Raw genomic sequence first — 57671 nt, forward strand, 5'->3', positions numbered from 1 at the left:
TTCGCCCACTCGCCATGAACGAGGCTCACCATGAGGATTGATATTGGAGAAGATACGGATGATGCGCTCGCCATAATTAGGGCGCGAAGGGAAAGCATCAACATGTAACCGGCTATCATCTTTACGCCAAGATGTCTTATCGCGCCAAGCGGCCACTGGGTGCAAGCGTAGGCTGTTGGTCGGACTATGTAGGGCGGAGGAGTACTCCGGCAATAATTGATTGACCAGCCCGAGGCAACTTTGGTAATAGCGCTCAAGCAACTGACGGATTAATGCAACCTTGCTTTCATCGGTGACACCCGTCAGCACGCCTTCCTGTGGCTTGAAGCTGATATTCTTACGTTTCACATCAACCAATGCAGGATTCAGCAACTGTTTTTCCTGTTCGCTAAGTTCAAAAGCGAGCTGGGGTAAATAGAGAACTTTGCCTTGTTCGAGAGCCTCAACGGCACTGCAATCTTCCGCATGGTTTTGCTCCCAATGGTCTTGGGGTAGCGTAAGAATCAATGAATCTGACGCTTGATTTAGATTATCACTACTCATCGATTTTCCGCTGTTAGATATTCATTCAATGATTGGAATCATAACTCTTTATTATAGTTAAAGTGAGGTTTGTAACACAATTTTCAGAATTTACAGCTTCTAACTAACGGCGTTAATGGTGGTAACCGCCGCATAATGGGTGATGATTTTACAATTGAAGTCTGGATTTCGGCGTGTTCTGACCAATGATCGGTGATGGTATCCAATTGTTCCATAGATTGAATGTGTAGGCGGCTGATAAAACAATCGTCTCCTGTTACTTTGTCACATTCAACACACTCTGGTGTTTCTTGAATCATTTGTTGGACAATATGTAGCATTCCGACCAAGGGCTTAACGCGCACAATTGCTTGCAAGCTATAACCAAATGCCCGTTGGTCTAAGTCTAATGTATAGCTACGGATGATGTTACGTTCTTCAAAGCGCCGCAGACGTTCGGATGTGCTGGGGGAGGAGAGATTCACTTGCTGGGACAAGTCTTTCAGCGAAATACGGGCGTTTTCCGCTAAAATGGCAATCAATTGTTCATCAATCTTATCCATACCTATACTGGCCTCTTATTATTAGGTGCATTAACTTATTATAGGCGATTTTTTAATGGGTTACCGATATTTGCCTAATAAATCGAATGTATCTGATAAACATAGAGGCCAATCTTTTGCTAGCACTTTACCCCTTTGGGGCGAAAGTGTTTTTGAGTATTGGGGCAGGGACTGACTGTTTCTAAGCTGATGTGCGGGTTAATGAAGCGATGGCACTCGGCACATTGGATTGTGGCGATTTTTTTTGCAGATAGGCCAAGTCATAGACATCGTAAAAATCTATCTCGCCTTTGTGACTAATAATATGCCTAAAGCGAATTTTAAATTTATCACTGATATTTTTATTACTCAAAATCTCGTCGATAGCTTGTGCTGATAACGCGCGACTAAAGAACCACTCACCGTTGTAACAAACACGTAAATCAAGAATGCCGATATCTTCAAACCGAAATACGGGTTTGATCTCCATCATCAGAATTGCTGACATCAGGACAAAGAAAACAGTAAACGCAACCATATACCCAGTGCCAAAGTAGGGCGTTAAGTACATCAAAGCGAGAACAAAAATGTATGACACTAACATCGCTATACAAAGGTACGGGTGCTTGTAGACAAAATCGCTGTTGAATTTTAACCGACCATCCCTTTTTTCTTTTTGGTTTATTCTTGCGATATCGTCGATTAATATCTTTTTAATTATGTCCATAATTATGACCTTCTGTTTATCACTCATAAAATTAAACCATAACGCGTGTTATAGATTAGCATGGAAGGTTAGGTCTGAAGTATAGCAGTTAAATGAATTCGCCAGCTAAACTGTTATAGGAGAGTACGAAGCAGAATAGGCCTGTATGTTATTAATTCATCAGGTGGAAGCCATCACTTAATACTCGTTTACACCTGATGAATTATCGTCATGTAGACAATAATAGTCTCAAAACAGCATTAAACTGTCAGGACAATCTTTCCAATATGCGTGCTGCCTTCCATTAACTCATGGGCTTTTGCTGCCTCTTCCAGTGGGAATGTCCGGAAAATTTGTGGTTTCATTTTACTCTCACTCAGTAATGGCCAAACTTGTTGCTCTAACTCTTTGGCGATCAGGGCTTTTTCTGCCACGCTGCGTGAACGTAATGTGGAACCGGTGTGTGTTAAGCGCTTTAGCAGCATTAACATTAAGTTAAGGTCTTTGGCGTGACCATTTTGCGTACCAATCTGGACAATACGGCCATTCATGGCAGCCGCTTCATAATTGCGCGCGACATAGTCTCCGGCGATTAAATCGACAATAACATCGGCTCCTTTGCCTGAGGTCGCTCGTTTGGTTTCCGCGACAAAGTCCTGAGTGTGGTAATTAATGGCGACATCTGCACCTAATGCTAGGCACGCCTGCCGTTTTTCCTCAGAACCTACAGTGACTATCACGGTTTTTGCGCCAAATGCTTTGCTTAGCAGTATCGCTGTTGTTCCTATACCGGAAGATCCCCCGTGAATTAAGACGGTTTCACCTGCGGTAAAATGCCCTCGTTGGAATAGATTGGTCCATACAGTGAAGAAAGTTTCTGGTAGTGCCGCCGCTTCGATATCAGTAAGGCTATCGGGGATCGGCAAAGCATTGGTTTCGTGTATAACGCAGTACTGGGCATAACCTCCACCCGCTATCAACCCACATACTCTGTCTCCAATCTTAAAGCGGCTGACATCGGCAGCGGTAGCAACCACTTCGCCCGCCACTTCTAGTCCTGGGATGTCTGAGGCTCCGGACGGTGGCGCATATTGGCCACGACGTTGCATCACATCTGGCCGGTTAACACCGGCGGCTGAAACTTTAATCAGTATTTCACCCGAGGCAGGCATCGGGGTCGGCCGCGTTATCGGTAGTAACACTTCTGGACCGCCGGACTGTGTGATTTCAATCGCGACCATGTTTGCCGGAAGATGAGCTAATAATTTCATAAGATTCCTCTGTCGCGTGAAGGTGCCAGATCAGACGCTATACCAATGACTGAGTGAGTATCTTAGCGCTGTAATGGAAATAATTCATGACGAGAATGTGCTTAAGTGATGGCTAGATTCAGGAGGAGTGCGGCATTGCAGGTGTAAAAAAACAAAAAAAGCGCCCAATAGGGAGGGCGCATAAATTTACAAAGGAGTCGTTCATGTTTGGACAGATTTGCATGGCGACAAACAAGGCATGACTAAATCAAGACTAAGAGATGTTTGAACGCTTTGATTGTATGAGTGTTACTTCTGTATCGATATAGGTATAAATCTGAAACTGCGCGCCAATATCGTTACAGACTCAACGGCTCTTTGCCGCCATAAATCTAAGCTTTCCTCTGCAAGTCTAAGCGTTATAAATCTAAACGTTGTACTGCCAGCAAACTTGGTACTGATAGATTCTGTCTGTCAGTAAATCATCTGCATGGACACTGGGACTCCATGAGTCGTCACCACCAACCCCCATATGGAAGCCATCAATATTTAGCCAAGTTCCTTGCTCTGGTTTGAGTCGATGCTGGTGGCTGGTGGTCATGAGTTGCTCAGTACTGTAACGGCTGATACCAAAATGGAAGTTACCCTTGATTCGCCAATGACCGTAATTCAAGGTACGGGTATTACAGCGCAACCCATTCTCGGTTGGAAATATGTAGGGGGTGTGCATATGTTCAAGGGGTTGTGACCAGTGGCCAAATTGTGCTGATAGTTGTCGATCAGGGTAGTTTTCATGGGGCCCTAACCCTAACCAGTTCACATTTTCTGCGATTTCTGATAATTGGCAGCACATACCGATTCTTGCTGGAGGGGGGAGTGCTGTCGCCACATGCGTGCGGACATCAATGGTCATACAGCCTTGCTGATCAAAACGGTATAGCCAATCTGTCTGCAGTAATCGCTGACCAGCAAACTCGTAGCTGTACTCGGCACGGATCTGTATTGAACTAGATAAACTATCGGCCTCTAATGATAAACAATGCGATTCTAACTGATACATTCCCGCCTTTTTCCAGCGCTCAACCCAGGCGTTGGGATCAATCCGAGTGGCTTCACTGATACCAATATCGTTATCCAGTGGGGCACGGACAAACTGATCGCGTAGCGGACTGAGTAACATTGGATTTTCACCCACCCACCACTGTTCTAATAACCCAGATTGGCGATTGAACTGCCAGCGCTGCTGCTGGTATGCCACGATAATGTGGTGTATGTCTTGATACAGTTGAGGAGTGCTTGGCACATTGTCTTTAAGTAAAGGAGTCGATCGTACAGAAAGGGTCTGCGGTAACTGCCATTGATGCCATGCGCTGCGATGATCACTTGGCGACCAAGGTGTTTTTGTTATCTGCCTGACCTCAAGGTTTAACCATAAATTGCCGGGGTTATCGATGATAGGTAACTCCCCGGCCAGTGTGTAACTGCGCGTATTTTCGGGGAGCAAATCCAACACTAGATCACCTTCCAGCACTGTTTTACCTTCGCATTCAATGCGCCAATAGAGCTGTTCGTTATCGCTGTTTCTGAATAGATATTCGCTGGTGACACTTATCACCAATGGAGCCGTACTTAATAATGAAAATTGGTAGAATTGTTGTGCGCACCGCGCTTCATATAAGCTTGGATGTGGGCTGCGGTCAGGAAAAACTAACCCATTCATGCAGAATTGGCGGTCGTTGGGTTTATCGCCAAAGTCGCCACCGTATGCCCAATAAGGTTCTCCATTCTCATCAAGACGGGTGAGACTTTGATCTACCCAATCCCAAACAAATCCCCCTTGTAGTCGTGGATATTGGCGAAACGCTTGCCAATAGCGGGCAAAACCGCCGAAGCTGTTACCCATGGCGTGGGCATATTCACATAAAATCAATGGGCGAGACTCATCCGGTAAGCCAACCCATTTCTTAATTGACCATTTTGGGACAGCAGGAAAAGGCTGGTCTTCATCTACACGAGCATACATTGGGCACACAATGTCGGTCGCGGGGGTGTTTGCGCCACCCCCTTCATATTGCACCGGGCGAGTAGGATCACTGCTTTTAACCCAACGGTAGAGAGCATCATGGGTTGCTCCATGGCCCGATTCGTTACCCAATGACCAGATAATGATGCAAGGGTGGTTGCGATCACGTTGAATCATCCGTGTGACTCGCTCACTGAAAGCAGAGAACCACTGAGGGTCGTCAGCTAAACGGCCCATAGGCTGCATTCCATGTGTTTCGATATTGGCTTCGTCAACGACATACAGCCCATAGCGGTCACATAACCGATACCATAATGGATGATTTGGATAGTGCGAGCAGCGCACCGCATTAAAATTATGCTGCTTCATCAGAATGATGTCTTGCCGCATACTTTCTTCATCTATTGTCTGGCCGGTTTGCGGATGGTGTTCGTGACGATTGACCCCTCGAATCAGTATCGCTTTGCCATTAACTTTAAGCTGGCCCTGATGAATAGCAACTTGCCGGAATCCGACATCATAGGCTTCCGCCTCAATCAGTTCATTTTGGTTATTAAGTAGGGAAACCACCGCACGATAGAGTGTCGGCTGCTCTGCACTCCATAATAAGGGGCGTTCGATCGGTAAGCTCAAACGAGTACGGTCAGAATAATTGCCACGTTCGTCAACGATCTGAGTACCTAGCGGTTGTTGCAAGCTGGCAATCAACTTATCTGCCAACCAAAGTTGTACGCGGATTTGATAGGCTTCAGTGACTATGGGGTCATTGATATCAAGTAGTGGGATGTTAACTGCTGCCAGCACGTCTAAATTGGCGGAACTGAATTCCGGGGATAGGTGGGTAGCGATATGAATATCACGCAAGTGAATCTCTGGCTTATGCAGCAAACTGACATCACGGAAAATACCGCTCATGCGCCACATATCCTGATCTTCTAGATAGCTGCCATCGCTCCAACGCAACACCAGAACGGCGATACGGTTACTCCCCGCGCGTAAATAGGGGGTAAGATTGAATTCAGCGGGCAAGCGGCTGTCTTGGGAGTATCCGACCCATTTCCCATTACACCACAGATAAAATGCTGAATTAACGCCATCAAAAATTATGCGTGTTTGGCCTGATGCGAGCCAATCTGCCGCCAAAGTAAATTCACGGGAATAGCAACCCGTGGGATTCTCTTTTGGCACAAATGGGGGATCAACAGGAATAGGGTATTGCACGTTAGTATAAATGGGTGCGTCATAACCATGAAGCTGCCAATTGGCGGGGACCGGTAACCTCTTTACTTCCGTTAAATCATGATCAATCCACTCGTCGGGAACCCCCTCAGGCTGGGAAAAATAGCTAAACGACCATAACCCATTGAGTAACTGCCGCTGTGAAGAGGGTGAATCACTTTGCGCGGCATCAACATCACGCCAGCTCTGGAAGGGGGGATGTGCTTCAAGGCGGTGATACTGCGTCACTTGTGGGTTCTCCCAGTCCCTGCGAGACAAAATCTGCGATAGGGTTGGCTTAACCTGTTGTTGTGTCCTTTGCCGTGACGTCATGATCTCAACCCCATCTCTGCGAATATTATCGTGTTTTGGCGAGCGATAGGAATAAATGTTATGCGCTCACAATTTGATGCCGCCAAGATGAATTCAGTGGCAGATAAAGTAAATAGTTGTTGGTTAAATAGTCGAGAGTGATCGCATTTATTCGTTTTCTGGCGAGAATGGGGCGGTTGTTTGACGTATTGTCAGCTTGGTGGCTAATAGCAACGTTTCAGAAGGGGGCTCAATGGTATGGTGCAACCTGACTATCAGGCGAGATACGCTCTCTTCGCCCAAGAGTTTGAAATTTTGCCTAACAGTGGTCAGTGGGGGCTGAAAATAGGCGCTGTCTGCGGTGTCATCGTAACCGATGACGGAGACCTGCCTCGGCACATTGACATGATGTTCATGAAGAGCACGCAACACACCAAGCGCCATTTGATCGTTAGCCACTAAAATGGCACTGAACGGGATATGGCTGGTAATGAGTTTCTGCGTTGCTTGATAGCCACTTCGGGCATCCCACTCCCCGTGATAAACCGCCTGTGGTGTTAATCTGGCACTGCTCAGGGCCTGTAGCCAGCCCTGATAGCGCAACTGAGATGAAATGGCATCTTTCGGCCCACAAATTAGCGCTATCTGCTGGTGGCCTAATGTAATCAGGTGATCTGCCCCCTGAATGGCTCCGACCTTGGGGTCAAACAGAACACTAAATGCCGCAGATTGCGGATCAACATCCAGAAACAGCACCGGAGTTCCCGCACATTGCTGGACGACCTTCTGACTGCGCGTTGGTTTCAGGGGGACATTCACTAGAATGCCATCAACCCGTTGAGCTAATAGCTCATTTATGGCTTGTTGGCAGGCAAGGTCACTGTGGTCATCTACCATGGCAATGACGATTGAGTATCCTAACTCACGGGCTTTGCTTTTTATTGCTGCCGCGATTTGCGAGGGGGCATGTAAAGAGAGGTCGGTGGTCGCAAGCCCGAGAGTAAGACTATGTTTGCCCGCCAATTGTTGTGCTACCCGGTTAGGGACGTAGTTCAGGTCAGCCATGGCTTGTTCAACCTTACTGCGGGTGTTGGGCGAGACATGAGTCGCCTGATTTAAAACACGCGATACTGTTTGATACGAAACACCAGCTTGGCGTGCAACATCATCTAAAGTGACAGATTTCGGTCTCATGTCTCTCTCTTGGGGTAGGTGGCTGCTTATTCTAGCAAATTTATAAGATAAACTTTTAGCGCTAACCGATAAACGTGATGAAAGCAGGCGAATTTAGCGTATTTTGAAATTATTTTTCTGAATGTACTCGTAGGTCTTGGTTCAGGAAGCCATTAATTGGGTGATTATTTCGTGTAAAAATGAGTATCAAGAGTATAATAAATGGCTTTTTTGGCTTTATTTTAGGCAAGCGATCAAGAATCTTCTGTTTGCCTGCTAAAAAGAGTTGCTATTAAAAGCCGGTCATGAGTTAATGCGTCTCGGCCTGTGGTACAGACCTATTTATGCACGACATCTTGAGTAAAGTGGTTCATATTTAAAGCGTTATCGTTGATAGCTCTTCACTGACGAATTTCCTTCATAGTGCCTCCATAAGTAACGACTGATAACCGGCTATAACACGCCCATGGTGGCAAAATTTTTTAATAAAGGAAATAAACATGTCTAACATGATGAAAGGTCAAGTAAAGTGGTTCAACGAGTCTAAAGGCTTCGGTTTCATCACTCCAGCTGATGGCAGCAAAGACGTGTTCGTTCACTTCTCTGCAATCCAAGATCAAGGCTTCAAGACCCTGGCTGAAGGCCAGAATGTACAGTTCTCTATCGAGAACGGTGCTAAAGGTCCGTCTGCAGCAAACGTAACTGCAATCTAATTGGCCTTTGGCTAATTATCAAAAAACCCGCTAAGGCGGGTTTTTTATTGTTTAGTATAAAGTAAAACTACTTGTATATCGGCAATCACCGCTACAAACCTCTTCCGATCTGGTTAGCCGTTCATTTGGCTCAACTGACTGACTTCAATCCACATGTTGTACCAACAAGCACCTCTGTTCCCTCAAAGAAATTCACTAAAAGCACACCGTTGCTTACGCGTAAGCCTTATCATTCTCACTTATTTCTGTACTATATACCCTAGATAGACGAGACCACGAGGGTCTCAGCTGCAGCGCTAGCGACTTTGGGTATACACTAGTGGCATTGATTTAATTGAAGGTAATATCATGAAAGTGAATGATCGGGTGACAGTAAAAACTGATGGCGGCCCACGGCGAGAAGGGGTTATTTTAGAGGTAGAGCAGTTTAGTGAGGGTGTCATGTATCTGGTTTCACTGGAAGATTATCCAGCAGGCGTATGGTTCTTTAATGAGATTGATAGCCACGATGGCACTTTTGTCGAGCCACTGCACAAGTAGTATTGGGTGTTGCGCTTCACAATAAAAAACCGGAGGAGGGCGTATGCCTTACCTCCGGTTTTGCTATTTGATGTTATCAATCCTAGTTTGGCTGAATATTAGTTACTGATCACTCAGAAAGTTTCCCAATTCAGCGAATCATCACCTGACTTCTTATTCACGCCCTTACTGTTTTGGGGCGCTGAAGTGGGAACGGATGTTTTCACTTTAGATGCTGGGTTATGGCCGTTTAGATGGAACACGGCAACAGCTTGCGTCAGTACTTCAGCTTGCTGTTCCAGAGATGCAGCAGCGGCTGACGCTTCTTGTACCAAGGAGGCGTTCTGTTGCGTGACGTTATCCATTTCTGAAACCGCTTGCGCAACCTGACTGATACCCCGGCTTTGCTCATCAGAAGCTGATGCTATTTCACCCATAATATCAGTAACATGAGTAACTGCTGTCACGATCTCACTCATTGTTTTACCTGCATCTGATACCAAAATTGACCCATCACCAATAAGATCAACTGATGCCTCAATCAATAGCTCAATCTCTTTAGCTGCATCGGCACTGCGCTGTGCCAAATTGCGAACTTCGCTGGCAACCACAGCAAAACCACGGCCTTGCTCACCTGCGCGGGCGGCTTCAACCGCAGCATTCAATGCCAGAATATTAGTTTGGAAAGCAATGCTATTAATAACATTTGTGATCTCAGCAATTTTCATTGAGCTGAGAGATATTTTGTCCATAGTGTTGACAACATCATCAACGATATCACCACCTTGAGCCGCTTTTGCCGAGGCATTAGCCGCCAGTTGGCTGGCATGGTGGGCATTCTCTGCATTCTGTTTCACGGTTGCAGTGAGTTGCTCCATGCTGGCGGCAGTCTGTTCAAGTGAGGCGGCTTGCTGCTCAGTACGTGCCGAGAGATCCGTATTACCCAGTGCAATTTCGCTGGAGCCTTGGTAAATAGATTCAGCGCTGCTGCGGACCGCTTCGACCGTGGTGGATAATGAGTCCTGCATTTGCTGAATATTGTTGCCTAACACACCGATCTCATTACGGCCGAAGGCAACGGGCATTTGTGTCAAATCACCTTGCGCAATACGCTGAATACGTTCTACCAGCCAGTTAATCGGCTTGATGATGACCTTGCTGATCACTAAAAAAGCGATCAACGTTAATAGAATCGCCAGAATAAAGGCCCCCCCCATTAGTAGGTAGCCAAGGCGTGCTTCTTGCTGGGCGGTCTGGTTTATTTGGTTGGCGCGTTCAGTGCGATATTTAACCGCTTTTAGCAGTGGCTCATTGTAAGCACTATCCAATTGATTGAGTTTTTCTGCTTCCAGCGAGATAACCTCTTCAAAATGCCCCTCTTTGGTCGCGTCGAGCATGAGTTTCATCCCGTCGTCACGATACTGCTCATAGGCTTTTTTCAGCGGGCCATCCAGAGCGGTGTCGGTTTCAGATTTAATTGGGCGGTTATAGTAGAGGTCAAACATTTGCTGTGACTGAGCAATCCAGCCTTCGGCACTTTTTAAGCCCTGCTGGTAACCCTCGGTATCACCAATACGTGCCGATGATGCGGCTTGAATAAGAATAAGGCGTGCTGTGCGCAGGTAATTTGAGCTATTTGACAGACCCAGTCGGATATCCAGCTCTTGGGTTGCTTCTTCAAGTGATTGGTTACTCTGCTTTAAAAAGTAGCCTGATGTACCAATTGCCGCTGCAAATAAGAGCAGTATCCCCGCCAAAATGGCGATAAACAGAGTGACCAGACGCATGTTATTAACAAACAATACTTTCGTGTTTGTACTCTGTTCTGGCGTTATTTTTCTATCCAATGGCTGATGCGTACTTCCACGTTTCATTGTCAGTTCCGTTTCTATAGTCGCTCGAGGAAAGGTCCTTGCCTGCTATACCCTACTAACTTGACGCTGTAGCCTTGTCCATGGGCACTTTGTCCACTCTGGGTGCAGGCATCGCTGCTTAAAATTAATCCACCCCTATATTTAAAATAACTCCAACAATCCTTTAAGAACCTATCGGCAACGGCCCTAAAATAGTTAGGGCTATAAATGAGATCACGATCGCAGTTTAGATTAAAGATTCCTTACATTTCTGTAATTGAGTCAATGACTTGATAGTGAGTTTTCGCAAGCTACCGAGCAGTCAGGGGGGGGAGGGGGATTGAAGCGACTGTGTAGTGGCCTTTTCCAGTGGTGAGATCCACCGAGATAATATCCAATAATTCAAAGCAATTAATTCGCTCCTAATATTATAAGTATTAATTCTATTATTTAATTCACTTGTGCTGGTTTAGGTTTTGTTTAGGAATATAAGCTTTACATAATTATCACTCGCAACTATACTCTTGGAAAAATCAGGTGGAGAAACTAATGGATACGCAAAGTAGTAGTCAAATAAGCAAGGCAAGCTAACTCATCTCCCTACCGATTTGTTGCTTGCCGAAAAATGGCGGGCAGCACCTCTCTCTATTCTCTGAGCAGTGCAACCCCAATAATGTTTTAACTCGATGAGAAATTATCGAGGGTATTAATTTGGGTTTTTATTATGGTATTTAACAGCCACGCACTATTTCCTCCCGGCATAAACACAGCTTTTTGCTGAGTCATACCTTTGGTATATCTCTCAGCACAATAACCTGTGTGCTAAATAGCACATGATTATTCTACCAATGATTACATCATGGAGAGAATCATGGCAGTAACTCCTTTTGTCATAAATTTATTATTGGCGATGTGCCTCGGCGCGTTAATTGGTGCTGAAAGGCAATGGCGTCAACGTATGGCGGGCTTACGTACTAATGCATTGGTCGCTACCGGTGCGGCGGTATTTATTCTCAGTTCTTATGCTACTTCTCCGGACAGTCCTGGGCGTATTGCTGCTCAAGTTGTTTCAGGTATTGGTTTCCTTGGGGCAGGCGTTATTATGCGGGAAGGCATGAATATCCGAGGATTGAATACCGCAGCGACGCTTTGGTGTTCAGCGGGTATTGGTGTGCTTTGTGGGCTGGGATTGTATTGGAATGCCGTGGCTGCGACCGCAGTTATTCTGTGCGCCAATATATTATTACGTGAAGCCGCCCAACGTATTAACTTACAACCCCAGCAACAAGCGGTAGATTTAGAGGTTCGCTACCGAATTCAGGTGACCTGTGGTACAGAGGATGAAATATTGGTCCGCACGCTAATTTTACAGGCGTTAAATGGCGTGGCATTACGGTTGCAATCACTTTGTAGCGCCGATATTGCTAGGCCCGGCCAGTTGGAAGTTTGCGCTGAAATAGTGGCAACACCCGCAGCGCAAAAAGAAATTGAAGGTATTGTTTGCCGTGTCAGTTTGGAGCGCAGTGTTAGCTCTATTCATTGGCGTATTGCATCTGAATTACCACTATAACTCATTAAAGAAAATAATCTCTGCTTTAGTCAGTAAGAAATTATAAATGTGAAGTTGTATAAATTAGACGTTATAAATAGAAAATAACAAATAGCACTGACCCATGTGGTAGTAAGGAGTTGTTATGGACGATCACCCCGGAGTTAACTTAATTAGCTGCTGCTAATTAAATGTAGAGTTGGCAGCGCAATAATAGTTCAGCACATTATCCTCTCAGTTTATTGAGCGGATAAACCCTGTGCACCCAGAATTAAAAGAGATGCGTTATGACCAAATTTAAAAAAACAGCAACAGGCCAAAGCAATAATAAGAAACCTTTTACTATTGCATTAGAGGCTAAAAATAGCTTGGATCAAACTCTATCCAAATTGAATGCTAATCTAAATGGCCTGACTGAAGAAGATGCCAGAGAGCGGTTAGAGTTATATGGCATCAATCAAGTCGCCCACGAGAAAGCACCACCGGCTTTGAGTCAATTACTGGCCGCATTTAATAACCCGTTTATTTTTGTTTTGATGGTTTTGGCGATAATCAGTTTCTTTACCGACTATTGGTTGCCATTACAAAGTGGCGAGGAGACCGATCTGGTTGGTGTCAGTATTATTGTCACGATGGTATTGATCAGCGGACTATTACGTTTCTGGCAGGAGTTCCGCACCAATAAAGCCGCAGAAGCATTGAAATCCATGGTGCGCACCACCGCGACCGTGTTGCGCCGGAGTAGCCACAGTGCGCAACCGGCAAAACAGGAAATTGCGATTAAGCAATTGGTGCCGGGCGATATTATTCTATTATCCGCCGGAGATATGATCCCCGCTGATTTGCGGTTGATTAAATCCAGAGATCTGTTTATTAGTCAGGCGATTCTGACGGGAGAAGCCATACCCATCGAAAAGTATGATGCGATGGGGGCTATCAGCTCAAAATCAGTCGAGGCCGATGCCAGTAGTGAGAGCGAACTGCTTGAATTATCGAATATCTGTCTGATGGGGACTAATGTTGCCAGCGGAACTGCCATGGCCGTGGTCGTTGCTACTGGCGGGCATACTTATTTCGGGTCGCTTGCTAAGTCGATTGTGGGCAATCGCGCGCAAACCGCTTTTGATCGCGGCGTTAACAGTGTCAGTTGGTTATTGATCCGCTTTATGTTGGTGATGGTACCCATTGTCTTGCTGATTAATGGCTTTACCAAAGGGGATTGGACCGAAGCGGCGCTGTTTGCATTGGCGGTGGCAGTCGGGTTGACCCCTGAAATGTTGCCGATGATTGTCAGTTCTAATCTAGCGAAGGGCGCAATTGCGATGTCGCGCCGAAAAGTTGTGGTTAAGAGACTGAACGCAATACAAAACTTTGGGGCGATGGATGTATTATGCACGGATAAAACCGGCACATTGACACAGGATCGTATCATTCTTGAACACCATTTAGATGCCAGTGGCAGTAACGACCAGAAAGTATTGCAATTGGCGTGGCTCAACAGTTTCCACCAAAGTGGTATGCGCAATCTGATGGATCAGGCGGTCATCAAGTTTAGCCGAGGCAAACCCGAGATCGATGCGCTGCGCGGCTTTAATAAAGTGGATGAGTTGCCCTTTGATTTCATCCGCCGCCGCTTGTCGATCGTGGTAAAAGATGAGCAGCAGCACCAGCGCCTAATCTGTAAAGGGGCAGTGGAGGAGATGCTAAGCATCTGTACACAAGTCCGCGAGGGGAGTGAAATTTTCCCTTTGGATGATAGCCGCCGAGCCGAATTACTGGCGTTAGCCACGCAATATAATGAAGACGGTTTTCGTGTGTTACTGCTGGCGACCCGTGAGCTAGGAACTCAAGCCAGTGAGTTGCCGTTAAATATTGATGATGAACGTGATCTGGTTGTACAAGGGCTGCTGACATTCCTCGATCCACCGAAAGAGAGCGCCGAGGCCGCGATCACTGCGTTGCGCGAAAACGGCGTTGCCGTCAAAGTGTTAACGGGGGATAACCCGATTATTACAGCAAAAATCTGCCGTGATGTTGGGCTGGAGCCGGGCGAGCCGCTGAGTGGGCGTGAAATTGAAGAGATGGATGATGAAACACTGGCGCGTGAAGTGGAGTTGCGCACGGTGTTTACCAAGCTGACGTCATTGCAGAAATCCCGGGTGCTGAAAATGCTACAAAGCAATGGGCATACCGTTGGTTTTCTTGGGGATGGTATCAATGATGCTCCGGCACTGCGTGATGCGGATGTCGGGATCTCGGTCGATACCGGCACTGATATTGCCAAAGAGTCGGCAGATATTATTTTGTTGGAAAAGAACCTGATGGTGCTCGAAGAAGGGGTCATTATTGGGCGTGAAACCTTCGGAAATATCATCAAGTATCTGAATATGACAGCCAGCTCTAATTTCGGCAATGTGTTCTCGGTATTAGTTGCCAGTGCATTTATTCCATTCTTACCGATGCTTGCTATCCATCTACTGTTACAAAACCTGATGTATGACATTTCCCAGCTTTCACTGCCGTGGGATAAGATGGACAAAGAGTTTTTACGTAAACCGCGTAAGTGGGATGCTAAAAATATTGGCCGCTTTATGATCTGGATTGGGCCAACTTCGTCCATTTTTGATATTACAACCTTTGCATTGATGTGGTTTGTTTTTGCCGCTAACAGTGTCGAGCATCAGGCTTTGTTCCAGTCAGGCTGGTTTATTGAAGGTTTGCTGTCACAGACGTTGGTTGTTCATATGCTGCGGACACAAAAGATTCCGTTTATTCAAAGTACCGCTGCGTTGCCTGTGCTGCTGACGACGGGGCTAATCATGGCCATCGGCATCTATATTCCGTTTTCACCACTGGGGACGTTGGTCGGTTTAGTGCCGCTACCATGGGAATACTTCCCATGGTTGGCAGGGACACTGATCAGTTACTGTGTTGTTGCGCAACTGATGAAACAGTTCTATATCCGGCGCTTCGGCAAGTGGTTCTAAAGAGATTTCTGTTGGTATAACACCATGTGATATGAGTACGTCCGGGGCCAGTTGGCCCCGGAATGATGACGATTCGTGTCGTGGGTGAGTTAATCAAAGTGGGACGATCAGGACATCTACTGTGCTGGTGTTAATCAATCGGGCCGCTGAGCAAGAGAATTTATTCATTAGACGGGTGCTGTGGTTGCCACAGATAACCAAATCAATGTGCTGCTGCTGGCAACAGTAAGCCAGACTATCAGCGAACTCGCCATGAACCACTCTCCGGTTCTCTATGGGATAGTCCGCATTCATCGCCAATTCCTCCATAAATAACTGCGCTTCTTCTTGCAACACCGACCGCAAATCACCAAGCATCGGGGCCGCATAGCTACTGTACATTTCTGGTTCTGTTGTCAATGTTATTAGCGAAACCTTGCCGTCATAGGGCCGGACGATAGAAACGGCTTTATCGACTAATTGTTGGCTTTCGGGTGAAAGGGCAACGGCGACCAGAACATTGCGGTATCCCATTATTACGCTCCCATCAGCACGACTATTGATTAAAGATTAGGGGATCACACATTACATAAATGGGATGCTAATCACATTTGGCTATTGTCATAGGAAAATTTCTTTTATTTCAGATGGTTAATTTACTTTATAGTCAGCGAGTCATACGATGAACTTATAGCTCAAACATTATTAATTAGATTATCTTACATTTTGTTCACAACCCCCTTGCAAAAATAGGGATATGAACCAAAGTTGGATACGGGGCTGATGAAAATGTGTCCGAATAAGCGAGAGTGAAACATGCGGTTACCTCTGTTGCCTTTATTAATACGTGATGTCGATCTTTTTAACGCTAAAAGGTCGATTGGTTAATAAACGAACGACAAACGGCAATTCTCGTAATCGCATAAATATTCGTTAAAACAAAATAGTTTCACTAGGTAACTTATAGCCTTACCGAGTAATTAAGTGACTTGGTAGCCCTTAATGCTAATAATTTCGGGTTATGACAGATTTATGTTCTGCTATTTTGTTTTAGGAATGCATTTGTTCGAATTGATCTAAAAACAGTAAGAATTGGGCCTATATCCTTAGTTTTTTAGCTCTTTTCTGACTTCTGGCTATTTTTTGAGCACGCATGTGGTCAGTAATTGAACGATTATGGCGATGAGTAGCAACTTTTTATTTTATTTTTGTGATCTATGTCACATTACATTTAAAATGAATCACTAGTCACATTGTATGTGCTAACGATTCGGGAGTAGAGTTGGGCCTCTTTAGGAATAATCCTAATAATTTGTAAGAAAAGTTTCATGACGCAGGCGCATTATCAGAGCAGCACAAAATCTAGCGGCCAAACCTACGACATGTTGTTTCATACCCTAACGGTATTTTTGTAACGTAACACCAGTAGGCTTCAATTACTTTTAGCTCTATAGGTTCTAATTAACTGTATAACGGGAAGGATCCCAGGTCTTGGGTGAAGAATACTATCATCCAACTTATGTTTTAAAACATAATCAGTCGGGATGTCTAAAATGAGTACGTCTGAATTACTCAAACATATTTATGATATTAATTTGTCATATTTGCTCTTAGCGCAGCGGTTAATTAACGATGAGAAAGCCTCAGCGATGTTTCGCTTGGGTATTACTGACAGCATGGCCGATGCATTATCACAGTTAACGTTACCGCAAATGGTTAAATTGGCCGAGACTAACCAATTAGTCTGCCATTTCCGTTTCAGTGATCACAATACTATTCATCATCTGACGAAAGAGTCTCGTGTGGATGACTTGCAGCAAATACACACAGGAATTTTATTGTCGAGCCACTTACTCCACGAACTATCGTTAAAAGACGGTAGTGCGCCTAAGAAAAGAGCATGACAGATGGTTGAGAAAAGTATTGTCCAGGAAGCCAAAGACATTCATTTGGCAATGGAGTTGATAACTTTAGGTGCGCGTTTACAGATGCTGGAAAGTGAAACGCAACTTAGCCGGGGGCGTTTAATTAAGCTCTACAAAGAGCTGAGAGGCAGCCCGCCACCGAAAGGAATGTTACCGTTTTCGACCGATTGGTTTATGACTTGGGAACAAAATATTCACTCATCGATGTTTTATAACGCCTATAGCTTCTTGCTAAAAAGCGGACAATGCACCGGTGTCGAGGCCGTTATTAAGGCTTATCGTCTCTATCTTGAACAGTGCCCTGATCAGTCGGGAATCCCGCCATTACTGGCGTTAACCCGTGCTTGGACGCTGGTTCGATTCGTTGACAGTGGTATGTTGCAGCTCTCTGGCTGTAACTGCTGTGGTGGGACTTTTATCACCCATGCACACCAGCCACGAAACGGCTTTGTCTGTAGTCTCTGCCAGCCACCTTCCCGCGCAGTAAAAAAACGTAAACTTTCTCCGCAATCTGCCGATATAACTTCACAACTGCTGGATGAGCAGGTTAGACGCGCAGTTTGAGTTTCTTTGGTTTGTCTGAATTTTTGGTTACAGCCTCGGGATGGATACCGTTTCTGTAGCCAGTTAATGGCAATTCATCACACTCAAAGGGCGCTAACGCCTCACCTTCCACCCACACACTTTGCTAAGGATGTCGCGTGTTAGTTATTTTGGGTTATATCGTGGTCTTAGGTGCGGTTTTTGGTGGCTACATAATTGTTGGTGGTCACCTTGGCGCACTTTATCAGCCAGCTGAATTTTTAATTATCGGCGGGGCAGGTATTGGTGCATTTATTGTGGGTAACAATGGTAAAGCAATAAAAGCCACAATGAAGGCAATGCCAAAATTGATGCGCCGCTCTAAATATAACAAAGTCCTATATATGGACTTAATGGCGCTACTGTACCGCTTATTAGCAAAATCCCGCCAGCAGGGAATGTTGTCACTTGAACGGGATATAGAAAATCCACGCGAAAGTGAAATTTTCTCTAATTATCCGAGAATTTTGGCCGATAAGTTATTAGTCGAATTTATTACCGACTATTTGCGGTTAATTGTCAGCGGAAATATGAACGCTTTTGAAATCGAAGCATTGATGGATGAAGAGATCGAAACTCACGAGCAAGAGTGCGAAGTTCCCGCCGGTAGCTTGGCGATGGTGGGGGATTCTCTCCCCGCATTCGGGATTGTTGCTGCGGTGATGGGGGTCGTCCACGCCTTGGCTTCCGCCGACCGACCTGCCGCAGAACTTGGGGCGTTAATTGCCCATGCAATGGTGGGGACGTTCTTGGGTATTTTGTTGGCTTATGGATTTATCTCCCCTTTGGCGACCTTGTTACGTCAACAGAGTGCAGAAACCACCAAAATGATGCAGTGCATCAAGGTGACACTGCTGTCCAGCCTGAACGGATATGCGCCGCAAATTGCCGTGGAGTTTGGTCGTAAAACGCTCTACACCACGGAACGCCCATCGTTCATTGAGCTGGAAGAGCATGTGCGTAGAGTGAAAGCTCCGGCACCGCAAGCGACAGAAGAGGACGCATGAAGCATCAGAACCACCCCGTTATTCTGGTCAAAAAACGCAAGGCCAAACATGGTGGTGGTCACCATGGCGGATCATGGAAAATCGCTTACGCTGACTTTATGACAGCCATGATGGCCTTCTTTCTGGTGATGTGGCTGCTCTCGGTCTCCAGCCCGCAAGAGCTGACGCAAATTGCCGACTATTTTCGTACGCCATTGAAAGTCGCGCTGACCAGCGGCGATAAAAGCAGTTCCAGCACCAGTCCCATTCCGGGGGGCGGTGATGACCCCACCCAACAAGTGGGGGAGGTGCGCAAGCACATTGATTCTGAAGAGAGCCGCAGAGAGGAGTACCGCCTCAATAAATTACGGGAAAAACTGGATCAGCTCATCGAATCAGACCCCAGACTAAGGGCGCTGCGGCCACATCTGTTGATTAACATGATGGAAGAAGGCCTGAGAATCCAGATTATTGATAGCCAAAATCGGCCTATGTTCAAAATGGGGAGCGCACAGGTTGAGCCGTATATGCGCGATATTTTGCGTGCAATTGCTCCCATCCTGAATGACATACCGAATAAAATCAGTCTGTCCGGCCACACGGATGACTTGCCTTATGCTAATGGCGAAAGGGGTTATAGCAACTGGGAACTCTCGGCTGATCGTGCCAATGCTTCACGGCGTGAATTGCTGATCGGGGGGTTGGATGAGGGCAAAGTGCTGCGTGTCGTGGGCATGGCCTCGACGATGCGCCTCAAAGAGCAGGCATCGGATGATCCGGTCAACCGTCGTATCAGTATCTTGGTGCTGAACAAACAGACTCAACATGATATTGAGCATGAGAATTTGGATAACCGAGCGCTGGATATCGAAAAAGCGGAGAGTTTGAAGCAGATTGAGACCAGTGGTACTGCGCCGGTAGCAACATCAGCAGCAACAACAACATCAGCAGCCACGAAATCAGCAGCTACGGCATCAGCTGTCACGGCGACGACACCGCCAGCGCCAGCAGTGACGGCTACATCCACTGGGCAACCGGCAGCAACTGGCTCGGCTGCGGTAAGTTCAACCCCTGCGCCACAACCGGCAAAGGCCGCACCGGATGATCCTGTGAAAGCCGTGGTATCGCCAGAGACAGCATCACCAACGACAGCACCACAAACACCACAATCGAGCACGGGGAACATCACTCCAGTTGCCACTGGGCCAACGACATCGTTGCCTGCGGCACCTGCAAGTCATGCACCGGTCTCTCCGACAAGCCGCGACGCACAGTAGAGGTGACACCGTGAGCATGGATATTACCGCGTTTTATCAGACGTTTTTTGATGAAGCAGATGAACTGCTGGCGGATATGGAACAGCACTTGTTATTGCTGGACCCGCTGGCACCAGACAATGAACAACTTAACGCCATTTTCCGTGCGGCTCACTCAATCAAAGGTGGGGCTGCAACCTTTGGCTTTACGGTATTGCAAGAAACCACCCATCTGTTGGAAAACCTGTTGGATGGTGCCCGTCGCGACGAGATGCGCCTGAGCACTGATATCATCAACCTGTTTTTGGAAACGAAAGATATTATGCAAGAACAGTTGGACGCCTACAAAACCTCGCAGGAACCCAATGCGGAAAGCTTTGAGTATATCTGCCACGCACTGCGCCAATTGGCACTTGAAGCCTTAGAACAACAGACGGGTGGCAGTGTCCCCGCCGCCGCGCAGGGCAGTGGTGCGGCAGCCGTTGAAGCGAAAGCCAGCGGCAAGTCACCGGCTCTGGTTCAGGGGGGAATGCGCATTCGTCTGTCTGGTCTGAAAGAGCAAGAGATCCCGCTGATGCTGGAAGAGCTGGGCAATCTGGGCGAAGTCAAAGATCCGCATCAAAGTGCGGATAGCCTTGAAGCGACCTTGATTACCTCGGTCAGTGAGGATGATATCAGCGCGGTACTCTGCTTTGTGCTGGAACCAGAACAAATTAGTTTTGTACAGGCGGAGTTAGAGCTAGCGCCAGAAGCAGATGCTGCTGTTGCCATCGTTGAACCTCAAGCCGCCGTTGCACCGGTTGCTGACGTCAAAACTGCACCTAAAGTGGATGCTGTTGCCGCAGCAGTCAGCCCAGAGCATGTGAAGCCGAAAGCGAAAGCCAGTGAATCCACCAGTATCCGCGTGGCAGTTGAGAAAGTTGATCAACTAATTAACTTGGTGGGTGAATTGGTTATCACCCAATCCATGCTGGCACAGCGCTCCAGCATCCTTGACCCGGTAATTAACGGTGACTTGCTCAATAGCATGGGGCAGTTGGAACGCAATGCGCGTGACCTGCAAGAGTCAGTGATGTCCATCCGTATGATGCCGATGGAGTATGTCTTCAGCCGCTTCCCTCGGTTGGTGCGTGACTTGGCGAGCAAACTCAATAAGCAGGTTGAACTGACCCTGTTGGGGAGTTCGACCGAACTGGATAAAAGCCTGATCGAGCGCATTATCGATCCATTAACCCATTTGGTGCGTAACAGTCTGGATCACGGCATTGAAGATGCAGCAACCCGTATTGCTGCCGGTAAACAGCCAGTGGGCAATCTGACACTGTCAGCAGAGCATCAGGGCGGCAATATCTGCATCGAAGTGCTTGATGATGGGTCAGGGCTTAATCGACAGAAAATCTTGGCGAAAGCGCAGTCTCAAGGGATGGCGGTCAATGAGCATATGAGCGATGAAGATGTCGGGATGCTGATTTTTGCACCGGGTTTCTCCACCGCCGAGCAAGTGACTGATGTTTCTGGCCGTGGTGTCGGGATGGATGTGGTTAAGCGAAATATTCAGGAGATGGGCGGCCATGTGCAAGTCAGTTTCCAAGCAGGTCTTGGCACCTCGATCCGCATCTTGCTGCCATTGACGCTGGCTATTCTTGATGGCATGTCGGTAAAGGTCAGTGATGAAGTCTTCATCTTACCACTGAACGCCGTCATGGAGTCGCTGCAACCTCTGGCTGAAGATCTGCACCCACTCGCGGGCGGTGAGCGCGTCTTACAAGTGCGCGGCGAGTATCTGCCTCTGGTGGAGCTGTACCGCGTCTTCGATGTAGAAAATGCTAAAACTGAAGCCACTCAGGGCATTGTGGTGATTCTGCAAAGTGCCGGTCGTCGTTACGCTCTGCTAGTCGATCAGCTAATTGGTCAGCATCAGGTGGTGGTGAAAAATCTGGAAAGTAACTACCGGAAGGTGCCAGGAATTTCAGCCGCGACCATATTGGGTGATGGCAGTGTGGCATTAATTGTTGATGTGTCAGCTTTGCAGGCTCTAAACCGGGAAAAGCGTGTTGCGGTTGAAGATATCGCCGTCGCATAGCAAATATCCCTATATAGCGCCTGTATGGAATCCATATGTAAACAGGTGCAGGGCCGTGGATGTAGTTCTCGGCCCTGAAAAAAAACATAAATTCAACCTACTGATTGAAGGGTAAACACATGGCAGGACTAGCAACCGTCACGAAGCTGGCTGGCGAAACGGTAGGACAAGAGTTCCTGATTTTTACGCTGGGCGATGAAGAGTACGGCATTGATATTCTGAAAGTGCAAGAGATCCGAGGTTACGATCAGGTGACTCGTATTGCTAACACCCCCGCTTTTATTAAGGGTGTCACTAACTTGCGTGGCGTCATCGTGCCTATTATTGACTTGCGGGTTAAATTTGCCCAAAAAGGCGTGAGCTATAACGAAAATACCGTGGTGATTGTGCTGAATCTGGATCAGCGCGTGGTTGGTATTGTGGTTGATGGCGTGTCTGATGTGTTGTCATTGACCCATGAGCAAATCCGCCCGGCACCTGAGTTTGCGGTCACTTTGGCGACGGAGTACCTGACGGGCTTAGGTTCTCTTGGCGAAAGGATGCTGATTTTGGTGGATATCGAGAAGTTGTTGAGTAGTGAAGAGATGTCGTTGATTGATGCAGTGGCGAAGGGGTAAGGGTAAGAGGATTACTTGATGGGATGGGATCGGATCGGGTTTCGGTTGATATTCATTCAGTGATCACCTGATCTCCGCCACCTCAACCGAGCAGGAGGGCAAGCCGGCCCTCCTGCACCTGCGGCTTGCGCGAAATATGACTGCTGCCGCAGTGCCCTCCGGCAGTTTGCCGGCTAATCGAACCGGAGCTGACTCGCTCCCAGCTCGACAGCCCCTTTCGCCGCGTCCATGCGGCTCATTCGGCCTGCAATCTTTGTCGGTAATATTCCCGATTGCGCTTAAGGTCAAAAACAATTCAAAACCTTGCCATTAACATCCCCTTAAAATAATCCCCCTCCCCAGTAAAGTTCCCCCCCGAGATGCCGATAACACAGTTAATTAGGCGTCTTGTCATTTGACGTACCCGTATTTGATATACTCATGTTTTGATGTACTTATGAAGGAACAACATGTTTAAGCGTATGAAAGTGGTCACCAGCCTGCTGCTGGTGTTAGTGCTATTTGGTGCCTTACAGCTGGTCTCCAGCGGGCTTTTCTTCAACTCCCTAAAAAATGACAAAGAGAACTTCGCTGTTTTACAAGTGATCCGTCAGCAACAATCGGTGTTGAATGAAAGCTGGGTAAATCTACTGCAAACACGCAATACACTGAACCGCGCTGGTATCCGCTACATGATGGATGTCAATCACACCGGCAGTGGCCCGACGGTCAATGACCTTTTGGCTTCAGCCAAAGGCACATTGGGTGTGGCGGCAGACCGTTTTAAGCAGTACGAACAAATTCCGCTGGATAGCCAACAAGATGCGGAATCAGCGACGAAATTAAAACAGACCTATGACCAATATTTTGGCGCATTGACTGAACTAATCCAATTGATGGAAGCGGGCAAGATCAACGAGTTCTTCGATCAACCCACCTCCAGCTTCCAAAATGCGTTTGAGAAAGATTACAACACTTACTTGACACAAAACGACCGTCTGTATGCCACTGCCGTGGAAGACAGCAATCAGTCCTTCAGCTTTGCGATGGGGGTGATTGTTGCCGTACTGATCGCCGTATTAGCCGTGATTATCGTGGTGTGGTTGGGTATGCAACACATCTTAATTAATCCGCTGAAACACCTGATTGAGCACATCAAACATATCGCCAATGGTGATTTGACTCAGAACATCGACGTGCATAGCCGCAATGAGATGGGCACCTTGGCAGCCAGCTTGAAACACATGCAGTCTGAATTGGCGACCACCGTCAATGACGTGCGTTTAGGCGCTGATGCCATCTACAGCGGTGCATCTGAAATTGCTGCTGGCAACAACGATCTCTCGGCGCGCACCGAACAGCAGGCCGCTTCACTGGAAGAGACGGCGGCCAGCATGGAGCAGTTAACGGCCACCGTGAAACAGAATGCGGAAAATGCCCGTCAGGCAAGCCAACTGGCACTGAGTGCCTCAGAAACCGCGCAAAAAGGTGGCAAAGTCGTCGCCAACGTGGTGCAAACCATGCACGAGATTGCGGGCAGTTCGCAGAAAATCGCCGATATTACTAGTGTTATCGACGGTATTGCCTTCCAAACCAATATTCTGGCATTGAACGCCGCCGTTGAAGCGGCTCGTGCGGGCGAGCAAGGCCGTGGCTTTGCTGTGGTCGCGGGTGAAGTGCGCAATCTGGCACAACGTAGCGCACAAGCAGCAAAAGAGATTAAGGGCTTGATCGAAGACTCTGTTAACCGTGTCGATATGGGGTCCGTGCTGGTTGAAAGCGCGGGTGAAACCATGGGCGATATCGTTAATGCCGTCACGCGCGTCACGGACATCATGGGTGAAATCGCTTCCGCCTCTGATGAACAGAGTCGCGGTATCGATCAGGTCGGTCAGGCGGTGACCGAGATGGACCGTGTGACTCAGCAAAACGCCTCTTTGGTGGAAGAGTCTGCTTCTGCCGCCGCGGCACTGGAAGAGCAAGCCAGTATGTTGACCCAATCCATGTCCGTATTCGTTTTGCGTATGGATAACGGTAGTAGCACAAGAAATGTGAGAAAAACAAAGCAGCCGACACAGGATACGAGCGGGACTGCGAAAAAAACACTAGGAAGTGACCTGCAAGATAATTGGGAAACTTTCTAGTCCCCCCTACACAAAACAATACCCTAAATAATTCGAGTTGCAGGAAGGCGGCAACTGAGCGAGTCCCCAGGAGCTTACATGAGTCAGTGACTGGGGTGAACGAAGGCAGCCAACGCACATGCAGCTTGAAATATGACGGGGATAGATAAAGCCGGCCAACGAGCTGGCTGAGAAGAGGTTACGATGTTTGGCCGAATCCGGATTTCTACCAGCTTTTTCCTGTTACTCATCTTGATCTGCTCGATACAGTTAATTTCAAGTGGTCTGTCATTTACGGCTTTTCGTTCAGACTACCAAAATTTAAATCGTGTGGATCTCAGCAGTCAGCAACGGGATGCATTAAGCCTCAGTTGGGTATCCTTGCTTCAGGCGCGTAATACCTTAAACCGAGCGGGGACGCGCTCGGCTCTCAAAGTTCCTCAGGAGCAAGTCAACGCGTTAATGGGCAATGCGCGCAGTTCATTGCAGAAAGCGGATCTCTATTTTAATCAGTTTCTGGCGGTGCCGCGTCTTGATGAGAGTGACACCGGGGGTGAGTTGTTAGATGCCACCAAAAACAGCTATCAAAATTTACGTGTCTCATTACGGCAATTAATCGATTTTCTGGAGGCCGGCAATTTACAAGGTTTTATGGACCAGCCCACCCAGAAAACACAGGATCTGTTCGAAGCGGATTTTTTGCAGTATTTGCAATATGCCAATGAGGTGATTGCCGAGGCAGGCACCCAGAATCAGCAGGCTTACCATCTCTCCATGTGGATATTTGGTGGCGCGATTTTGATGGTGATTCTGATGGCGTTCTCTTCACTGATCTGGTTGCGCACCATGTTTGTGACCCCGCTGAAGATTATGCGCGCCCATTTCGACCGCATCGCGCAGGGGGATCTCTCCGCGCAGATTACTGTCTCCGGCCGCAATGAAATTAGCCAGATGTTTGCCAGCTTGCGCACCATGCAGCATTCACTGATCAGCACGGTGAGCCACGTTCGCGACGGGACAGAATCGATGCTGACGGGGATTCAAGAAATTTCTGCTGGCAACAATGATTTGTCCGCGAGGACGGAGCAACAAGCTGCCTCACTGGAGCAAACCGCCGCCAGCATGGAGCAACTGACCGCAACCGTGAAACAGAATGCGGATAATGCGCGTCAGGCAACACAGTTGGCGCAAGATGCATCGGGAACCGCCGCCAAAGGGGGCGAGTTGACCAGCAGTGTTGTCACCACTATGCATGACATCGCGACCAGTTCGAAGAAGATTGGTGCTATTACCAGCGTCATTGATGGTATCGCCTTCCAAACCAATATTTTGGCGTTGAATGCCGCCGTTGAAGCCGCACGTGCGGGTGAGCAGGGGCGGGGCTTTGCGGTTGTTGCAGGCGAAGTGCGGAATCTGGCCCAGCGCAGTGCGCAGGCAGCAAAAGAGATTAAAGTGCTGATCGATGAATCGGTCAGCCGTGTTAGCCAGGGGTCCACACTGGTTGAAAATGCGGGTACTACCATGGAAGAGATCGTTCGCTCAGTGACTCGGGTTACCGACATTATGGGTGAAATCGCTTCCGCCTCGGATGAACAAAGCCGAGGTATTGAGCAGGTTTCACTCGCGGTAACACAGATGGATCAGGTCACTCAGCAAAACGCCGCATTAGTGGAAGAGGCTGCGGCTGCGGCTAATGCACTGGAAGAGCAGGCAAGTCGGCTCTCCAATGCAGTGTCTGTTTTTCGTTTGGAGCAAGATAGCGACAGCGGGGAGGGGCAAGGCAGTAGTAAGCAATCTGTTGTAAAAGCAACGGTCGCAAAGGAAATCCCAGATTGTCAAATGACGTAACCAAGACTGTGTTGTCGGGGGAGGCTGGATGAAATCATCATCGATGAAACCATCGTCTTTAAATCAAGTTGCTCAGCCATCACCCCTAGAGTCTGGGTCGATCCTGACCCAGATGATTCAACGGCTCCCGCTGTCGGATGTTCACTTCCGGCGCATTTGCCAACTTATCTACCAACGAGCCGGGATTGTACTGGCCGATCACAAACGGGAAATGGTCTATAACCGCTTGGTCAGGCGGTTGAGATTGCTGGATATTAACGATTTTGGTCAATACCTTGCTTTGCTGGAGAGTGACCCGAACAGTGCCGAGTGGCAGGCATTTGTGAATGCACTGACCACCAACCTGACGGCGTTTTTCCGTGAGGCGCACCACTTCCCGATTCTGGCCGAACATGCTCGCCAGCGATCAGGGAATTATTCGGTATGGAGCACGGCGGCATCGACCGGTGAAGAGCCTTACTCCATCGCCATGACATTAAGTGATGCGCTGGGAAATCGGGCGGGTGCTTGTCAGGTGATGGCCAGTGATATTGATACGCAAGTGCTGGAGAAAGCGACCAGCGGCGTCTATCGGCAGGATGAGCTGAGATCATTGTCGGCACAACAGATGCAACGCTACTTCTTGCGTGGCACTGGCCCTCATCAGGGTATGGTGCGGGTGCGCCCTGAATTAGCCAATATGATTCAGTTCCAGCAACTCAATCTATTGGCCCCCGACTGGGCGTTACCGGGACAATTTGATGCTATTTTTTGCCGTAACGTGATGATCTATTTTGATAAAGAGACGCAGGAACGCATCCTGCGCCGCTTTGTCCCTTTGCTAAAACCCGGCGGCCTAATGTTTGCGGGTCACTCGGAGAATTTCAGTCAAATTAGTCGGGAATTCTATTTGCGCGGGCAGACCGTTTATGGACTGACCAAGGAGAGGTGATGAGTAAAATCAGAGTATTGTGCGTTGATGATTCTGCATTGATGCGCCAGCTAATGACAGAGATTATCAACAGTCACCCCGATATGGAGATGGTTGCTGCGGCACCTGATCCGTTGGTCGCCCGCGATTTGATCAAAAAATTCAATCCGCAGGTTTTGACACTCGATGTTGAAATGCCGCGCATGGATGGCTTGGATTTTCTTGAGAAACTGATGCGGTTGCGGCCAATGCCGGTGGTGATGGTCTCATCCTTAACCGGGAAGAACTCCGAGATCACCATGCGGGCGCTGGAGTTAGGGGCGATCGATTTCGTCACCAAACCCCAGTTGGGCATCCGCGAGGGGATGCTGGCTTACAGTGAGCTGATTGCGGAGAAAATTCGCACCGCCGCTAAAGCGCGCTTGCCACAACGAGGTCCGGAACATGCGCCGGTGATGCTGACTCATACCCCGCTGCTCAGCAGTGAAAAGCTCATCGCCATTGGGGCATCGACGGGGGGAACTGAGGCAATCCGTACTGTGTTACAGCCTTTGCCGCCAACCAGTCCGGCGCTATTGATTACTCAGCATATGCCACCGGGTTTTACCCGTTCATTTGCCGAGCGACTCAATAAATTGTGCCAGATTACGGTGAAAGAGGCAGAAGACGGTGAACGTGTATTGCCCGGACACGCCTACATTGCACCCGGTGATCGGCACATGGAACTGGCGCGCAGTGGGGCAAACTATCAGGTGCGCATCCATGACGGCCCAGCGGTGAATCGTCATCGCCCCTCGGTTGATGTGTTATTTCGCTCGGTGGCGCAGTATGCAGGGCGAAATGCGGTGGGGGTGATTCTGACCGGGATGGGCAATGACGGTGCGGCCGGGTTACTGGAAATGCATCGGGCAGGGGCTTATACCATCGCCCAAAACGAAGCCAGTTGTGTGGTGTTCGGTATGCCGCGTGAAGCCATTGGCATGGGCGGTGTGAATGAAGTGCTGGATTTGAATCAGATTAGCCAGCGGATGTTGGCGCAGATTAGTAGTGGCCAAGCCCTACGAATCTAATCCTCTTTGTCCTTGCTGCAACCCCAATGTCTTTGGGGATAGATCAGATGTAAATCAGTTTTGGTCGTTAATCGCTCAGCGGTGAGCAACAAACTTTAGGAGTGGGTATGGCGGATAAGAATCTCAGATTTTTGGTGGTAGACGATTTTTCGACCATGCGTCGTATTGTCCGAAACCTGCTGAAAGAGCTGGGTTTTAACAATGTGGATGAAGCCGAAGATGGCGTTGACGCATTGAATAAATTACGAACGGGTGGTTTTGATTTTGTGGTTTCTGACTGGAATATGCCGAATATGGATGGCTTGGACCTGTTGAAAACAATCCGTGCTGATGGTGCTCTGAGTTCTCTGCCGGTTTTGATGGTCACTGCCGAAGCTAAAAAAGAGAATATTATTGCAGCAGCGCAAGCCGGTGCCAGTGGTTATGTAGTGAAACCTTTCACTGCCGCAACCTTGGAAGAGAAACTCAATAAGATCTTTGAAAAGTTGGGTATGTAAGGAGGCGGAATGAGTAACCATCAAATGCCCGCATCAGATGCGGCATCAGCCAGTGACATTATTAGCCGTATTGGTAGCCTCACGCGGATGTTACGCGACAGCCTACGCGAGTTAGGTCTGGATCAGGCGATTGCTCAGGCAGCGGAAGCCATTCCCGATGCCCGCGATCGTCTGGACTATGTGGTTCATATGACCGCGCAAGCCGCTGAGCGCGCATTAAACTGCGTCGAAGCAGCACAACCGCGCCAGAATGAGCTGGAGTCATCAGCCAAAGCGCTCAAAGTTCGCTGGGATGAGTGGTTTGCCAACCCCATCGAGCTTTCTGATGCGCGTTCGCTGGTCACGGATACTCGTGATTATCTGGATGTGGTCCCACAGCACACCTCATTTACCAACGCGCAGTTGTTGGAAATCATGATGGCGCAGGATTTCCAAGATCTGACCGGTCAGGTGATCAAGCGCATGATGGATGTGGTGCAAGAGATTGAGAAGCAACTCTTGATGGTACTGATGGAGAACATCCCAGATATGCCGTCTAAACCGCAAAAGCCGACTGACAGCTTACTCAATGGGCCGCAGATGGACAAAACTGGGGCTGGCGTGATTGCCAACCAAGATCAGGTTGATGATCTGCTGGACAGCTTGGGCTTCTAAGCTGACAGATCACCCTTATTGGGCTTGCAGATGAGGGGCGTCTCTCATCTGCGATCTCTCTTCTCTATCGTCTTCTCCTCCCCATCTCTTCCTCTGCCCAATAGACCTCATATTGGCGAATTCATGCTGGCCAATCATCTTCATTCACTAAATAACCCACTAATTACTGCGTTGTTCCATCCATAGGCTAGCTGAATGTTTGTCATGCTAAGCAGCAATTTTTATCACTTATCCCTTCCCGGATACGGAACGCACACCCTGAACAGAAACCTGAGTGCTGGACAGGAAACTTCATGCTGAATAGGAATATTGACTGTGGCTGAAGATAGCGATCTGGAAAAAAGCGAGGAACCCACAGCCCACAAGCTGGAGAAGGCTCGCGAAAAAGGCCAGATTCCGCGCTCGCGCGAACTGACCTCGATGCTGATGCTCGGGGCCGGTTTGGCGATCTTGTGGGTTTCGGGGGAGTCAATGGCGCGCCAACTTGCCGCCATGGTAGCGCAAGGGATGCATTTCGATCACGGTGTGGTCACCAATGATAAGCAGATGCTGCGCCAACTGGGCATGTTGCTGCACCAAACCGTGATAGCTTTGCTGCCGATTTTTGCCGGATTGGTGATTGTGGCACTGGCGGTCCCGATGCTGCTGGGCGGTGTGCTGTTTAGTGGCGAATCGATCAAATTTGATCTGCAGCGGATGAGTCCAATTTCGGGCTTAAAACGGATGTTTTCCACTCAGGCGCTGGCTGAACTACTGAAAGCGATTTTGAAGGCGACACTGGTCGGCTGGGTAACCGGCATTTTCCTCTGGCATAACTGGCCAGACATTATGCGCCTGATTGCGGCCCCGCCAGTGGCGGCGCTAGGGGATGCGCTCCACCTGATTATTCTCTGCGGACTGGTGGTGGTATTAGGTTTGACCCCGATGGTCGGCTTCGACGTATTTTTCCAGATAACCAGCCATATCAAAAAGTTGCGTATGACCAAGCAGGAGATACGCGACGAATTTAAAGATCAAGAGGGTGACCCGCATGTCAAAGGGCGCATTCGACAGCAACAACGGGCGATGGCCCGCCGCCGCATGATGGCGGATGTGCCTAAAGCCGATGTCATCGTCACTAACCCGACTCACTATGCGGTCGCTTTACAGTACAACGAATCCAAAATGAGCGCCCCCAAAGTGCTGGCGAAAGGCGCGGGGGCAGTGGCACTGCGGATTCGCGAGTTGGGCGCAGAACACCGCATTCCTTTATTAGAAGCGCCGCCGCTGGCGCGGGCACTGTTCCGGCACAGTGAGGTGGGGCAACACATTCCCGCCACCCTGTATGCTGCGGTCGCGGAAGTGCTCGCCTGGGTTTACCAACTGAAACGTTGGAAGCGGGAAGGTGGCTTAATTCCGAAAAAACCTGAACATCTGCCAGTGCCGGAAGCACTGGATTTTGCAACAGAGAGTGAGACTGACTAATGGCAAATTTGGCCGCCCTGCTTCGTTTACCGGGCAACTTTAAAGATACGCAGTGGCAAATCCTTGCCGGGCCAATCCTGATTCTGATGATCTTGTCGATGATGGTGTTGCCACTGCCGCCCTTCATCCTTGATTTGCTGTTTACCTTCAATATCGCGCTCTCCATCATGGTGTTGTTGGTGGCGATGTTCACCCAACGCACTCTGGATTTTGCGGCATTCCCGACCATTTTGCTGTTCTCAACCTTGCTGCGGTTGTCCCTAAACGTCGCCTCCACCCGTATCATTCTGATGGATGGTCATACCGGGGCCGGAGCGGCTGGCCGTGTGGTTGAAGCCTTTGGTCACTTTCTGGTCGGCGGTAACTTCGCCATCGGGATCGTGGTCTTTATCATCTTGGTTATCATCAACTTTATGGTTATCACCAAAGGGGCGGGGCGTATTGCCGAGGTTGGTGCGCGCTTCGTTTTGGATGGGATGCCCGGTAAGCAGATGGCGATTGATGCCGACTTAAATGCGGGCTTGATTGGCGAAGATGAGGCGAAAAAACGTCGTTCAGATGTGACACAAGAGGCCGACTTCTACGGTTCAATGGACGGGGCCAGTAAATTTGTGCGCGGTGATGCGGTTGCCGGCTTAATGATCATGGTCATTAACGTGGTCGGCGGCTTACTGGTTGGGGTTCTTCAGCACGACATGGCGGTGGGCCACGCGGCAGAAACCTACACCTTGCTGACTATCGGTGATGGTCTGGTGGCGCAAATCCCGGCATTGGTGATCTCCACTGCGGCGGGTGTCATCGTGACCCGCGTGAGTACCGATCAGGATGTGGGTCAGCAGATGGTCACCCAGTTGTTCAACAACCCACGGGTGATGGTGCTCAGTGCCAGCGTCTTGGGCTTGTTGGGCATGGTGCCGGGGATGCCGAACTTTGTGTTCCTGCTGTTCACCGCCGCCTTGCTGGCATTAGCTTGGCGCTTGCGAGGGAATCAAACCGAGAAACCGGCGGTGGCAGAGTCACCGATGGTGCAGGATCAACAGCAGGCCGCTGAAGCGACATGGTCGGATGTTCAGTTGGAAGATCCGCTGGGGATGGAAGTGGGCTATCGCCTGATTCCGATGGTGGATTTCCAGCAAAATGGCGAGTTGTTGGGCCGAATCCGCAGCATCCGAAAAAAGTTTGCCCAAGAGATGGGCTATCTGCCTCCGGTGGTGCATATCCGGGATAATTTGGAGCTGCCGCCCGCCAACTATCGCATATTAATGAAAGGGGTGGAGATTGGCAGTGGCGAAGCCCATCCCGGCCGTTGGCTGGCGATCAACCCCGGCAACGCGGTCGGCACCTTACCCGGCGAGGCGACCCATGACCCCGCCTTTGGTCTGGCGGCGGTATGGATCGAGAGTGCACTACGTGAACAGGCGCAGATTCAAGGCTTTACCGTGGTTGAGGCCAGTACTGTGGTGGCAACCCACTTGAACCACCTGATCAGCCAATATGCCAGTGAACTCTTTGGCCGTCAGGAGACCCAGCAGTTGTTGGATCGCGTCACACAAGAGATGCCGAAGCTGACCGAAGATTTCATTCCCGGTATTGTGACCTTAACCACACTGCACAAAGTGCTACAAAATCTGCTAATGGAGCGGGTCTCGATCCGCGATATGCGCACCATTATTGAGACACTGGCGGAGCACGCGCCAAATCAAACTGATCCTTACGAGTTAACCGCCGTGGTGCGCGTCGCCTTAGGGCGCTCCATTGCACAGCAGTGGTTCCCCGGCACGGGTGAAATTCAGGTGATTGGGCTGGACGCGGCACTGGAGCGCTTATTGCTACAGGCGCTGCAAGGCGGTGGCGGTTTAGAGCCGGGTCTGGCGGATCGTCTGCTGGAGCAATCCAAACAAGCGCTGCAACGGCAAGAGATGTTGGGTGCACCGCCAGTGCTGCTGGTGAACCATGCTCTGCGCGCACTGTTGGCCCGCTTCTTGCGCCGCAGTTTGCCGCAGATGGTGGTGCTGTCCAATCTGGAAATTGGTGATAATCGCCAGATCCGTATGACCTCGACCATAGGAGCCGCGTGATGCCAATTCGTCTTGCTCGAGTGATGTTTGTGGGTTTGCTTTCGGTCAGTGTATTGCCGTTGAGTGCGCTGGCATCAGGATCTTGGGTGGCAGACGATATTGGTGTGACGCAGAGTGCGCGCGGTGTGGCGACCTCCGCCAAGCCGCTGCAATCCCCTGTGGCGCTGGCGCAGGAAAATGCACGCATTGTGTCGGTAGGCTGGCGCTACCAATTAATGTCAGCAGCGCCAGAGGGCTTACAGGTGAAGTTATGTACCCCCACGCGCTGTATGCCCTTGGAGGGTGGCAGTGGGCAGAGTCGGGGGCTGGCCGGTGAAGCCGCAGCGACGCAACTGACTTTTGTCTACTTTATTGCGGGTAAAGGCCGGGTGAATCCGCCGCTACAGGTGATCAACAATCAGGTGCTGGTCAACTATCGCTAACTTGATAATCGCTAACCCCAGATGGGGTGCGCGCAAGTGAAACAATAATTTTCGGGGAAATACACCCCTTTCATTTCAACCGCTTGCACTGCCTGAGCCATCGACAGTGCCAATGCGCCACAGAACAACAACCCCAACAGCATAGTGATTCTTTGTTTTTTCATCTCTGTGCTCCTCGTCGACACTAAGCAAACAGGGCTTAGTCACAGCAGAATAACGCGCCGTAAAAAAAGAGGAAAAACCCTTTTTTGAGGGGACTGGAAGTCAATGGCATAGAGACTGAAAATGGGAGAGTGAGGCCGAGGGTCGCACAGAGAAAAACCCCGCAGGGCGGCAGCTTATCTCTGTGGCAAATAGGTTCTTTTTGGCGTGGTTAGTATTAAACGCCGATCTTGCGGCCCAGTAAGCTGGCACCTTTGGCTTGACCATCAGGGCCATACAGTGATTGACCATGACGCGTATTCAGAACTGCCAGCGCCTGAGTGTTATGCTCAATGTGCTGTTGCAGCAGTAGCCCGTTGTGCAGGTTGCTGTACTGAAGGTGCTCAGCCAGTTGCAACATCCGTTGCCACCGCTCGGCGAGCACTTGATTGCTGCTGTAGGGCGAGTGAATCTTGGCCGCAGTTTCAGCGGTGAGTCGGGTTTGATCCAGATAAGCCAGCGTCGCCAGTATTGAGCTTTTTTGTTCAGTCACCCCTTGCAGCACAATGCCTTGAATCCGGCCGGAGCAGAGTAGTTGCTGCTCTTGCGCGACAACTGTCGTCAGTGACTCTAAAAGCTCCAATTGCTGGTCCAGATTGATCTGTAATCTCTCCACCACTGCTTTTCCTTTTACGATTAATGCTGATTTTTACGGCGAACAATCGAGCGACGACGCGCGTTATGACTAGCTGTTCTTTAAGTCATCCGCGACATTTTTCAGCAAAGCATCGGCAATTTTGCCGGTGTCCATGGTCAGTTGACCTGAACGGATAGCCTGTTTTAACGTTTCTACACGTTCCACATTGATATCCTGACTGCCCGGTTGCATCAGTTTTGCCTGCGCATCACTCAATTTAACCTCTGTACCACTCACTGCTGTTTTTGTTTGGGCAGAAGGCTTACGCGACTGCTGCGCAATGTCACTGATTTCCCGTGCCTGCACTTTTGTTGCTGGTGATAGCGGTTGAGTGCGTTCAATACTCATGTTGTGTTGCTCCCTTTAGAGCGGGATTGACGTTTATCGACCCGCTATTCGATGGCGGGATTGTCACTGTGTTACCCGCAAATAACTGCATATTAGAGTTATCGGCAAAGGTTAAAAAAACTTTAATCACTATAACATAATGCGAATAGTCCCATCGTCGGCCACCACACCGCTGACGATTTGGCCTGATGGCATGCGCACACGGACGCTATCTTGAATGGCCGCATTGTTCATCGCTTTACCATTACTGTTCACATTAAACCCATCCCCCTGCGCCAGCACCTGCACATCTTGCCCCGACTTGATAATCCACAGACGGCGCAGCATATTGCGGGTCAAGGGTTGCCCGGCGTTGATTTGCCGCAAACTGACCGAACCTTGCGCAAACTGTGGCTCCAGCAAGGCACCGGGTGGCAGGGTATCCAATCGGCCTTGCTTCATCTCAACATCCTGCGCCGTGATTTTCGCCCCCGCCGCCAGTTGACGGCTCGCCACAGCATAGCGCCCACTCACCTGAACTTGCGTCTGGATAAAGCGGCGCACACCCTCGCAGCGTACCGACAAGCTGATATTCCCCCAAGGGCGGGCATGGGTCGGCAAGGTGATTTCCGGCATCTCGCACTGTGGCCACTGGCTCTGCGGCGTTTTGATAATGACGTTAACCTGACTCTCTTTGTCAGGATATTGCTGCTGGAAGAATTGATTTACCTGCGCGGATAAATCTGCGGCTACCGCCTGATGGGCAAATAGCTGACTCACCAGCAGTAGCCCCAAAGCTAATGTTTTGGCGTCATCTCTTTTTATTGCCATCACTTCTTTCTCCAGCGCTGCCATTGAGTAAACCAGACCCGGCCTTTTAAACCCACAGTCTACTTCTGCGCTCTAGTGTACCCGTCCCTTTCTCAGGTTAAGGGGATAAATAGCGACGCATTTTGCCCTTATTCTGACGATAGGCTTCCCTATGCGACGTTTATGCTGTCGACTCCAAATTCTAACCTTGCGGGGGGACTATGCTCGACAAACTGGACGGTGCTCTGCGTTTTCAACAAGAGGCGCTGAACTTGCGCGCTCAACGACAGGAGATCCTGTCGTCCAACATTGCGAATGCGGATACACCTGGCTTTCAGGCACGTGATATCGATTTCTCCAGCCAACTGCAAAAAGTGATGGAGCAAGGACGTGCTAGCGGTACAGGGGTGTCGCTCAGTTTAACGTCAGCCCGTCATATCCCGGCAAGCACGGTTCAACCCCCTGATCTTGATCTGTTATTCCGCGTGCCGGACCAGCCATCAATGGATGGCAACACAGTGGATATGGACCGTGAACGTACCAATTTTGCCGATAACAGCCTGAAATATCAGACTGATTTGACTGTGATTAGCAGTCAGATCAAAGGGATGTTGTCAGTGTTACAACAAGGATAAGACGCATGTCTTTACTGAATATTTTTGATATTGCCGGTTCAGCATTATCAGCGCAGTCGCAACGGCTGAACGTCAGCGCCAGTAACATGGCGAACGCCGACAGTGTGACTGGCCCGGATGGTCAGCCATACCGCGCTAAGCAGGTGGTTTTTCAGGTGGCAGCCCAACCGGGGCAAGAGACCGGGGGCGTGCGTGTATCACAAGTGGTCGATGACCCCGCACCGGACCGTTTGGTGTTTCAACCGGGTAACCCGCTGGCCGACGCCAAGGGTTATGTCCGTATGCCTAACGTGGATGTGACGGGCGAGATGGTCAACACCATTTCGGCTTCGCGCAGCTATCAGGCCAATGTTGAAGTGCTGAATACCACTAAATCTCTGATGCTCAAGACGCTGACACTGGGTCAATAACAGGAGCCTGCATACATGGCCATTACCAACTCCCTGACGGATAGCGATTACGGTATTAACAGCACCAGCGGCACCAACTCTACCGCCGCCAGTGGCAGTACCAGTCAGGATCTGCAAAACAGTTTCCTGACGTTGTTGGTTGCGCAGTTAAAAAATCAGGACCCGACCAACCCAATGCAAAACAACGAGTTGACCACGCAATTGGCGCAGATCAACACCGTGAGTGGCATTGAAAAACTGAATACCACACTGGGTTCTATTTCCGGTCAAATCGACAGCAGCCAATCCCTGCAAGCCAGTAGCTTGATTGGTCACGGGGTGATGATTCCCGGCACTAATGTGTTGGCGGGCAGCAAAGATGGCGTTGTCACCACTACCCCATTTGGGGTCGAGCTGGACCGCGCAGCTGACAAAGTGACCGCAGTCATCAGCGATAAGAATGGTCAGGTGATGCGGACCATTGAGATAGGTAGCTTGACCGCAGGGGTCCACGCCTTCACGTGGGATGGCTCATTGGATACCGGTGGCAATGCACCGGATGGCGCTTACACCGTGGCGATCACCGCCAGCAATGGAGGCTCATCACTGATGACCACGCCATTGAGTTATGCGGTGGTCAATGGGGTCACCCGTGGCAGTGATGGTGCCAAATTGGATCTCGGTCTGGCGGGCACCATCACCATGGATAAAGTGCGTCAGATTTTGTAGTTCAGTGATAGGTCGCAAACAGTAGCAAAACCAATACGACGGTGGGCCATGGATTCGAACTGACTCACCCTCAATTTTAAAAGCAGCCTTTGATATGTCATCAAAGCGCAAGGTCTGTAACGGACCCCGAATTTAACGGAGAAGAAAATGGGCTTTTCTCAAGCAGTCAGCGGTTTGAACGCAGCATCCAGCAATCTGGATGTGATCGGTAACAATATCGCCAACTCGGCGACGTCAGGTTTTAAAGCCGGCTCAGTTTCTTTTGCCGATATGTTTGCCGGTTCTCAGACCGGGATGGGCGTTAAAGTTGCGGGGATTACTCAGGACTTTAACGACGGTACAGCCACCACCACCAACCGTCGTCTGGATTTGGCGATCAGCCAGAACGGCTTCTTCCGTATGCAAGACAGCAGCGGCGGCATCTTCTATGCGCGTAACGGGCAATTTAAGCTGGATGCTGACCGCAATATCGTCAACATGCAGGGTCTGAGCCTGACCGGCTATCCGGCAACCGGTACGCCACCGACCATCCAGCAGGGCGCAAACCCGATTCCGCTGTCGATTCCGCAGGATATGATCTCAGCCAGAGCCACCGACTCGGGTTCGATGGTGGCGAACTTGACCTCCACTCACGACATTGTTCCGGCGACCCCGGCATTTGATCCCGATAAGCCAGCCACTTACAGCTTCGTCAACAACATGACCACCTACGATACCTTGGGTAACCGCCATGAGATCAATGTGTTCTATGTTAAACGCACGGAAAGTTCCACGACGGGTAACTCTTGGGATGTCTACACCCGTGATAGCAGCGCCAATCCAGCACAAACGGCCCCCTTACTGCGGGGTTCCATGCAGTTTGATACCAATGGCGCACTGAGCAGCGTGACCAATGGCGCGAATCCACCTAGCACCACGGATTTCACTCTGACCATCCCGATGGGCATCGTTAACGGCGCAACCGCCGGGCCATTCGCGCTGAGTGTGGCGGGGACTAAGCAGCAGAACACCGGGACTGACAGCATTGTTTCGCAAAATCAAACCGGCTATGCCGCCGGTGAGTTCACGGGCTTCCAGATCAACAATGATGGCTCAGTGGTCGGCACCTACTCTAACTCGCAAACTCAGTTACTCGGCCAAATCGTGATGGCGAACTTTGCTAACCCAGAGGGGCTGTCATCGGAAGGCGATAACGTGTGGAAAGAGACTCGCGCCTCCGGTAACCCGATGCTGGGCACGGCTGGCGGTGGCGGTTTCGGCACCTTGACCAGTGGCGCGCTGGAGTCTTCAAACGTGGATTTGAGTAAAGAGCTGGTGAACATGATTGTGGCTCAGCGTAACTATCAGTCTAACGCGCAGACCATCAAAACTCAGGATCAGATCTTACAAACTCTGGTCAACCTGCGCTAATCGAACTGACGGGATAAGCTCATGGATCACGCAATATATACCGCGATGGGCGCTGCTCGACAGTCGCTGGATCAACAGGCGGTCACGGCGAACAATCTGGCGAACGCCTCTACGCCGGGGTTCCGCGCGCAGTTGTCTGCCATGCGCGCCGTGCCTATCGACGGGCCGAGCATGGCAACCCGCACCATGGTGGTGGCATCGACCCCCGGCGTGGATATCAGCCAAGGGACCATCAATTTCAGCGGTCGCCCGCTGGATGTGGCTTTGCAGCAAGATGGTTATCTGGCGGTACAACTGCCCGATGGCACTGAAGCCTACACCCGCAACGGGAATATCCAAGTTGCGGCTAACGGCCAAATGACGGTGCAGGGTTACCCATTAATGGGTGACAACGGCCCGATCGAAGTGCCCCCGCAAGCTGCGGTCACCATTGCGGCGGATGGCACCATCTCGGCGCTGAATGCCGGTGACTCACCCAATACCATTGCGCAGCTCGGCCAGATCAAGCGGGTTCGGGCAACCGCGGGTGAAGTGATGCACGGCGATGATGGTTTGTTCCATCTGACCCCTGCGGCACAACAGGCACGAGGTGCGCAGTTGGCCAATGATCCGCTGATTAAAATCATGCCGGGCGTGCTGGAAGGCAGTAACGTGAAAGCGGTGGAAGCCATGACCGACATGATTGCCAATGCCCGCAGTTTCGAAATGCAGATGAAAATTATCCACAGTGTGGATGAAAACGAACAGCGCGCTAATCAGCTGTTAGCAATGAGCTAAGCGCGCAGGCGCAGAGGAATAAACTGATGATCCGATCACTCTGGATTGCCAAAACCGGTTTGGATGCCCAGCAAACCAACATGGACGTCATCGCCAACAACTTGGCGAACGTCAGCACCAATGGCTTTAAACGCCAACGTGCGGTATTTGAAGATTTGCTCTACCAAACCATGCGTCAACCGGGGGCGCAATCCTCCGAACAGACCACCTTGCCGTCAGGTTTACAGATTGGTACGGGGGTTCGTCCGGTGGCGACTGAGCGCTTGCACAGTCAAGGCAACCTTTCCAAGACCGATAACACCAAAGATATCGCCATCAAAGGTGAGGGGTTCTTTCAGGTGCAGATGCCTGATGGCACCAATGCTTACACTCGCGACGGCTCTTTCCAAGTTGACCAGAACGGCCAGTTGGTCACTTCCGGCGGTTTTCAAGTGCAGCCCGCCATCACCGTCCCTGCGAATGCCCTGAGCATGACCGTGGGCCGTGACGGGATAGTCAGTGTCACCTTGCAAGGGCAAACCGCCACCCAGCAAGTGGGGCAACTGACATTGACCACCTTCATTAACAACAGTGGCTTGGAAAGCATTGGTGAGAACTTGTATCAGGAGACCGCCAGCTCCGGCGCGCCGAATGAAACCACCCCCGGACTGAACGGCGGTGGCTTGCTGTATCAGGGCTATGTTGAAACCTCTAACGTCAATGTGGCGGAAGAGTTGGTCAACATGATCCAGACGCAACGCGCCTATGAAATCAACAGTAAAGCGGTTTCAACTTCCGACCAGATGTTGCAAAAACTGACCCAGCTGTAAATCCGCCTCGGGGGGCGATAGCGCCCCCTGATGGCCGCAGAATAATGAGTATTGGGGGCTGACCTTGCCAGCCGCTAACAGGTTACAGGACTGATAATCAGAGATGGACAAAAAGCCGCTGCGTAAATCAGGTGGAGTGAAATGGGTCTGCATGCCATTGACGGCCATGCTACTCAATGGCTGCGCGTATATTCCGCATAAATCACTGGTGGATGGCACGACATCTGCACAGCCGGCCCCGGCCAGTGCGCCACTACCGAATGGCTCTATTTTCCAAGCCGCTCAGCCGATGAACTATGGTTATCAGCCACTATTCGAAGACCGCCGTCCACGTAACGTCGGTGACACGCTGACCATTACCTTGCAGGAAAATGTCAGCGCCAGTAAAAGCTCCTCCGCCAATGCCAGCCGTAATGGCTCAAGCAAATTCGGTGTGGCGACGGCTCCTCGCTATCTGGAAGGGTTGCTGGGCAATGCCCGTGCCGACATGGATATTTCTGGCGACAACACCTTTGGTGGCAAGGGTGGGGCGAATGCCAATAACACCTTCAGTGGCACCATCACCGTGACTGTTGATCGCGTGTTGGCAAACGGCAACTTGCATGTGGTAGGTGAGAAGCAGATCGCCATCAATCAGGGAACCGAATTTATCCGCTTCTCTGGGGTCGTCAACCCACGCACCATCAGCGGCAGCAATACCGTGACCTCGACTCAGGTGGCGGATGCGCGCATCGAGTATGTGGGCAATGGTTATATCAATGAAGCGCAAACCATGGGCTGGTTGCAGCGGTTCTTCCTTAATATCTCGCCGTACTAAGAGGCCCTAAGATGCGTAAACCGTCACTTGTCACACTTATTATTACGCTGTTCTCGCTGGTGTGGATGCCCGCGCAAGCAGAGCGTATCCGCGATTTGGTGACCGTTCAGGGAGTGCGTGATAACGCGTTGATCGGTTATGGACTGGTGGTGGGGCTGGATGGCTCCGGTGACCAGACCATGCAGACCCCCTTCACCACGCAAAGTCTGAGCAACATGTTGTCGCAGTTGGGGATTACCGTCCCACCGGGCACCAACATGCAGCTCAAAAACGTGGCTGCGGTGATGGTGACCGCGAAGTTACCGGCATTCTCCCGCGCCGGACAGACCATCGACGTGGTGGTCTCCTCCATGGGTAATGCCAAAAGTATTCGTGGCGGCACCTTGCTGATGACCCCGCTAAAAGGGGTGGATAATCAGGTTTACGCCTTGGCACAAGGTAACGTGCTGGTCGGTGGTGCTGGGGCTTCATCCGGTGGCAGCAGTGTGCAGGTGAATCAATTGACTGGCGGGCGCATCAGCGGCGGTGCCACTATCGAACGTGAACTGCCGACCACCTTTGGCTCCGATGGCGTGATTAATCTGCAATTGAATACTGAAGATTTCACCATGGCGCAGCAGGTCAGTGACGCTATCAATCGCCAGCGCGGTTTTGGCTCAGCCACTGCAATTGATGCGCGCACCATTCAGGTTCTCGTGCCGCGCGGTAACAGTTCTCAGGTCCGTTTCTTGGCGGATATCCAGAATATCCCGGTGAATGTCGATGCCGGAGATGCCAAAGTGATTATCAACTCCCGCACCGGTTCGGTGGTGATGAACCGCAATGTGGTGCTGGACTCCTGTGCGGTGGCGCAAGGGAATCTGTCGGTGGTGGTCGATAAGCAAAACACCGTCAGCCAGCCGGATACCCCGTTCGGCGGGGGGCAGACGGTCGTGACACCGAACACCCAGATCTCTGTTCAGCAGCAAGGTGGCGTGTTACAGCGCGTCAATGCCAGCCCGAATCTGAACAATGTGGTACGCGCCTTGAACTCACTGGGGGCCACCCCAATCGACTTGATGTCTATCTTGCAGGCGATGCAAAGTGCCGGCTGTCTACGGGCTAAATTGGAAATTATCTGATGAGCGATTTGATGGCGATGTCCGGCTCCGCCAATGAGATGTTCGGGGCCGCCTATGACACCCAATCACTGAATGCGTTAAAACGTGATGCGGCCAGAGACCCCGAGGGCAACCTGAAAAAGGTAGCCCAGCAGGTGGAGGGGATGTTTGTGCAGATGATGCTGAAAAGTATGCGCTCTGCCTTGCCGCAAGATGGGGTGATGAACAGTGATCAGACCCGACTTTATACCTCGATGTATGACCAGCAGATTGCTCAGCAGATGTCGGTCAAGGGGTTAGGTCTGGCCGACATGATGGTGAAGCAGCTTTCAGGTTCCACCTCGCCAAGTGAAACTGCGGGCACTGTGCCGATGATGCTGGATAATGAAGTGTTGCAGACATTACCCGCACAGGCACTGGCTCAGATGGTGCGCCGTGCTATGCCGACGCCCCCGGCTAACAGTGGCGTGTCACTGCCGCAAGGCCCCGGTAACTTTGTGGCGCGGATGTCGATTCCAGCACAAATTGCCAGCCAGCAGAGTGGGATTCCTCATCAGTTGATTATGGCGCAAGCCGCACTGGAGTCCGGCTGGGGTCAACGTGAGATCCCAACTGCTGACGGCAAGAGCAGCTTCAACGTCTTTGGTATCAAAGCGGGCAGCAACTGGGATGGCCCGGTCAGTGAAATCACCACCACTGAATATGAGCAGGGGGTGGCGACCAAAACCAAAGCCCGTTTCCGAGTCTATGGTTCGTATGTCGAGGCGGTCAGTGATTATGTGAAATTGCTGACCCAAAATCCGCGCTACGCCCATGTTGCTGCGGCACAAAGCCCTGAACAGGGCGCACATGCCCTGCAACAAGCGGGTTATGCGACCGACCCGCAATATGCGCAGAAGTTGGTGAGTGTGATTCAGCAGATGAGGAGCGCCGGGGAGCAGGCGGTGAAAGCCTACAGCAGCGACCTAAGCCAGCTCTTCTAAAAATAGGCTATTTTGCTTGCCATTTTGGGATTGGGCAGTGCTCAGAATCCTCACGTACTACGTGTACGCTCCGGTTCTTGCGCGCTGGCCGCACCCAAACTGTCTGCGCCAATAACGCCTATTGGATTGTGAGTAGGCTATTTTGCTTGCCATTTTGGGATTGGGCAGTGCTCAGAATCCTCACGTACTACGTGTACGCTCCGGTTCTTGCGCGCTGGCCGCACCCAAACTGTCTGCGCCAATAACGCCTATTGGATAGGTTGTGATCTGGCTGTGTTCGGTTGCCAGCATCACCGGTATCAATGAGGTGAGGATAGGCAGAAGAGTAAAGCGTCCGCGCCAAGGATGGCGCGGCACGAGCCTCCAAGGATGGATTGACGGCGTCTTTACGATCTGCCTGTTCTCACCGTAACGTGCGCGGCTTTATTCCTTGGTTTTACTCACAATAATGCTCGATATTTTCACTCAAGTTTCTCAATGTCGGGCCGATAATCATTACAAGCTGTGCGGGGGCGTCGATCTCCTCAGGCAGTATCCCCATATTAATAAATGCAGGTGCATGATGTGAATCGCCTGCGGTAAAAGGATCTCTTCATGTCCAATAGTTTAATGAATACTGCGATGAGTGGCCTGAGCGCCGCGCAATATGCCCTGAGCACCGTCAGTAATAACATCACCAATTTTCAGGTGGCGGGCTATAACCGCCAGAACGCTATCTTTGCGCAAAATGGTGGCACCTTAAGCCCCGCAGGCTTTATTGGTAATGGCGTGACCGTGACCGGTGTCAACCGTGAGTATAACTCCTTTATTACCAACCAATTGCGTTCTTCACAGACGCAAAGCAGCGGGTTGACTACCTACTATCAGCAAATCTCGCAAATCGATAATTTGCTCTCCAACTCCTCCAATAACCTCTCCGTCACCATGCAGGACTTCTTTAGTAACCTGCAAAACTTGGTGAGCAACGCCGGTGATGATGCGGCGCGTAAAACGGTATTGGGCAAGGCAGAAGGGCTGGTGAACCAGTTCCAGAATGCGGATAAGTATCTGCGTGATATGGATACCGGCGTCAACCAGAAGATCACCGAAAGCGTGACCAAGATTAATAACTATTCCGAGCAGATAGCCAAGCTCAATGATCAAATCACCCGCCTGCGCGGCAGCAGTGGCAGCGAACCTAACGCCTTGCTCGATCAGCGCGACCAACTGGTGACTGAACTGAATCAGATTGTCGGTGTGACCGTCACTCAGCAAGATGGTGATGCCTATAACGTCGCGTTTGCTAACGGTCTGCCACTGGTGCAAGGCTCAAGCTCTCACAAAATTGAAGCGATCGCGTCTAGCAGTGATGCCACACGCTTAGCCATTGGCTACAAATATGGCAGTGGCGACGTGATGGAAGTGGACGAAAGCCGTCTGGCGACCGGTAGCCTCGGCGGCACCTTGAAATTCCGCAGTGAAGCACTGGATAGCGCCCGCAATCAATTAGGCCAACTGGCCTTGGCGATGGCAGATAGCTTTAACACCCAGCATAAAGCCGGCTTTGATATCAATGGTGATCCGGGCGATGACTTCTTTAGTTTTGCTCAGCCCAATGTGCTGAAAAACTCGAATAATCAGGGTGATGCTAGCTTGACGGTAAAGTATACCGACACCTCGAAAGTCAAAGCCAGCGACTACAGTGTGGAATTTGATGGCACCGATTGGCAGGTGACTCGCCTGTCGGATAACACCAAAGTCCCGGCGAATCCGGTGAAAGATGTCAATGGTGACACCACTGGCTTGAGCTTCGACGGTCTCGACGTCAGCATTGATAACGGCACGGGTGGCGCACAAAGCAAAGATAAGTTTTTGGTGAAAACGGTGTCGAATGTGGCGGCTAATCTGCAAGTTGCCGTGACAGACTCCAGTAAAATTGCCGCCGCTGGGACAGCGGATGGTGGCGCAAGTGATAACGTCAACGCCAAAGCGTTATTGGATCTGCAAACTAAGAAACTGGTGGACAGCAAAGCGACCCTCTCTGGGGCTTATGCTGGGTTAGTCAGTAATGTCGGTAACCAGACCAATACCGCGAAAACCAACAGTGCGGCGCAAGCCAATATTGTTAAGCAGTTGACCGCCGAGCAGCAGTCTATTTCAGGCGTCAATCTGGATGAAGAGTACGGTGATTTACAGCGCTTCCAACAATATTATTTGGCGAATGCGCAAGTGATTCAAACGGCCTCAACGCTGTTTAATGCGCTGTTGGATCTGCGTTAAGTCTTTGTCTGCGGCCGCCTTCGCTGCCGCAACTTATCTTATTTTGCGTTTAGCTCGCGTTGATCGTCGAAACTCATTAACGGGCTGAACGGTGACTAAAAGGAACTGACATTGTGCGCTTAAGTACTAGCATGATCTATCAGCAAACTATGCAGGGCGTGACGAATGCCCAATCCCTTTGGATGCAGTCGGGCCAACAGCTTTCCACCGGAAAGCGTGTGGTTAACCCCTCTGATGATCCTATGGCGGCATCACAAGCGGTGATGGTGTCGCAATCCCAATCGGAAAATAGTCAATATACCTTGGCGCGTAGCTTTGCCCGTAATGAGCTGTCACAGGAGACCAAAACACTGGAGCAGGTGACCAGCACCATCCAGTCAATCCAAAGCATTATTATCAGTGCTAAAAGTGACATTCTGAGTGACGATGATCGTGCCTCTTATGCCACTCAGTTACAGGGTTTGAAAGATCAGTTGCTCAATCAGGCCAACTCCACCAACGGCAGCGGTCGTTACACCTTTGCCGCGTTTAAAAGTGACAAGCCCCCCTTTGTGGTGAGTGCCACGGGTGCAGTGACCTATCAGGGCGGGGATGTGGCGATTGAGCAAAAAGTGGATGCTAGCCGTGAGATGACGATTGGGCATACCGGGAGCAGTGTTTTTCTGGCGCTGACCAGTAATGCCAAACCTGAACCTGATGATGCGGCGGGTAATCCGGTTGCTGCTGAAGCCAATGTCTTCAATACCATTGATACCGTCTTAAAATCGTTGAAAACGCCCCTGGCGGGTGCCACCGATGCGGTGAAAGAGCAGGCGGAAGCCGAGATGGATAAAGGGATTCGCGGCATGGCCAACTCATTGAATAATGTGTTGTCGGTTCAGGCTGAAGTCGGTACTCAACTGCAAGAGTTGGATAATCTGGACAGTTTGGGCAGCGACCGCACCTTGAGTAATAAGCAGCGGTTGACTGACTTAGTGGATGTGGATTATACCGCTGCCATCTCCTCTTACGTCATGCAGCAGGCGGCATTGCAGGCCTCTTACACCACTTTCACCAATATGCAGGGTCTGTCTCTGTTCCAGTTGAATAAGTAATTCATGTTTAAACCTGTGGGCCAGCCCCACAGGTTCTCTCCCCGTCTCACTACCAACAATCCATCCGCCATCATTTACTCTACCGAATGATTCAGCTCGCCATGCCACTCAACACCACCGCCAGACGGTCAAAGAATTCGCTGAATAAGTGTTCGGCGAAGGGGGCGAGCAGCGGCATGATGAGTCCCAGCGACAAAATACCGACGGTCAGGGTCAGTGGGAAACCGATCACGAACACCGAGAGTTGTGGTGTCATGCGGTTAAGCATCCCTAAGGCTAAGTTGAGGGTTAACAGCAGGGTAATCAGCGGCAATGCCAGCATCAGGCCATTCATAAAGATCAGTGAGCCGGTCTGCGCCAGTGTCAGAAAACCGCCTCCATTAAGCGGCTCGAACTGGATGGGCAGGGTATGGAAACTGTCGGCTAGCAACGAGATGAGCCATAAATGACCATTAAAAGTGAGAAACAGCAGCATCGCCAACAAGTTAAGTAAGCGGGAGAGCACCGAGGTATTTGGCCCACCGGAGGGGTCAAAGAAGGTGGCGAAGGATAACCCCATCTGCAAACCAATCACTTCACCCGCCAGTCGAATGGCGGCAAAAGCAAATTGCATAGTTAAACCAATCGTGACCCCAATCAGTATTTGCTGGGCGGCGACCCACAGCGCGCCACTGGAGACTAATGGGATATTCACCGGCGGCAGTGCAGGGGCAATCAGAAAGGTGATTAATACCGCCAAACCCACTTTGACTTTGCGGTTGATCTGCTTCTCGCTTAACACTGGCGCGGTGGTGATCAGCGCCAGCACGCGAATTAAGGGCCAGAAGTATTGGCTCACTAAGGCCGCGAGTTGGGTGGTATCAAGGGAGAGCATGGTTAGCCGATCAACGTGGGCAGGCTGGTAAACAAGTTACGCATATAGTCCAGTATCAGGTTCAGCATCCACGGGCCAGCGATCACCATGGTAGTGAAGACCGCCAGTATTTTCGGGATAAATGACAGTGTCATTTCGTTAATCTGGGTTGCCGCCTGCAATAGGCTGACAATCAGGCCGCTGATCAGCGCCGCCAGCAAGAGTGGCGCGGCCAGAGCAAGGGCTATCTTCATTGCCTCGACGCCGAGGGCCATTACCGATTCAGGTGTCATGATGTCTCTGCCTTTCCCCTAACTGTAGAAACTTTGAGCGAGTGAACCCAACAACAACTGCCAGCCATCCACCAACACAAAAAGCATCAGCTTAAAGGGCAGCGAGATACTGGCAGGCGGCACCATCATCATCCCCAGCGCCATCAGCACACTGGCCACCACCAAGTCGATAATCAGGAAGGGAATAAAAACGGTAAAACCGATTTGGAAGGCGGTTTTCAGCTCGCTGGTGACATACGCAGGCAGCAAAATCCGCAACGGCACCATTTCTGGCCCTTCCAATGGCGGTAGATTGGCTAAACGGGCATAGAGTGCCAAATCAGACTCGCGGGTCTGACGCAGCATAAATTCACGTAGCGGTTGTGCGCCTTTATCCATCGCCACTTCCATGCTGATCTTGTCCTGACTGAAGGGCAGATAAGCATCCTGATACACCTTGTCAAACACTGGTGACATGATAAAGAAGGTCAAAAACAGTGCCAGCCCCAGCATCACCTGATTCGGTGGTGCTGAAGGTGTCCCCAAGGCGTTGCGCAGCAAACCCAGCACAATAATGATGCGGGTAAAACTGGTCATCATCAGCAAAGCCGCGGGCAAGAAACTTAAGCTGGTGATTAACACCAGTGTCTGTATCGGCAATGACCAACTCTGTCCACCATTCGCCAAGGGTTGGCTGATGATGCCGGGGAGTTGTGCCATGACCGCTGGGGAGCAGAGCAAGGTGAACAGCAGCAGGGAGGTTTTATTGAGTAGCAGGCGCAGTGACATCATGCCGATTTTTCCGGGTGTTTCGATTTTTTGTTAAATAGATGGTGGTTCAGTAACTGGCGAAAGTCAGCCGGTTTGGTACTTGGTGTTGGCGACGCGCTGTCGTCCACCGGCGGGCGGGGCAGTGTATGGAGTTGCGTCACCTGTTGTGATGTCACACCCAATACCAGCCAAGTGTTATCCACTTCGACGATCACGACGCGTTCGCGCTGGCCCACCTGACAACTGGCCTTCACACTCAATAACTTGTTGTTGCGTGCTTGCGGCGCAAAACCCAGACGGCGCACCAGCCAAGCTCCGCACAGAATCAACAGCAAAATGCCGCCCAACACACTGCCAACCTGCGTTAACACCGAACCTGCGGGTAGGGCGGGCGCGGTTTGTTGCACCGCGACACCCGGATGGCTAGCTGCAAAACCGGTCACGGGTGCTTGGGTTGTTGCGGATGAACTGGCTGATACGGGCACAGCCACTGCCCCCGAAGCCTCAGCTACGGGAGCGGTCGTCTCAACAGTGGCGGTCTGCGCTGCGGTCATTAGCGGCTCAGGCGACGCATACGTTCTGACGGGGTAATGATATCGGTGATACGAACACCGTATTTATCCGCTACCACCACCACTTCACCCTGAGCAATCAGATAACCGTTAATCAAGATATCCAGCGGTTCACCCGCCAGACCATCCAGTGACACCACGGAACCTTGCGAAAGACGCAACAGCTCTTTGATGGTCATTTTGGTGCGGCCCAGCTCCACGGTCAGTTTGACCGGGATATCCAAAATCAGATCGATATCTTGCAGGTTACCCAGTGCGTCCGGCGCTTCCAGTGATTTAAATACGCCTTCGGTCGTGGCCGCTGGTTTTTCCGTCGCCTGTTGCTCATTAAACGCATCAGCCCACAGATCGTCCACGGATTCCTTTCCATCGTCAGACGGAAGCTTAGGGTCACTCATTGGGCTGTTCCTCATTCAGAGCATTCAAAATAGGGTTAATCAAATGTTCAACACGCAGGGCATATTGCCCGTTTAATGTCCCGTACTGACTGGTCAGTACCGGTACGCCGTCGACATGAGCAATCAGTCGATCCGGCTTATCTATTGGGAGGACATCCCCCGGCTGTAGCTTGAGTATCTGCGACAATCTCAGCGGGATATCCACAAAATTAGCCACCAGCTCTAGCTCGGAGTGCTGTACCTGCTTGACCAACGTTTCACGCCAATGGCTATCTTCCTGACGGGAGTTTTCCAGTGGTGGATTGGTCAGCAGTTCGCGCAACGGCTCGATCATGGCAAACGGGATACAGATGTTAAACTCACCACTCAGCGCACCGATCTCCACATGGAAAGGGGTCGTGACCACGATATCGTTGGGGGAGGTGGTGATATTGGTGAATTTCACCTGTATTTCAGAGCGGACGTACTCGACATCTATCTTATAGATAGGAGCCCAAGCATCACGGTAAGCATCTAGCGCCAGCCGCAACATGCGATTAATTACCCGTTGTTCTGTGTGGGTAAACTCGCGGCCTTCCACCTTCGTCGGGAAGCGGCCATCACCCCCAAATAAGTTATCAACCGCAATAAACACCAAACTTGGGGCAAACACGAACAGTGCTGTGCCGCGCAAAGGTTTCAAATGAATCAAGTTGAGATTGGTTGGCACTGGCAGGTTACGGGCAAAATCATGATAAGGCTGAATTTTGATCGGGCCGACCGTGATATCTGGGCTGCGGCGTAACAGGTTAAACAGCCCCATGCGGAACTGACGGGCAAACCGCTCATTGATGATCTCCAGCGCGTGCAAGCGCTCACGCACCACACGTCGCTGGGTCGTCGGGTCATAAGGCTTAACGTCTGTTTCCGCGCCAGTGACCGCTTCAGGCTCTTCGCCCCCGCTGTCACCGTTTAACAGTGCGTCAATCTCTGCTTGTGAAAGAATGCTATCGCCCATAATGATTATCGCAGTATGAATGCGGTAAACAGCACATCGCTGACTACCTGATTAGGTTGGCCTTTAACCATTGGCGGGCTAAGAACGTTTTTAATTTCACCGACTAAACGCTGCTTGCCCTCTTCATTCGACAGGCTATCGGCGGATTGACGGGAGAGCAGCAACAGCAAGCGGCTGCGCACTTCCGGCAGGTAATCATTGAGTTTTGCGCGCGTGGCGTCGTCGGGCAGTCTTAAGGTTAATCCGATATAAAGCACGCGATCCAGATTGTTATCTGGCGTAATCAGATTGACCGTAAAGGTCTCCAGCGGCATGAATACCGGGATCACCGGGACGACTTTCGCGGTGGTAGGTTTGCTCTTGTTGAGCAACCACCAGCTATAACCACCCCCTGCGGATGCGGCTACAGCAACCAGCACCAACAGGATGACCCAGATCGAACTCTTACGCTTGGCCGGGAAAGTATTTTCAGACATGGAGAAGACAAATTCCTGTTTCGGTTTCAAACCGGTGGATCACGATAATAACCAAGGGCCAATCACCCTCGGTTATCTGAATTATTGCTGATGATTATCCCGCGTATCCTCAATGCCAATAGGCAGAATAGGTGGCGAAAAACGGCCTAGCTTGCCCGTTTGTCACCCTTTGGCGAAACTCTCACCGCCTTTTAGGCGAAAATATCAACACCGCCACTGCCGTTAGCCAAGGCTTGCAATGCCGCTGGCGTGACTAAGGGGGTGCTAGCAAGAGCATCAGCTGCCGCCGTTTCGCCATAGGCTGGCTGATGGCGTGAGGCAAAACCTTGCTGGTTTTGTTGGCTCTGCTGCTGAGCTTGTTGCCACTGCCCCTCACTGCCGACACTGCTTTGGCCCAGTTGAATGCCACTTTCAGCTAATGCACTGCGTAAACTTGGCATGGCCGCTTCAAGGGCCGCGCGGACCTGACTGTGGGCTGAGGCAAAATGGAGCTGAGCCTGATTATCTTCCATCTTCAAGCTAATCTGTAATGCGCCCAACTCCTGTGGATGTAACCGCAGTTCGGCGCTCTGCTGCCCATTGCGGCTGAACATCACCACTTGTTGCCCCAGTGACTGTTGCCACTCTTGGCTGCCCAATTGGGCGCTTAAATGACCACTGACCGGCACACTGACCTGAGCGCCTGTCGAGGTGGACAGTACAGGGCTGGAGATGGGCGGAAGTGCAGGGGTGACGGCCGATGAGCTGACGACGATTTTATCCAGCGCCGAGGTTGCCGTCACAGCGCTATCTGCCTGTGCGGCCAACGGGGCCGCTTTCACATTCGGCGTGCTATCGGCACTCTGCGCCGTCAAACGGGCCAGTCTATCTTGTGCGGTTTTGCTCTTCGCGGTGCTCGCAGATAGCGGGTCACTGCTCACCGTTTTATCACTTTTCAGATTGCTGCCGACCGTGGCGAGGGTGCTGCCCATCAGTGAGGCCAACCCTTTATCTTGTGATGTCAGGCTGGTGAGGGCGGCTAAATCTTGCTTGGCACTGCCTTTACTGCCGCTTAGGCCATTACCCTCAGTCAATGTGGCTTTTTGCCCATTGTTGGCACTGCCCAGTGTCGTGGCAACCTGATGCGGCAACATCGCCAGCAAGGTTTGCAAGGCACTGAGATCAGTTTTATCGGCACTGTTATCCAGCGCCTTGTCATCATCAACGGTAGTTTTCTTCAGATTCGCCGCATCACCGCTTTGTCCGGCATGAGTCAGCCCTGCGGGGAGTGTGGCACTGATATCGCCCAATGCCGCGAGCAACTGATTCAACTTGCTGCTGCCCGTGGTGGATTTGCCACCCTCAACATCGGCGGTGATATCGGTGGTGGCGGCCAGCGAGGATTTCAGTGTCGAAGCATCAATGGCGGTCAGCTCTTTGCCCAGTTGGTCGCCCAACAGTTTGGCAAAATCAGCTGGCAGCCCGGCGTCGGTAAAGAGCGCCGCAATGGACGACGAGGATGCAGCGCCTTCGGTTTCACTGGCGGTCGCCGTGGCAGGCAGTAGGGACAGATTCATGAATTAAGACTCCTTTGTGAGGCGCGCTGGGCGAACTCATCCATCAATTTTTGATCCAAACGGTTTTCCTGTAAGCGCTGGGTGGTCTCAGCCCGTTCTTGCAAGGTTTCAAACGCGTTTAGCCGTTGCTGCTTCTCTTGCCAATGCTTGACTGCCTGTTCAACTTTGACATTCCACTGCGCCAACTGATTGCGATGCTGATCAATGGCTTGTTCCAGTGTTTGAATAAATTGCTGATAATTTTGCCAGCTGGAGGAGGCCATGCCGTTACTCAGCGTGTCATTCAATCGCACCCGATACTCATCTTGATAAGAGAGCAACATGGTGAGTTGCTGCTCAGCATTATGGTAGGACAAGCGAACTTGCCCTAGCTGAGTGGTGGCCTGTTCGACCGCCTTTTGAGCGAGGTCGCGCAGGGTGACGAGGGGGGACTGGCTTTTCATCGGATTCCTCATTTATCATCCCCTTCGTTATTGACGCCGCAGGGGTGTTAGCTGCGCTCACGCCCCCGAATCACTTACTGATGTAAGCTCATCGGGATGAGTGAGCTTGCTGCCTACCTGCAACGCCAATAACTTTGGGTATGAGGCCGGATGACAGCGGTCTATGCTCAGGTTAATTAGCCCGGGAACAGGCTCTTCAGATGCTGGCAAGCATCTTCGTAACTGCTGCGTTCATACATGCCCTGCTGCAAAAAGATCTCCATCTGCGGGTAGAGCGCAATAGCTTTATCCAGCAAGGGGTCACTTCCGGCAGCATAAGCACCGACACTGACCAAATCGCGGTTACGCTGATAACTGGCCAGTAACTGTTTGAACTGACGCACTTTGCTGTAGTGGTTCTCATCAATCAGCGAAGTCATGGCACGGCTGATCGAGGCTTCAATATCGATGGCCGGATAGTGACCGGATTCAGCCAGACGCCGTGATAACACCACATGCCCATCAAGAATGGCGCGGGCAGAGTCAGCGATCGGATCTTGCTGGTCATCGCCTTCGGTTAAGACGGTATAAAATGCGGTGATGGAGCCACCGCCCGTGACGCCGTTACCGGCCCGTTCAACCAACGCGGGTAATTTGGCAAAGACGGAGGGCGGATACCCTTTGGTGGCGGGCGGCTCGCCGATGGCGAGGGCAATTTCACGCTGCGCCATGGCGTAGCGGGTCAAGGAGTCCATAATCAGCAATACGTGCTGGCCGCGATCGCGAAAATCTTCGGCAATGCGGGTGGCATAGGCAGCCCCTTGCATACGCAGCAGTGGCGAGACATCGGCAGGGGCGGCAATGACCACCGAACGGGCGCGGCCTTCTGGGCCTAAAATGTTCTCGATAAAATCTTTAACTTCACGGCCACGTTCACCAATCAAACCCACCACAATCACATCGGCTTGGGTGTAGCGGGCCATCATGCCCAGCAGCACACTTTTACCCACGCCAGAACCGGCGAACAGGCCCATACGCTGCCCACGACCCACCGTCAGCAGCGCATTGATGGTACGCACGCCGACATCCAAAACCTGCTCAATGGCGGTACGCTGCAAGGGGTTGATAGGGGGGGTGATCAGGGGCGCACGATAGCCGGTTTCAGGGGCAGGTAAACCATCAAGGGGTTTGGCACTGCCATCCAGCACGCGGCCCAGTAACTCAGGGCCGAGGGGCAGTTGTTTGCTGGCTGAAGCTCCACCAGTGGTGATGCGCGCATAGACTCTTGCGCCCGGCACGATACCTTCAACTTCTTCCAGTGGCATTAAAAACAGCCGTTGGCCGTTAAAACCGACCACTTCGCTCTCCACTTCCTGCACTTCGCCGTTATCGTAGCGCTCAATGAGGCAAGTTGCGCCCAAGGGGAGTTGCAGCCCGGTGGCTTCCAGTACCAGCCCCGTCGCGCGGGTTAATCGCCCGTAGCGACGAATGGTGGTTGATTGGCTGATCCGCTCTTCGAATTTATCCAAAGAGGTGAGCCAGCGACCTAGGCGGGCGGTCATTATAACTCTCCCGGAGCAGCCAGACGGCAGAGTTCATGCCAGCGGGTGGCCAGACTGGCATCCAGATCGCCCTCTTCGGCGCTCACCTTGCAGCCGCCCGAATGAATTTGGCTATCCCCCAGCAAACGCCAGCCATTGAGGCTCAGTGTAGAACCTAAGCGCTGCTCGACGAGGGCTAAATCCTCGGGATTGACCCGCAATTGGGGCTTGCCAGCAAACATCGGCTCTTGCTGAATCAGTTGCTGAATCTGGGCCAGTAACGCCGTACCATCACAAATAGCGGGCTGCCCCAGAATTTGTTTCGCGGCCGCCAGCGCCATCTGCATTAATCGTGAGGCGATCACGCTGTCGAGTGCATCAAGGGTACTTTGGAAGTCATTCACCAACATCTGCCAGTGCGCGGTCATCGGGGCCAGCTCTTTCTGAGCATCAGCCAATGCTTGTTGATGACCCTCTTCCAGCCCGGTTTGATAACCTTTATCCAGCCCCTCTTGCAACCCTTTGGCGAACCCTTGCTGACGACCTTGCTTCTCCGCTTCGAGTTGCAGATTCATCAGTGTCTGTTGCTCATCAATTTCGGTTGGCTCGGTATCAGTGCCCGGCTCATCGGTAAACAGCATACTGATATCCGGTGCCTGAACCACCGGAGGCGTCTCTGATTGACTGGCAAAGTCGTTGAGTGACCAAGGTTGCCAGGGCAGGGCATTAATCCGATCAGACATAGATATCCTCGCCACCGCCAATCACTATCTCGCCGCTCTCCGCCAAACGGCGGACGATAAGCAAGATGGCTTTCTGTTCGTTTTCGACCAGTGACATCCGTACTGGCCCACGGGTGGCAAGATCGTCGCGCAGAATCTCTGCCGCACGCAGTGACATGTTGCTGAGGAAACGCTCGCGCAGTGCCTGATCGGCCCCTTTCAAAGCAATCAACAGCGATTCGTTGTCGATCTCTTGTAGCAAACGCTGAATGCTGCGGTCGTCGACACTGGCCAAATTCTCGAACAGGAACATCTCGTCGATAATCTTCTGTGCCAGTTCGCCGTCGTATTCGCGCACTGCATCCATAACCGTCTCTTCCTGCTGAGTTTTCATCAGGTTGATAATCTCGGCTGCGGTACGGATACCGCCCATTTTGCTGCGTTTGAGATTCTGACCATCAAGCAGGTTGTTCAGCACTTCGGTCAACTCAGCCAACGCCGCTGGCTGGACACCGCCAAAGGTGGCGATACGTAGCATCACGTCGTTGCGCAGGCGCTCGTCGAACAGCGCCAGAATATCGGCCGCCTGAGCGCGTTTCAGATGAACCAGAATGGTGGCGATAATCTGCGGATGCTCGTCGCGGATCAGGTCGGCCGCCATCTGCGGCTCCATAAAGTTGAGTGTTTCCATGCCACTGGTGGTTTCGCGCGACTCCAGAATGTCTTCCAGCAAACTGGAAGCACGCTCTTCGCCCAGTGCTTTTATCAGCACGGTGCGCAGGTAGTCGCTGGCGTTCACACTCAGCGCGGCATATTGCTCGGCGTCATCTTCAAACTCAGCCAGGACATCGACCAACTGCTGGTGAGAGACCTGACGCATACTCGCCATAGTGGTACTGAGTTGCTGTACTTCGCGCGAGGAGAGATGCTTAAACACCTCGGCGGCATGGTCTTCACCCAGTGTCATCAGCATGATGGCGCTTTTTTCAGTTCCGGTCAGGCTCATTGGTCATTACTCATCCATTGACGGATCACCAACGCGACAATACGTGGGTCTTTATCCGCAAGTTCGCGTATACGCTGGGCCTGAACTTCAGCACTCACGCGCTGCTGATTCTTCTTACGCAGGGCCAGCTCTTCTTTACTTTGCTTCACCGTCTCAGCGGTCTGCGCGGTCTGCACCATGCTATTGACCGAGGCTGCGGCTTTATCAGCAATTTGTTTCTTGGTGATCATTGGGCGCACCAGTTTGCGCCACAGAATCCATGCCACCAGCAAGATCAGCAGATAACGACCGGCATTCAGCAGCTGATCAAAGAACGACTGTTGTTGCCAGAAGGGCAGGGAGCTGCCGCTGCCATCATCGGTGGCATTAAATGGTGTGTTGACCACATTTAAGGTGTCGCCACGGTCAGTCGAGAAGCCCATCGCCTCGCGCGTCAGTGATTCCACTTGCGCTAACTGATCTTTCGACAAGGCAACAGGTTTGCCCGCTTTATCACTGCCATAATTGACCACCACCGCCACCGACAGGCGCTGTACTATGCCCGCTTGTTGCTGGGTATGGCGAATGGTGCGGTCAACTTCAAAGTTAGTGGTTTGGTCGTGACGACTATTGCTGGAGGTGGCTGTCGAGCGGGCTGCTGTGGTTGCCGCAGGGCGGTTCGCGGCATTGGCGTTATTCGCCGTCGCGCCAGCAGCACCTGCCGCAGGGGCTGGCTGAGGCACTTCAATCGGCGCGACTGGCGTCGCCGAGGGCTGATTGGAGAGTGCGCCCGGTACACCGCCGACATTGCTGCCGCCCAGTTGCTCGCTATTACTGGTTTGCTGGGAGCGAACCGCCCCTTGGTTGGCGGCCTGATTCGGTTTGTACTCTTCGTCGGTCTGCTCGCGGCTGGCAAAATCAACCTGTGCCGTGACCTGCGCATGGACATTGCCATTACCGACCATCGGCGCAAGGATAGTTTCGATGCGGCGCTGGAAGCGGTTTTCAACTTCATTGGTAAATTTGAGTTGCGCGGCATTTAAATCGCGACCGGCGCTGTCGGATTGCGTCAGCAAACGACCTGTTTGGTCAACAACCGTCACATTGCCCGGCGGTAAACCCGCCACACTGCTGGAAACCATATAGACGATAGCGTTGATCTGGCCATCATCGAGTGCGCGGCCCGGTTGCAAAGCCAGTGTCACCGAGGCCGTCGGGGATTTTTGTTCACGGACGAAGAGCGAGGGTTTTGGCATCGCCAAATGAACCCGTACATTCAACACTGGCCC

56 protein-coding genes (2 of these 56 only partly in view) are annotated in these 57671 nt (G+C 51.0%); 30 read left to right on the forward strand and 26 right to left on the reverse strand.

Annotated features, from left to right (window positions below; translation table 11 throughout):
• The 6 genes from kdoO to HRD69_RS13520 all read right to left on the reverse strand — a co-directional run.
• Positions 1-543 carry the 5' portion of a Kdo hydroxylase KdoO gene (gene kdoO, locus HRD69_RS13495; protein ID WP_004873565.1) on the reverse strand. 363 nt of this gene lie to the left of the window's left edge, so only the first 543 of its 906 coding nucleotides appear in the window; it begins with the start codon at positions 541-543; its stop codon lies off the left edge, out of view.
• 83 nt (positions 544-626) lie between these two features.
• Complete coding sequence (locus HRD69_RS13500; protein WP_004873564.1) at positions 627-1085, reverse strand: Lrp/AsnC family transcriptional regulator; 459 nt, start codon at positions 1083-1085, stop codon at positions 627-629.
• 181 nt (positions 1086-1266) lie between these two features.
• On the reverse strand, positions 1267-1791 hold the full coding sequence (locus tag HRD69_RS13505) for a YlaC family protein (protein ID WP_032813104.1): 525 nt from the start codon (positions 1789-1791) through the stop codon (positions 1267-1269).
• A 239-nt stretch (positions 1792-2030) separates the two neighbouring features.
• A complete protein-coding gene (locus HRD69_RS13510) occupies positions 2031-3041 on the reverse strand; it encodes an NAD(P)H-quinone oxidoreductase (protein ID WP_004873562.1) in 1011 nt (336 codons plus the stop codon).
• A gap of 406 nt (positions 3042-3447) precedes the next feature.
• Positions 3448-6594 (reverse strand): beta-galactosidase, encoded by a 3147-nt coding sequence (locus HRD69_RS13515; RefSeq protein WP_004873561.1) that lies wholly within the window; start codon positions 6592-6594, stop codon positions 3448-3450.
• Between the two features lie 147 nt (positions 6595-6741).
• Entirely contained in the window at positions 6742-7767 is a 1026-nt protein-coding gene (locus HRD69_RS13520) for a LacI family DNA-binding transcriptional regulator (RefSeq protein WP_004873560.1), read from the reverse strand.
• 479 nt (positions 7768-8246) lie between these two features.
• Here HRD69_RS13520 and cspE point away from each other — a divergent pair, with 479 nt between their 5' ends.
• On the forward strand, positions 8247-8459 hold the full coding sequence (gene cspE / locus HRD69_RS13525; protein ID WP_002210893.1) for a transcription antiterminator/RNA stability regulator CspE: 213 nt from the start codon (positions 8247-8249) through the stop codon (positions 8457-8459).
• A gap of 348 nt (positions 8460-8807) precedes the next feature.
• Positions 8808-8999, forward strand: a complete 192-nt coding sequence (dsrB, locus tag HRD69_RS13530; RefSeq protein WP_004873559.1) for a protein DsrB — start codon at positions 8808-8810, stop codon at positions 8997-8999.
• A 113-nt stretch (positions 9000-9112) separates the two neighbouring features.
• Here dsrB and HRD69_RS13535 read toward each other — a convergent pair whose 3' ends face one another.
• Positions 9113-10852: a methyl-accepting chemotaxis protein gene (locus HRD69_RS13535; RefSeq protein ID WP_032813042.1), complete on the reverse strand. Its 1740-nt coding sequence runs from the start codon at positions 10850-10852 to the stop codon at positions 9113-9115.
• Positions 10853-11702: 850 nt separating this feature from the next.
• Between HRD69_RS13535 and HRD69_RS13540 the strand changes: the two genes are divergently transcribed.
• Together HRD69_RS13540 and mgtA are read left to right on the forward strand one after the other, a co-directional pair.
• Positions 11703-12401 (forward strand): MgtC family protein, encoded by a 699-nt coding sequence (locus HRD69_RS13540; RefSeq protein ID WP_032813041.1) that lies wholly within the window; start codon positions 11703-11705, stop codon positions 12399-12401.
• Between the two features lie 266 nt (positions 12402-12667).
• Positions 12668-15367 (forward strand): magnesium-translocating P-type ATPase, encoded by a 2700-nt coding sequence (gene mgtA, locus HRD69_RS13545; protein WP_004873556.1) that lies wholly within the window; start codon positions 12668-12670, stop codon positions 15365-15367.
• A gap of 93 nt (positions 15368-15460) precedes the next feature.
• Here mgtA and uspC read toward each other — a convergent pair whose 3' ends face one another.
• A complete protein-coding gene (uspC, locus tag HRD69_RS13550; RefSeq protein WP_004873555.1) occupies positions 15461-15880 on the reverse strand; it encodes a universal stress protein UspC in 420 nt (139 codons plus the stop codon).
• 1019 nt (positions 15881-16899) lie between these two features.
• Here uspC and flhD point away from each other — a divergent pair.
• The 15 genes from flhD (at position 16900) to HRD69_RS13625 (ending at position 33840) form a co-directional block, all read left to right on the forward strand.
• Positions 16900-17250 (forward strand): flagellar transcriptional regulator FlhD, encoded by a 351-nt coding sequence (flhD, locus tag HRD69_RS13555; RefSeq protein ID WP_032813040.1) that lies wholly within the window; start codon positions 16900-16902, stop codon positions 17248-17250.
• Positions 17251-17253: 3 nt separating this feature from the next.
• Positions 17254-17835 carry a flagellar transcriptional regulator FlhC gene (flhC, locus tag HRD69_RS13560; RefSeq protein WP_004873553.1) on the forward strand — a complete coding sequence of 194 codons (582 nt, stop codon included), beginning with the start codon at positions 17254-17256 and terminating at the stop codon, positions 17833-17835.
• A gap of 137 nt (positions 17836-17972) precedes the next feature.
• Complete coding sequence (gene motA / locus HRD69_RS13565) at positions 17973-18860, forward strand: flagellar motor stator protein MotA (RefSeq protein ID WP_004873552.1); 888 nt, start codon at positions 17973-17975, stop codon at positions 18858-18860.
• Positions 18857-20116 (forward strand): flagellar motor protein MotB, encoded by a 1260-nt coding sequence (gene motB, locus HRD69_RS13570; protein WP_032813039.1) that lies wholly within the window; start codon positions 18857-18859, stop codon positions 20114-20116. The genes motA and motB overlap by 4 nt, the downstream gene beginning before the upstream one ends.
• 16 nt (positions 20117-20132) lie before the next feature.
• Positions 20133-22178, forward strand: coding sequence for a chemotaxis protein CheA (gene cheA, locus HRD69_RS13575; RefSeq protein WP_004873550.1), 2046 nt, complete (start codon positions 20133-20135; stop codon positions 22176-22178).
• A gap of 119 nt (positions 22179-22297) precedes the next feature.
• Positions 22298-22795 (forward strand): chemotaxis protein CheW, encoded by a 498-nt coding sequence (gene cheW / locus HRD69_RS13580; protein ID WP_004873549.1) that lies wholly within the window; start codon positions 22298-22300, stop codon positions 22793-22795.
• A 449-nt stretch (positions 22796-23244) separates the two neighbouring features.
• Positions 23245-24918, forward strand: a complete 1674-nt coding sequence (locus tag HRD69_RS13585) for a methyl-accepting chemotaxis protein (protein WP_032815677.1) — start codon at positions 23245-23247, stop codon at positions 24916-24918.
• 183 nt (positions 24919-25101) lie between these two features.
• Positions 25102-26745, forward strand: coding sequence for a methyl-accepting chemotaxis protein (locus HRD69_RS13590; RefSeq protein ID WP_032815461.1), 1644 nt, complete (start codon positions 25102-25104; stop codon positions 26743-26745).
• Between the two features lie 112 nt (positions 26746-26857).
• Positions 26858-27676, forward strand: coding sequence for a protein-glutamate O-methyltransferase CheR (gene cheR, locus HRD69_RS13595; protein WP_032815469.1), 819 nt, complete (start codon positions 26858-26860; stop codon positions 27674-27676).
• Positions 27676-28725, forward strand: coding sequence for a protein-glutamate methylesterase/protein-glutamine glutaminase (locus HRD69_RS13600; RefSeq protein ID WP_004877496.1), 1050 nt, complete (start codon positions 27676-27678; stop codon positions 28723-28725). The genes cheR and HRD69_RS13600 overlap by 1 nt, the downstream gene beginning before the upstream one ends.
• A 107-nt stretch (positions 28726-28832) precedes the next feature.
• Positions 28833-29222, forward strand: a complete 390-nt coding sequence (cheY, locus tag HRD69_RS13605) for a chemotaxis response regulator CheY (RefSeq protein WP_032815462.1) — start codon at positions 28833-28835, stop codon at positions 29220-29222.
• Positions 29223-29231: 9 nt separating this feature from the next.
• On the forward strand, positions 29232-29876 hold the full coding sequence (cheZ, locus tag HRD69_RS13610; protein ID WP_032815463.1) for a protein phosphatase CheZ: 645 nt from the start codon (positions 29232-29234) through the stop codon (positions 29874-29876).
• A gap of 315 nt (positions 29877-30191) precedes the next feature.
• Positions 30192-31340, forward strand: coding sequence for a flagellar biosynthesis protein FlhB (flhB, locus tag HRD69_RS13615; RefSeq protein ID WP_032815464.1), 1149 nt, complete (start codon positions 30192-30194; stop codon positions 31338-31340).
• A complete protein-coding gene (flhA, locus tag HRD69_RS13620) occupies positions 31340-33418 on the forward strand; it encodes a flagellar biosynthesis protein FlhA (RefSeq protein ID WP_004877503.1) in 2079 nt (692 codons plus the stop codon). Before flhB ends, flhA begins: the two co-directional genes overlap by 1 nt.
• Positions 33418-33840, forward strand: a complete 423-nt coding sequence (locus tag HRD69_RS13625; RefSeq protein WP_032815465.1) for a flagellar protein FlhE — start codon at positions 33418-33420, stop codon at positions 33838-33840. The genes flhA and HRD69_RS13625 overlap by 1 nt, the downstream gene beginning before the upstream one ends.
• Positions 33841-33851: 11 nt before the next feature.
• Here HRD69_RS13625 and HRD69_RS13630 read toward each other — a convergent pair whose 3' ends face one another.
• The 4 genes from HRD69_RS13630 to flgA form a co-directional block, all read right to left on the reverse strand.
• Complete coding sequence (locus HRD69_RS13630; protein WP_004877507.1) at positions 33852-34004, reverse strand: hypothetical protein; 153 nt, start codon at positions 34002-34004, stop codon at positions 33852-33854.
• 215 nt (positions 34005-34219) lie between these two features.
• Positions 34220-34660: a flagella synthesis protein FlgN gene (locus tag HRD69_RS13635; RefSeq protein ID WP_004877509.1), complete on the reverse strand. Its 441-nt coding sequence runs from the start codon at positions 34658-34660 to the stop codon at positions 34220-34222.
• A gap of 66 nt (positions 34661-34726) precedes the next feature.
• Positions 34727-35026, reverse strand: a complete 300-nt coding sequence (gene flgM, locus HRD69_RS13640) for a flagellar biosynthesis anti-sigma factor FlgM (RefSeq protein ID WP_004877512.1) — start codon at positions 35024-35026, stop codon at positions 34727-34729.
• A 129-nt stretch (positions 35027-35155) separates the two neighbouring features.
• A complete protein-coding gene (flgA, locus tag HRD69_RS13645) occupies positions 35156-35836 on the reverse strand; it encodes a flagellar basal body P-ring formation chaperone FlgA (protein WP_032815471.1) in 681 nt (226 codons plus the stop codon).
• Between the two features lie 200 nt (positions 35837-36036).
• On the opposite strand from flgA, the gene flgB reads away from it, so the two are divergent.
• The 9 genes from flgB (at position 36037) to flgJ (ending at position 43464) form a co-directional block, all read left to right on the forward strand.
• Entirely contained in the window at positions 36037-36450 is a 414-nt protein-coding gene (gene flgB, locus HRD69_RS13650) for a flagellar basal body rod protein FlgB (RefSeq protein ID WP_004877516.1), read from the forward strand.
• A 5-nt stretch (positions 36451-36455) separates the two neighbouring features.
• Complete coding sequence (flgC, locus tag HRD69_RS13655; RefSeq protein ID WP_004877518.1) at positions 36456-36860, forward strand: flagellar basal body rod protein FlgC; 405 nt, start codon at positions 36456-36458, stop codon at positions 36858-36860.
• Positions 36861-36875: 15 nt separating this feature from the next.
• Positions 36876-37568, forward strand: coding sequence for a flagellar hook assembly protein FlgD (gene flgD, locus HRD69_RS13660; RefSeq protein ID WP_004877520.1), 693 nt, complete (start codon positions 36876-36878; stop codon positions 37566-37568).
• A gap of 147 nt (positions 37569-37715) precedes the next feature.
• A complete protein-coding gene (gene flgE, locus HRD69_RS13665) occupies positions 37716-38978 on the forward strand; it encodes a flagellar hook protein FlgE (RefSeq protein WP_004877522.1) in 1263 nt (420 codons plus the stop codon).
• A 21-nt stretch (positions 38979-38999) separates the two neighbouring features.
• On the forward strand, positions 39000-39755 hold the full coding sequence (locus HRD69_RS13670; protein ID WP_004877524.1) for a flagellar basal body rod protein FlgF: 756 nt from the start codon (positions 39000-39002) through the stop codon (positions 39753-39755).
• Between the two features lie 26 nt (positions 39756-39781).
• A complete protein-coding gene (gene flgG / locus HRD69_RS13675; RefSeq protein WP_004877525.1) occupies positions 39782-40564 on the forward strand; it encodes a flagellar basal-body rod protein FlgG in 783 nt (260 codons plus the stop codon).
• A gap of 103 nt (positions 40565-40667) precedes the next feature.
• Entirely contained in the window at positions 40668-41381 is a 714-nt protein-coding gene (flgH, locus tag HRD69_RS13680) for a flagellar basal body L-ring protein FlgH (RefSeq protein ID WP_004877528.1), read from the forward strand.
• A gap of 11 nt (positions 41382-41392) precedes the next feature.
• On the forward strand, positions 41393-42502 hold the full coding sequence (locus HRD69_RS13685) for a flagellar basal body P-ring protein FlgI (protein ID WP_004877529.1): 1110 nt from the start codon (positions 41393-41395) through the stop codon (positions 42500-42502).
• A complete protein-coding gene (gene flgJ, locus HRD69_RS13690; RefSeq protein ID WP_032815467.1) occupies positions 42502-43464 on the forward strand; it encodes a flagellar assembly peptidoglycan hydrolase FlgJ in 963 nt (320 codons plus the stop codon). The genes HRD69_RS13685 and flgJ overlap by 1 nt, the downstream gene beginning before the upstream one ends.
• Before the next feature lie 180 nt (positions 43465-43644).
• Here flgJ and HRD69_RS13695 read toward each other — a convergent pair whose 3' ends face one another.
• On the reverse strand, positions 43645-43821 hold the full coding sequence (locus tag HRD69_RS13695; protein ID WP_172984618.1) for a hypothetical protein: 177 nt from the start codon (positions 43819-43821) through the stop codon (positions 43645-43647).
• A 237-nt stretch (positions 43822-44058) separates the two neighbouring features.
• Here HRD69_RS13695 and flgK point away from each other — a divergent pair, with 237 nt between their 5' ends.
• On the forward strand, positions 44059-45723 hold the full coding sequence (gene flgK / locus HRD69_RS13700) for a flagellar hook-associated protein FlgK (RefSeq protein ID WP_032815647.1): 1665 nt from the start codon (positions 44059-44061) through the stop codon (positions 45721-45723).
• A 113-nt stretch (positions 45724-45836) separates the two neighbouring features.
• Positions 45837-46817: a flagellar hook-associated protein FlgL gene (gene flgL / locus HRD69_RS13705; protein WP_032815649.1), complete on the forward strand. Its 981-nt coding sequence runs from the start codon at positions 45837-45839 to the stop codon at positions 46815-46817.
• Between the two features lie 91 nt (positions 46818-46908).
• Here flgL and fliR read toward each other — a convergent pair whose 3' ends face one another.
• The 13 genes from fliR to fliF all read right to left on the reverse strand — a co-directional run.
• Positions 46909-47691, reverse strand: coding sequence for a flagellar biosynthetic protein FliR (fliR, locus tag HRD69_RS13710; RefSeq protein ID WP_004878217.1), 783 nt, complete (start codon positions 47689-47691; stop codon positions 46909-46911).
• Between the two features lie 2 nt (positions 47692-47693).
• Positions 47694-47963 (reverse strand): flagellar biosynthesis protein FliQ, encoded by a 270-nt coding sequence (gene fliQ, locus HRD69_RS13715; RefSeq protein ID WP_004700941.1) that lies wholly within the window; start codon positions 47961-47963, stop codon positions 47694-47696.
• Between the two features lie 18 nt (positions 47964-47981).
• Positions 47982-48734 (reverse strand): flagellar type III secretion system pore protein FliP, encoded by a 753-nt coding sequence (gene fliP, locus HRD69_RS13720; RefSeq protein WP_049611052.1) that lies wholly within the window; start codon positions 48732-48734, stop codon positions 47982-47984.
• A complete protein-coding gene (gene fliO, locus HRD69_RS13725; protein WP_032815188.1) occupies positions 48731-49267 on the reverse strand; it encodes a flagellar biosynthetic protein FliO in 537 nt (178 codons plus the stop codon). Before fliO ends, fliP begins: the two co-directional genes overlap by 4 nt.
• Complete coding sequence (fliN, locus tag HRD69_RS13730) at positions 49267-49683, reverse strand: flagellar motor switch protein FliN (RefSeq protein WP_032815187.1); 417 nt, start codon at positions 49681-49683, stop codon at positions 49267-49269. Before fliN ends, fliO begins: the two co-directional genes overlap by 1 nt.
• Positions 49676-50680 carry a flagellar motor switch protein FliM gene (fliM, locus tag HRD69_RS13735; protein ID WP_004876586.1) on the reverse strand — a complete coding sequence of 335 codons (1005 nt, stop codon included), beginning with the start codon at positions 50678-50680 and terminating at the stop codon, positions 49676-49678. The genes fliN and fliM overlap by 8 nt, the downstream gene beginning before the upstream one ends.
• Positions 50681-50685: 5 nt before the next feature.
• Positions 50686-51156, reverse strand: a complete 471-nt coding sequence (gene fliL / locus HRD69_RS13740) for a flagellar basal body-associated protein FliL (RefSeq protein ID WP_032815186.1) — start codon at positions 51154-51156, stop codon at positions 50686-50688.
• A gap of 191 nt (positions 51157-51347) precedes the next feature.
• The gene (locus tag HRD69_RS13745) at positions 51348-52712 is read right to left on the reverse strand and encodes a flagellar hook-length control protein FliK (protein ID WP_032815185.1); all 1365 of its coding nucleotides are present in this window, start codon (positions 52710-52712) and stop codon (positions 51348-51350) included.
• Entirely contained in the window at positions 52709-53155 is a 447-nt protein-coding gene (gene fliJ, locus HRD69_RS13750) for a flagellar export protein FliJ (protein WP_004876581.1), read from the reverse strand. Before fliJ ends, HRD69_RS13745 begins: the two co-directional genes overlap by 4 nt.
• A 176-nt stretch (positions 53156-53331) precedes the next feature.
• A complete protein-coding gene (gene fliI / locus HRD69_RS13755) occupies positions 53332-54696 on the reverse strand; it encodes a flagellar protein export ATPase FliI (RefSeq protein WP_004876579.1) in 1365 nt (454 codons plus the stop codon).
• Positions 54696-55418: a flagellar assembly protein FliH gene (fliH, locus tag HRD69_RS13760; protein ID WP_032815184.1), complete on the reverse strand. Its 723-nt coding sequence runs from the start codon at positions 55416-55418 to the stop codon at positions 54696-54698. The genes fliI and fliH overlap by 1 nt, the downstream gene beginning before the upstream one ends.
• On the reverse strand, positions 55411-56403 hold the full coding sequence (fliG, locus tag HRD69_RS13765) for a flagellar motor switch protein FliG (protein WP_032815183.1): 993 nt from the start codon (positions 56401-56403) through the stop codon (positions 55411-55413). Before fliG ends, fliH begins: the two co-directional genes overlap by 8 nt.
• Positions 56400-57671 carry the 3' portion of a flagellar basal-body MS-ring/collar protein FliF gene (fliF, locus tag HRD69_RS13770; protein ID WP_004876575.1) on the reverse strand. The gene runs 447 nt beyond the window's last position, so 1272 of the gene's 1719 nt are visible here — the last part of the coding sequence; its start codon lies beyond the right edge, outside the window; the stop codon is at positions 56400-56402. The genes fliG and fliF overlap by 4 nt, the downstream gene beginning before the upstream one ends.

The organism is Yersinia mollaretii ATCC 43969 (genome assembly GCF_013282725.1).
GTDB classification, from domain to species: domain Bacteria; phylum Pseudomonadota; class Gammaproteobacteria; order Enterobacterales; family Enterobacteriaceae; genus Yersinia; species Yersinia mollaretii.

Coding starts and splice junctions, on each gene's coding strand:
- motB (WP_032813039.1), top strand. CDS start 18,857: ATGAAGCATCAGAACCACCCCGTTATTCTGGTCAAAAAACGCAAGGCC.
- fliP (WP_049611052.1), bottom strand. CDS start 48,734: ATGATGTCACTGCGCCTGCTACTCAATAAAACCTCCCTGCTGCTGTTC.
- cheY (WP_032815462.1), top strand. CDS start 28,833: ATGGCGGATAAGAATCTCAGATTTTTGGTGGTAGACGATTTTTCGACC.
- flhD (WP_032813040.1), top strand. CDS start 16,900: ATGAGTACGTCTGAATTACTCAAACATATTTATGATATTAATTTGTCA.
- flgD (WP_004877520.1), top strand. CDS start 36,876: ATGGCCATTACCAACTCCCTGACGGATAGCGATTACGGTATTAACAGC.
- flhA (WP_004877503.1), top strand. CDS start 31,340: ATGGCAAATTTGGCCGCCCTGCTTCGTTTACCGGGCAACTTTAAAGAT.
- flgE (WP_004877522.1), top strand. CDS start 37,716: ATGGGCTTTTCTCAAGCAGTCAGCGGTTTGAACGCAGCATCCAGCAAT.
- HRD69_RS13600 (WP_004877496.1), top strand. CDS start 27,676: ATGAGTAAAATCAGAGTATTGTGCGTTGATGATTCTGCATTGATGCGC.
- fliN (WP_032815187.1), bottom strand. CDS start 49,683: ATGAGTGACCCTAAGCTTCCGTCTGACGATGGAAAGGAATCCGTGGAC.
- HRD69_RS13540 (WP_032813041.1), top strand. CDS start 11,703: ATGGCAGTAACTCCTTTTGTCATAAATTTATTATTGGCGATGTGCCTC.
- fliQ (WP_004700941.1), bottom strand. CDS start 47,963: ATGACACCTGAATCGGTAATGGCCCTCGGCGTCGAGGCAATGAAGATA.
- uspC (WP_004873555.1), bottom strand. CDS start 15,880: ATGGGATACCGCAATGTTCTGGTCGCCGTTGCCCTTTCACCCGAAAGC.
- fliR (WP_004878217.1), bottom strand. CDS start 47,691: ATGCTCTCCCTTGATACCACCCAACTCGCGGCCTTAGTGAGCCAATAC.
- cheW (WP_004873549.1), top strand. CDS start 22,298: ATGGCAGGACTAGCAACCGTCACGAAGCTGGCTGGCGAAACGGTAGGA.
- HRD69_RS13520 (WP_004873560.1), bottom strand. CDS start 7,767: ATGAGACCGAAATCTGTCACTTTAGATGATGTTGCACGCCAAGCTGGT.
- fliO (WP_032815188.1), bottom strand. CDS start 49,267: ATGACCGCAGCGCAGACCGCCACTGTTGAGACGACCGCTCCCGTAGCT.
- HRD69_RS13670 (WP_004877524.1), top strand. CDS start 39,000: ATGGATCACGCAATATATACCGCGATGGGCGCTGCTCGACAGTCGCTG.
- flgC (WP_004877518.1), top strand. CDS start 36,456: ATGTCTTTACTGAATATTTTTGATATTGCCGGTTCAGCATTATCAGCG.
- HRD69_RS13535 (WP_032813042.1), bottom strand. CDS start 10,852: ATGAAACGTGGAAGTACGCATCAGCCATTGGATAGAAAAATAACGCCA.
- fliL (WP_032815186.1), bottom strand. CDS start 51,156: ATGTCTGAAAATACTTTCCCGGCCAAGCGTAAGAGTTCGATCTGGGTC.
- HRD69_RS13630 (WP_004877507.1), bottom strand. CDS start 34,004: ATGAAAAAACAAAGAATCACTATGCTGTTGGGGTTGTTGTTCTGTGGC.
- mgtA (WP_004873556.1), top strand. CDS start 12,668: ATGACCAAATTTAAAAAAACAGCAACAGGCCAAAGCAATAATAAGAAA.
- HRD69_RS13585 (WP_032815677.1), top strand. CDS start 23,245: ATGTTTAAGCGTATGAAAGTGGTCACCAGCCTGCTGCTGGTGTTAGTG.
- flgM (WP_004877512.1), bottom strand. CDS start 35,026: ATGAGTATTGAACGCACTCAACCGCTATCACCAGCAACAAAAGTGCAG.
- flgH (WP_004877528.1), top strand. CDS start 40,668: ATGGACAAAAAGCCGCTGCGTAAATCAGGTGGAGTGAAATGGGTCTGC.
- HRD69_RS13515 (WP_004873561.1), bottom strand. CDS start 6,594: ATGACGTCACGGCAAAGGACACAACAACAGGTTAAGCCAACCCTATCG.
- HRD69_RS13745 (WP_032815185.1), bottom strand. CDS start 52,712: ATGAATCTGTCCCTACTGCCTGCCACGGCGACCGCCAGTGAAACCGAA.
- fliH (WP_032815184.1), bottom strand. CDS start 55,418: ATGTCTGATCGGATTAATGCCCTGCCCTGGCAACCTTGGTCACTCAAC.
- fliJ (WP_004876581.1), bottom strand. CDS start 53,155: ATGAAAAGCCAGTCCCCCCTCGTCACCCTGCGCGACCTCGCTCAAAAG.
- HRD69_RS13510 (WP_004873562.1), bottom strand. CDS start 3,041: ATGAAATTATTAGCTCATCTTCCGGCAAACATGGTCGCGATTGAAATC.
- cheR (WP_032815469.1), top strand. CDS start 26,858: ATGATTCAACGGCTCCCGCTGTCGGATGTTCACTTCCGGCGCATTTGC.
- fliM (WP_004876586.1), bottom strand. CDS start 50,680: ATGGGCGATAGCATTCTTTCACAAGCAGAGATTGACGCACTGTTAAAC.
- HRD69_RS13685 (WP_004877529.1), top strand. CDS start 41,393: ATGCGTAAACCGTCACTTGTCACACTTATTATTACGCTGTTCTCGCTG.
- cheA (WP_004873550.1), top strand. CDS start 20,133: ATGGATATTACCGCGTTTTATCAGACGTTTTTTGATGAAGCAGATGAA.
- flgK (WP_032815647.1), top strand. CDS start 44,059: ATGTCCAATAGTTTAATGAATACTGCGATGAGTGGCCTGAGCGCCGCG.
- fliG (WP_032815183.1), bottom strand. CDS start 56,403: ATGAGCCTGACCGGAACTGAAAAAAGCGCCATCATGCTGATGACACTG.
- flgJ (WP_032815467.1), top strand. CDS start 42,502: ATGAGCGATTTGATGGCGATGTCCGGCTCCGCCAATGAGATGTTCGGG.
- fliI (WP_004876579.1), bottom strand. CDS start 54,696: ATGACCGCCCGCCTAGGTCGCTGGCTCACCTCTTTGGATAAATTCGAA.
- flgB (WP_004877516.1), top strand. CDS start 36,037: ATGCTCGACAAACTGGACGGTGCTCTGCGTTTTCAACAAGAGGCGCTG.
- flgA (WP_032815471.1), bottom strand. CDS start 35,836: ATGGCAATAAAAAGAGATGACGCCAAAACATTAGCTTTGGGGCTACTG.
- dsrB (WP_004873559.1), top strand. CDS start 8,808: ATGAAAGTGAATGATCGGGTGACAGTAAAAACTGATGGCGGCCCACGG.
- cspE (WP_002210893.1), top strand. CDS start 8,247: ATGTCTAACATGATGAAAGGTCAAGTAAAGTGGTTCAACGAGTCTAAA.
- flgG (WP_004877525.1), top strand. CDS start 39,782: ATGATCCGATCACTCTGGATTGCCAAAACCGGTTTGGATGCCCAGCAA.
- HRD69_RS13625 (WP_032815465.1), top strand. CDS start 33,418: ATGCCAATTCGTCTTGCTCGAGTGATGTTTGTGGGTTTGCTTTCGGTC.
- HRD69_RS13505 (WP_032813104.1), bottom strand. CDS start 1,791: ATGGACATAATTAAAAAGATATTAATCGACGATATCGCAAGAATAAAC.
- flhC (WP_004873553.1), top strand. CDS start 17,254: ATGGTTGAGAAAAGTATTGTCCAGGAAGCCAAAGACATTCATTTGGCA.
- cheZ (WP_032815463.1), top strand. CDS start 29,232: ATGAGTAACCATCAAATGCCCGCATCAGATGCGGCATCAGCCAGTGAC.
- HRD69_RS13590 (WP_032815461.1), top strand. CDS start 25,102: ATGTTTGGCCGAATCCGGATTTCTACCAGCTTTTTCCTGTTACTCATC.
- HRD69_RS13500 (WP_004873564.1), bottom strand. CDS start 1,085: ATGGATAAGATTGATGAACAATTGATTGCCATTTTAGCGGAAAACGCC.